The sequence below is a fragment of the Nocardioides sp. Iso805N genome, assembly GCF_000364605.1.
In the GTDB taxonomy this organism is placed as follows: Bacteria; Actinomycetota; Actinomycetes; order Propionibacteriales; family Nocardioidaceae; genus Nocardioides.
On sequence record NZ_KB822589.1, the window covers coordinates 1 to 55,042 of the forward strand.

Below are 55,042 nucleotides of genomic sequence, written 5' to 3' on the forward strand. Positions count from 1 at the left end.
CGGCTACTCCATCGGCGCTGAGAGCGTGAAGCACGAACTGGCCCGGTTGTTCGAGGAACACGGTGCCCCGGGGATGATCCGCTCGGACAACGGCCGGGAGTTCATCGCTACTGGCCTGCTGGAATGGCTGCGCGAGGTCGGCGTGACGCCCGTGCATGTGGCGAAGGCCAGCCCGCAGCAGAACGGGTACATCGAGCGGTTCAACGGCTCGATGCGCGAGGAGTTGTTGAACCGCGAGTCGTTCCATTCCCTGACCGAAGCCAAGGTCGTGATCGGCGCCTGGGTGAAGCATTACAACGAGTTCCGGCCCCACTCGGGGATCGGCATGCGCACCCCGGCAGCGTTCGCGGCATACTGTGCGACGCAGCCGCCTACGACAGATCAGGCGGCAAGTGAGAGGGGCAGGTGTCGTTGACTACCAACACTCTTGCTGGACCAGAAGACGACGTCTTCTGGGACCTCTCGATTGACCGGGAGCTCCACTTCGAGTGGACCAAAACCTGGGGGCTAGACAGAAGCCTAAGAGTGGATTAAGCAAATGGGAAGCGAGGGCTCTCGAGGCGACCCTCATTGGCAATTACCTTAAAACGTATCACGAATGCCCGCCTGGGCATAACTCGTATATCTGCACATAGCGATCAGGCAAGGATCGGATGTCCGGTGAAAACATTTTGGATTGTGGCCTCCCTTGTCGGATCGCCCCGCCGTAAAGACGTTGAAGGCGCAATAAACTTTATCGCCTCTTTCGGCGATGAAGGCGTGGAGGTATTCCGAACAGAGTTGCGCTCCTTCCATCGAACGGCCGAAGAGAGCGGCCTCACAACACGGATGGAACAACTCTTCCGCGACTATTACCACGAGCCGACCGAGAGAGATGTTCGCGCAGCCGTGGAGTCGGTCGTCCTCGCTCCGGCTGGCCCACGCTTCTTTGACAGGTTGGTGGGCAACCCGCAAGCGGCGAAAACTCCGGTGCCGCTCGAAACGACCTTCGAGGAGGCCTTGTCTGAGGTGCTGCGGACTGCGGCACCTCAGCCCTCGGGCTCACGGTCCCTGAAAGATCTCGCTTCCCTCAGGCGAGACGGAAGCCCGTGGATCTCGATCAACATGTACATCGACGAGGCGGGCGGAACCCATCTCCGCTGGCCATTCTCGAATAGCATGTTTCTCACACACTTGAGTCGTCACGCCGTGTTCTGCTCGCAAAGTCAAGAATGGATCGGCCTGCGCACTCGATACGGCTTTCGAGAGCTCGACGTCTCCGTCGATTTCGGGCCCTCTTCACCTGACCCTGCGGAACGCGAGATTGAGTGGTCCAGCACCACCCGGATACACGCCGTCATCCCGCGTGGCGTCCCCCACGGCGACGATATGTCGGACGCCGCCGAGGCCGGCGATACCGAAGCTGCCCACGTCATGAACGAGGTGCGCCAGCTCCTGGAAAAGATCCCTGACAAGCCCTCATCGGGCCGGTCGAAGGTATCGTGACAAACCTCCTGGCCTATTCGACCCAGGTGTCCAGATCCTCACGCTGTCGGGACAGCTCCGGCGCACCGCGGTAGAAATCGATCAGCTGGTCCAAAGCCGTGAGCGTGGCTCGCTTGCCGGCTGCGTCGATATGGCCAGTCAGGCGAAGCAGTACGAACCCCGCGGCGCGGACAGCGACCGCGTCGTCGAACTCCCCGCTCTCGACAAGCTCCGCCGGATCGTCTTCAAGCACGTCCGCCACTGTCGACGTCGGGCCAAGCTCATCTCGCCGCTCGTCCCACGTGTGCAGCATGTCCCAGCCCTCGTCGCCGCCGAACGGGGCGACGTCGTTCGAGACGTCCTCATAGATCGGATCGGTGAAATGGGCCGCGAACTGTGGAGCGGGGGAAGGTAACTCGGAGTCGTTGGACTGAAGGCTGGGGCTGGTCGCACCCTCGTCTGTCATCGTCATCACTCTCCGGGGGTTACGGGGTCGCTGATGTCGGTCACCAGCACTCTCGCACGCAGTCAGTCATGAGGCAACGGCGGCAGCTTTCCGGAGGCGGCGACGCACGGAGGTCTGCATTATGGGTGGCTGACAACAGGCTCGTCGGGCCGCGCCGGGATCGCTGGCCACGCCCGACGGACGTGCCACGGCGAGCGATGATTGTGGGAGGAAGCCACGTTCCTATAGGCGATGTGTGTCAGCCACCTTGGGCGCGGCTGCGTCCAAGGCGGTCTGCCGCCCGCCGCTCCGGCGCAGGGCTACTTTGACGGCCTCGCCGAGGCGCTGTCATCTCGTCAAAGTAGGACGCGGGAGCCTCGTCAATCTTCGTTGCATCTCGACAGTTGTCGAGATGCAGAGAACATTTCATTCTGGCTATGAAATGAATGTTCGAACGGATCTGAGTGTTCGCGTGGACAGCTCCGCCGGGGCGAGCGCGGCCAGCGGGGTCTGAGCTCGCCCAGATAGCGTCCGACCTTGCGCATCGCGCAAGTCGCCAACCAACTGAAATCTTCCTGACCGGAGCGTATGTTCCTGCCATGACGACACACCGCTCTCGGCTCGCGGTAGCAGCACTTCTCTCCCTCTCTGCCGTGGCTGTCTCGGCGGTCTTCTCGGTGACTCTTGGCGCCGACGCCGTAGCACCTGCCAAGACAGTGCAGGTCTCGAGGGCAGCCGCTGGGGTGGACGCGCCCTCGATGAGCTCCAACGGTCGCTACGTCGTGTTCACCTCCGGTCCCACTGATGCCTCGCAGATCACCTTGTGGGACCGCAAGACCAAGACGACCCGCGTCGTGTCGGCGGCCAACGGTGTCGCGGGCAACGCGGCATCGGGCCAGCCCTCCATCAGCCCAGCCCTCCATCAGCCCGGACGGTCGTTACGTCGTCTACGTGTCGATGGCATCGAACCTCGTCCCCAGCCGGCCAACACCGCGTCGGTTTCCACCGTGATCACGAGCCGGTCCGCGCTGCGGTCGACATCGAGGACGTGGAGGCCGTCCAGGCCCAGCAGCAGATCGGCGCGCGGACACCACTGGTGGCCACGGCCGCACGTCCAGTGCGTCATGTCGAGGTCTTCAGTTCTTCAGGTTGCTTGGTCGCTCCTGATCCTGAAGACCTCGTCTCGTTCCCAACGGCTACGCCACGCCGGAACCCCGCAACTCACCCACGCTTAGATCCGAAGAGCCGCCAAAGTCCTCCCCGTGCGATTCGTTTGGAAGCGAGTTGGGTGTCCATAGCTTGCATCACCTCCGTGATGGGGCAGGTACTCGCATTCGTGAGCCGAACGATCTGGAAGACAGAGGCCGATAGGCGTGTTCGCTGGGCTGGGAGATGATGTGAGCTCGGGCATACAGAGCTACGTGGGGCGCCTTGTCTGGCGGCGGCTCGACGGTGCGGTTCTGGTCAGCAACCTGGTGTCAGGGGTCCTGTGGCTGCTGTTGACGACATTCCTGTGGGGCGGGCTTGGTGTGCTGAGTCTGGGCCCGATCGGGGCGGCGTACGTCGTGGTGTGCAGTGTCTTCTTCGCGGCGGTCTACGCGAGTGAAACGCTCAGCCGGCGGCAGGAGCTTCTCACCTGGCTCGCTCCCTGGATTGCGGCCTGGCTCTTGGTGTTCCTGGGGGTGTTGTCCGATCACGAGCTGGGGGACGTTGGGTGGGCGTCTGCGGTAGCCATCTCAGTGGTGCTGGGCGTGATGGTGGGGATTCCTTACGTGCTGTGGCAGGTCGCGGCGCTGGTGATCAGGCAGCTCATGGCCTGGAGGGCCGGTCAGTCCACCTTGCCGACCGAGGGTGAATGGTCGGCCGGTCGGAACCAGGGAGATCGCGGCTGAGTCACGTACGGGCAAGCACTGACGCTCTGGTTCACCGTGGTCGCCATCCAGACCCAGGGCACCTGGCACCAACCCCCGAATGGTCGAGGTCAGGGGCGCCGAGGGCTACTCAGTCCGCCTGGCTGAGGTGGACCATGGCGTCGTAGAGCTGCTGGTCGGTCATCGGCGGCTCGGGGATCGGGTGGGCCCGCTCGGCGCGGTAGGCATCGAGCATGAGGTAGAGGTGGCGTCGCCAGGCGTTCGGCGCCGTGGTGGTGGTGGCATCGATCATCCGGCCGTTGGACCAGATGAGGTTGACGATGTCGGCCTGGCTGAGGTCGGGACGCACCTTGCCGGCATCCTGGGCGCGGGCCAGGACGTCCTCGATATGGCGACACATCTGGTCGTGGATGCGCTCGGTCTCGGCGTTGTCGGTGAAACGGCGGGAGAGGAAGTCGTTGAAGCCTCGGTCGCCGGCCTGCGTGGCGAAGAGGTTCTCCAGGTAGTAGACGAACCCGTCCCACGGATCCTCGATCGCCAGCGCCCTGGTGGCGCCGTCCATGAACTCCTCCAGCCGCGGACGGAAGGCGGCCATGAGCAGGTCCATGCGCGTCGGGAAGTGGCGATAGAGCGTGCCGATAGAGACGCCGGCCTCGCGTGCGATCTTCTCCAGGGAGGCATCCACGCCGTGCGTGGCGAACTCGCGGCGGGCGGCGCCGATCAGCCGGTCGCGGCGCTCCTGCGCATCGCGGCGCAGCGGCCGCTGCTCGACCTCGCTCGCACTCATGTCTCCGATTCTACCGGCGATGTGGAGGCACACCTCCGGTTCGATCCGCGCGAAAATGAGGTACCCCTCCGGAATAAGGTGAGGGGGGCCTCCGTTGAGACCTTGAAGCCGGAGCGGCAATCGCCGCCCTCTCAACCGACCACCCAGTGGCCAGAACAGGACCTCTCATGAGCACCATCACCATCATCGGCGCCGGCAACATGGCCACCGCGATCGGCGGGCGAGCGGCCCGGAGCGGCCACACCGTCGAGATCATGAGCCGCAACCAGGCCCATGCCCAGGCCGCCGCTGACCAGATCGGCAACGGCGCGGTCGTCGGCACGTACGGCGCGATCCCGGCAGGTGACATCGTCGTCCTGGCCGTGCTCCACCAGGGCGCAGTCGACGTCGTCACCCACTTCAGCGAGGCGCTCGCCGGCAAGATCCTGGTCGACATCACCAACCCGTTCAACGCAGACGGGACGGGCATCGTGACGAGCGAGGGCAGCTCGGTCTCCCAGCAGATCGCCGCCGCCGCGCCCGCTGGCACGCCCGTCGTGAAGGCCTTCAACACGATCTTCCGCGATGTCCTGGCCGAGGCCACGCCGCTGGATGTGCTCTTCGCCGGCGGCAGCCCCGAGGCACGGGCGCGTTTCGCTGAGTTCGTCACGAGCCTCGGCATGCGGCCGCTCGACACCGGCGGACCCGAGGGCACCTACGTCCTCGAGTGGGCGGCCATCCTCCTGATGGGCCTGGCCCGCAACGGCGCCGGCTGGAACGTCGCCTTGGGCGCGAACATCCACTGACCTGAGCGATGCCCGCTCGGGGCAGGCAGGCAGGAGCCTGCCTGCCCGCGTCGGCACTCCTCAGGCCCCCTGCCAGGCGACCGCCGACGCGCCGGGCCGCGGGGCTTGTTCACCGCCGACCTGCACTCTCGAGGAACTCGTGGACGAGACGCACGGCCATGGCGCCCTCACCGACCGCGGAGGCGACGCGCTTGACCGAGCCGCTACGGACGTCACCGACGGCGAACACTCCGGGCGTGTCCGTCTCGAACAACGTGCCGCACCGACTGGTCACCCCCGTCAGCACGTATCCGCGCTCATCCAGCTCGATCCGATCCTCCAGCCAGGCGGTGCGCGGCTTCGAGCCGACCAGCACGAACAGCGCCGAGCTCTTGACGACGTGCGTCCGGTCGCCCTCGACCTCCTTGAGGACGACGGAGTCCAGGGCCAGGTCCCCCTCGAGCCGGTGCACCTCGCAGTCTCGCCAGACGCGGATCCGCGGAGTCCTCTCGATCCGGTCCGCCAGGTAGCGCGACATGTCGCGATGCAGCTCGTGGTGGCGAATCACCAGGTTGACCGCCGACGACCGGCGGGAGAGGAACAGGGCAGCCTGGCCGGCAGAGTTGCCACCGCCGACGACGGTGACGGGGTCGCCGCCGCACATCTGCGCCTCGGACTCGGTCGCGGCGTAGTAGATGCTGCTGCCCTCGAAGCGATCGAGGCCGGGCACGTCCAGCCGCCGGTACTGGACCCCGGTCGCCAGGATCACAGCGTGCGCCGTCACGTCCTCTCCCTCGGAGAGTCCGATGACGTGGTAGCCCTCGGAGTCGCGGAGGGACACCGCCTCGCCGGGGACGATGAAGCTGGCACCGAACTTCCGCGCCTGCACCACCGCCCGGTCCGCCAGCTCGGCTCCGGAGATGCCCGCGGGGAAGCCCAGGTAGTTCTCGATCTGGGACGACGTCACGGCCTGCCCACCGGTCGCCACCGCGTCGAGGACGAGCGATGAGAGACCCTCGGACGCGCCGTACACCGCCGCCGCGAGGCCGGCCGGACCGGCGCCGACGATGACCAGGTCGTAGGCGTCGCGGGCGGGAGCGGCGCGCAACCCGATGAGGGTCGCGAGGTCGGCGTTGCTCGGATTGCGCAGGACGTGCTCGCCCTTCCAGATCACCACCGGTGTCTCCTCAGGCGTGACACCGAGCCTTCGCAGGACGCCCTCGGCCTCCGGGTCCTCCTCCAGGTCGACCCAGCGGTGCGGGATCCGGTTCCGACTTGCGAAGTCCCGGATCCGCCGGCTGTCGGAGGAGTACCGGGAACCGACGATGCGGAGGCCGGCGCCGGTGCCCGCGTGCAGGCTGCGACGTACGAGGAAGGCTCGCAGGATGAGGTCGCCGAGCACGGGATCCTCGAGGACCGCCTCCTGGAGTCGCTGGACGGAGACGGCGAGCACCTCCGCGTCCTCCTCGGCGATGGCCGTGACGTAGATGGTCTGCCCGGTGAGCAGCGACAGGTCGCCGAGGAATCGTCCGGGACCGTGCACCGCGATGAGCTGCGATTCGCGGTCGGACTGCCGCACCGAGACCAGACCTTCCAGGATCACGAAGAAGTCGCAGTCGCGGTCTCCTTCACAGAAGAGCGCCGACCCCTTGGGCACCCGTCGCCGGGTGCCGAACCGCGACAGCGTCATCACCTGCTCATCGGTGAGCCTCGGGTAGGCACCTGACACGTCCGGCGTCTCGGGTCGTGCCGGCCCCTCCTGCTCAGACGTACTGGTCGTCGACATAGCACCATCTCCAGTCCTCGCCCGGTTCGAGCGAGCGCACGATCGCGTGTCCTGATGAGGCGGCGTGAGCTCGCGCGTGCCGCATCGGTGACGAGTCGCAGCACCCGACCTTGCCGCACGTGAGGCACAGCCGTAGGTGCACCCACGGAGTGCCGAGCCGGAGGCACTCCTCGCAGCCGCTGGTGCGAGGCGACACCGGGCGCACCAGGGCGAGGTGGGGGTCGGGTAGGCCCGGCGACGTGGTCACGTCGGCTCCTGGGGGAGCTTGTCCATCAGCCACGACCGCAACGCGCTCACCGGTGCGGCTCCAGTCTGCCGGTCGATGACCTGGCCGCGGTCGAGCAGGACCAGGGTCGGGATCGCCTGCACCTCGAACCGCCGGCTCACCTCGGGTGCCTCGTCCGCGTTGACCTTGACCAGCTTCAGCCGGCCCGCCAGCTCGCCGGCGAGCTGCTCCAGAGCCGGGCTGACCATCCGACAGGGCCCGCACCAGGGTGCCCAGACGTCGACGAGCACCGGGACGGTCGCCTCGTCGACGACGGCGGTGAAGTCGTCGTCGAGCGCAGCGACGATCCAGGGGAGCGGCGACTGGCACCGGCCGCACCGGGGTACCCCGACGGCGACCGGCGCGACCCGGTTCCTGGTCTGGCAGGTGGGGCACACCACGACCCCGGCGCGTGCGCGTTCGGTGGCTGTGCTCATGCGACTGCCCTCGCCTCGTCGTGGTCCCTGGTCGGCGTCACCGTGAGCTGGTCATCGGCCACGTCGACGGTGACCGAGCCGTCCTCGAGCACGTCACCGCGCAGGAGTGCCCGGCCGAGCCGGGTCTCCAGCTCACGGGCGATGAATCGCCGCAACGGGCGCGCGCCGTACGCCGGATCGAAGCCTTGGGCGGCGATGAACCGCAGGGCCGACTCGGTGACGTGCAGGGTGATCCGCCTGTCCGCGAGACGGGTCCGCAGGTCGTCGAGCAGCAGGTCCGCGATCCGCTCGATCTCGGCGAGGGTGAGGGGCTTGAACAGGACGATGTCATCGATGCGGTTCAGGAACTCCGGCCGGAAGTGGCTGCGCAGCGAGCCCATCACGAGGCTGCGGGCCTCGTCCGTGATCTCGCCGTCCGCGGTCACCCCGTCCAGCAGATACTCGGACCCGATGTTCGAGGTCATGATCACCACGGTGTTGCGGAAGTCGACGGTGCGGCCCTGGGAGTCGGTGAGCCGGCCGTCGTCGAGGACCTGCAGCAAGGTGTTGAACACGTCGACATGGGCCTTCTCGATCTCGTCGAGGAGGACCACGGAGTAGGGCTTGCGCCGGACCGCCTCGGTGAGTTGGCCGCCCTCCTCGTAACCGACGTAGCCGGGCGGGGCACCGACGAGGCGGCTGACCGTGTGACGCTCCTGGTACTCGCTCATGTCGATGCGGACCATGTTGTCCTCGGTGTCGAACAGGGCCGCGGCCAGCGTCTTGGCGAGCTCGGTCTTCCCGACACCCGTGGGGCCGAGGAAGACGAAGGAGCCGATCGGACGGCGGGGGTCCTTGATGCCCGACCTGGCCCGGACGATCGCGTCGGCCACCAGGTCGACCGCCTCGTCCTGGCCCACGACTCGTTCGTGGAGCACGTCGTCGAGGCGGAGCAGCTTGTCCCGCTCGCCTTCCTGGAGCCGGCTGACCGGGATCCCGGTCCACCGCGCGACGACCGCGGCGATCTCCTCCGCGGTGACGACCTCGCGGAGGAGGCGTCGGTTGCCCTGCTTGCCGGTGAGCCTCGCCTCGGCCGCCTCGAGGCGCCGTTCGAGCTCCGGAAGCCGTCCGTGTCGCAGCGACGCGGCCCGGTTCAGGTCGTACTCCCGCTCCGCCTGCTCGCTCTCCTGGCGCACCTGTTCCAGCTCCTGGCGCAGGGTCTGAACCTCGCGGAGCGCCGTACGCTCGGCCTCCCACTGGGCGCGCATCGCGCCCGCCTCGGCCCGAAGGTCAGCGAGCTCACGGCGCAGCTCCTCGAGCCGAGCCTTGCTGGCCGCGTCGTCCTCGGCGGACAGGGCCGCCTCCTCGATCTCCATGCGCGTCACCCTGCGGGTGAGCTCGTCGAGCTCGGCCGGCATCGAGTCGATCTCGGTGCGCAGCATCGCGCACGCCTCATCGACCAGGTCGATGGCCTTGTCGGGCAGGAACCGGTCGGAGATGTAACGGTGGCTCAGGGTCACCGCGGCCACCAGCGCGCCGTCGTGGATCTTGACGCCGTGGAACACCTCGAGCCGTTCGCGCAGCCCGCGCAGGATCGACAGGGCGTCCTCCTCGCTCGGCTCGTCGACGGTCACGGGCTGGAAGCGGCGCTCCAGCGCGGCGTCCTTCTCGATGTGGGTGCGGTACTCGTCGAGGGTGGTCGCGCCGATCATGTGCAGCTCTCCACGGGCGAGCATCGGCTTGAGCATGTTGCCGGCATCCATCGCGCCCTCGGCGGCGCCGGCGCCGACAACGGTGTGGAGCTCGTCGATGAACAGCAGGATGCGGCCGTCGGCGCTCAGCACCTCGTTGAGGACCGCCTTGAGGCGCTCCTCGAACTCGCCGCGGTACTTCGCCCCCGCGACCAGCGCACCCATGTCCAGCGCGAAGACCGTCTTGTCACGCAGTCCTTCGGGTACGTCGCCGTTGTTGATGCGCTGGGCCAGGCCCTCGACGATCGCTGTCTTCCCGACACCGGGCTCACCGATCAGCACGGGGTTGTTCTTGGTCTTGCGCGAGAGGATCTGGACCGTACGCCGGATCTCCGCGTCGCGGCCGATCACCGGCTCCAACCGTCCCGCGGCGGCATCTGCGACGAGGTCACGTCCGTACTTCGCGAGGGCCTCGTAGGTCCCCTCCGGCGTGGCGGACGTGACGCGCTGGTGGCCGCGGACCTCCGTGAGTGCGGTCAGGAACCTGTCGCGGGTCAGGCCCTCCTGCCGCATCAGGCGGCCCGCGGCCGACTCGGAGCCTTCGTCGAGCAGCGCCACGACGAGGTGCTCGACCGAGACGTACTCGTCCTTGAGCCGCCGCGCCTCCTTGTCGGCGTCGTCCAGGAGCCGTGAGAGGCGCTGGGTGACGTACACCTGACCCGGCGAGGCGCCCGGGCCCGTGACGCGTGGACGTCGTTCCAGCTCGGCCTCGAGTGCCTTGCGCAGTCGGTCGGGGTCGCTGCCGGCCCGGCTCAGCAGCGGTCCGGCCAATCCGTCGGTCTGGTCCAGCAGGGCGAGGAGCAGGTGCTCGCCGTCGACCTCGCTGTGACCGAAGCGGAGGGCTTTGGTCTGGGCGTCGTGCAGGGCCTCCTGCGACTTCTGGGTCAGGCGGTTCATGTCCATCGAGGTTCTCCTCCTAGGGGCGGGCGCGGCGATGACCGCTCGAGCTCGGTGATCCGGTCGAGCAGGTCGACGACCAGTCCGAGCGACGCGTAGCTGAGGTTCAGCCCCAGGTGCAGTCGCTGGATCCGGGCCATCGCCCGCACTTGCGTCAGGTCGAACCACAGCCGGCCCTGGGCATCACGGCTGATCTCGAGCAGACCCATCGCCACCAGCCGGCGGACCAGCTCAGGATGCACACCCGTGAGTCGGGCGTAGCTGTCGAGGCTCAAGACGTAGGGCCGTGCGAGGGCGTAGCGGGTGGACACGTTCATCGACTGCTCCTCGGGTCGAAGCTGGAGATGCTCGCGAGCTGCTGGAAGAGCCGGCGCTCCTCGGTGGTCAGCTTCTCGGGCACCGTGATCTGGGCCTCGGCGAAGAGGTCGCCTCGCTTGCCCCGGCGGTTGGGCAGCCCCTGCTCCGCCAGTCGCAGCCGACGGCCGCTCGACGTACCCGCCGGCACCGTGACCGTGAGCTTGCCCGCCGGGGTCTCGACGTCGACCTCGGTGCCCAGGGCGGCTTCCCAGGGCGCGAGCGGCAGCGTGAGGTACAGGTCGCGGCCCACGAGCCGGTAGCGGCGGTCCGGCGCTATCCGGGCGATGATGTAGAGGTCGCCCGAGTCGCCCCCGCCTGTGCCGGAGCCGCCCTGGCCGCGCAGCCGGATCCGCTGGCCGTCCACGACCCCGGCCGGGATGTTGACGTCGATGGTGCGCGGACCGTCCGGGCCGGTGATCGTCAGGCTCCGCTTGGCGCCGTGGAAGGCCTCGTCGACGGTGACCTCCATCTCGGTCTCGTGGTCGGAGCCCGGGATCGGCCCCCACCCGCCCCGGCCGCGGCCCCGGCCGCCGAAGATTCCGCCCAGGAGGTCGTCGAGATCCACGTCGTCGCCGAAGTCGGTGAAGCGCACGCCACCGCCGCCCGGTCGCGCACCCGCGCCGGCGTAGGCACGGGAGCGGCGTTGGGCGTCGGGGTCCGCATCGGGCGAGACCCGGCGGAAGTCCTCGCCGAACGCGTCGTACCGCTTGCGCTGATCGGGGTCGGACAGCACGTCGTAGGCCTCGGAGACCTCCTTGAACCGTTCCTCGGCGCCCGGGTCCTTGTTGACGTCGGGGTGGAGGTGGCGAGCCAGCCGACGGAACGCCCGCTGGATCTCGGCCTGGTCGGCGGTGCGGGGGACGCCGAGGGCCTCGTAGAAGTCCCGCGCCATCACGTGCTCCTGGTGGCAACCACGACCGCCGACGGTCGCAGGACCTCGTCGTCGGTCCCGTAGCCGGGCCGGACGACCTCGGCCACCGTCCCGGGCACCAGCTGATCATCGGCCACGGTGCCCACGGCCTCGTGGACGGCAGGGTCGAAGGCCTTCCCGACGTCGTCGCGGCGGGGGAATCCGAGGCCGCCGATGGTCGCGTGGGCCTGCTGGAGAACTGCTCGGACGCCCTCGATCACCTGGCTCGGCTCGGCGGACGCGTGCTCGAGGGCGCGTTCGAGGTTGTCGAGTATCGGCAGCCACGCCGCCGCGACCTGGGCACGCTCCTGCTTCCTGACCCGCGCGAGCTCCTGCGCGGTCCGCTTGCGCTGGTTGTCCAGCTCGGCGGCCGTACGCCGCCAGCTGTCCTCGAGCTCGGCCACCCTCTGCGTCGCCGTCTCGAGCGGGTCGGGGCCATTGTCGGGGCCATTGTCGGGGCCGTCGTCGCGGCCGCCGCCGGGACCGTCGACGGCGCTGTCCTCGACCTGGGGAGTCTGCGACTCGGACATGGCGGCGATCAGTGCGTCGTGAACTCGGCGTCGATGACGTCGTCGTCCCCGGCGTCTGCGCTCGAGGTCGGCGAGGATTCGTCAGCGCCCGCCGGCTGGGCACCCGAGGCGCTCGAGACGGCCAGGGCCTGAGCCATCTGGTGAAGCTCGCCCGTCAGGGCACGGAGCCGGTCGATGTCGGCCTCCTGCTGCTCCACCGCCGTGCGTGCGTCGCTGACGAGCATCTCCGCCCGGGCGCGGTCGTGCTCGGCCACCGCGTCTCCCGCCTCGTCCAGGCTGCGCTGCACCTGGTAGGCGACCGAGTCGAGCTCGTTGCGTGCATCGACCAGCTCCCGGAGCGCCGTGTCGTCGCTGCGATGGGCCTCGGCATCGGCAACCATCTTCTCGACGTCGGTCTGGCTGAGGTTGGACGTCTCGCTGATCGTGACCTTCTGCTCGGCCCCGGTGTCCTTGTCCCGCGCTGAGACGTTGAGGATCCCGTTGGCGTCGATGTCGAAGGTGACCTCGATCTGCGGCACGCCGCGGGGCGCGGGGCGAATGTTCTCCAGCCGGAACCGGGCCAGGACCCGGTTGTCGCTCGCGCGCTCGCGCTCGCCCTGGAGGACCACCACGTCCACGGCGGACTGGTTGTCCTCGGCGGTGCTGAAGACCTCGGTACGTCGGGCCGGGATCGTGGTGTTGCGCTCGATGACCTTGGTCATCACGCCGCCGAGGGTCTCCAGGCCGAGCGAGAGCGGCGTGACGTCGAGCAGGAGGACGTCCTTGATGTCTCCCTTGAGGATCGCGGACTGCACGGCGGCGCCGACGGCCACGACCTCGTCGGGATTGACGGTCATGTTCGGGTCCGTGCCGCCGGTCAGCCGGCGTACGAGGTCCTGGACGGCCGGGATCCGGGTCGAGCCGCCGACCAGGATCACCTCGTCGATGTCGTCGGTGGTGACCTTCCCGTCCGCCATCGCCTGCTTGACCGGGTCGAGGCACCGCTCGACGAGGTCCCGGGTCAGCTCGTCGAAAGTCGATCGCATGAGGTTGACGTTGAGGTGCTTGGGCCCGGAGGCGTCGGCGGTCACGAAGGGCAGGTTCACCGACGTCTGGGTGACGGCCGAGAGCTCTACCTTGGCCTTCTCCGCGGCCTCGAACAGCCGCTGCAGGGCCTGGGGGTCGTCGCGCAGATCGATGCCGTTCGACTTCTTGAACTCCTCGGCGAGGTGATCCACGATGCGCCGGTCGAAGTCGTCGCCGCCGAGGTGGGTGTCACCCGCGGTGGACAGGACTTCGACGACGCCCTCGCCGACAGTGAGGATGCTGACGTCGAAGGTGCCACCGCCCAGGTCGAAGACCAGCACGGTCTCGTTCTCGAGCTTGTCCATCCCGTACGCCAGCGCCGCGGCGGTGGGCTCGTTGATGATCCGGAGAACCTCGAGTCCCGCGATCCGTCCGGCGTCCTTCGTGGCTTGGCGCTGCGCGTCGTTGAAGTGGGCGGGCACCGTGATGACCGCCTCCGTGACCCGCTCGCCCAGGAACTTGCCAGCGTCGTCCACGAGCTTGCGCAGCACCTGCGCGGAGATCTCCTCCGGTGCGTAGAGCTTGCCGTTTATCTCGAAGCGCGCGGCGCCGTCGGGACCGGCGACGACGTCGAAGGAGACCGCGTTGGTCTCGCTCGCGACCTCGTCGTACGCGCGTCCGATGAAGCGCTTGGCGGAGTAGATCGTCCCCTTGGGGTTCAAGATCGCCTGGCGTCGGGCCATCTGACCGACGAGCCGTTCACCCGTCTCGAGGAACGCGACGACAGATGGGGTCGTCCGATTCCCCTCCGCATTGGGGATGACCTGCGGCTGCCCACCGTCCATCGCCGCGATCACCGAGTTCGTCGTACCGAGGTCGATACCGACAGCTCTGCCCATGACCCGCTCCTCTCGCTGGATGTTTCCCACTCCCGACGATGCTTCATGAGGGACCGGACGGCATCCCGTGAACGGGTTAGTCGCGAGGCGGATCTCGGAGCCACGGGCAGGGCCGTCAGCGGGTTCGGTCGAGCAGAGGCGGCGTAGCATCGAAGAGAGGGACGGCACGGGCGCACCTTGTGTGCGCTGCGTCTGAGGATCGGACCTCCGAGGGAGAGCGACATGTCCGTGGGGACCCACCTGTGCGCCCTCTACTCAGGGCCGGCTGAGTGCGACACGGGTCGGCTCGCCTTCCAGCGAGAGGGGCTGCAGCACGGGGACAGGTGCCTGTTCCTGGTGGACCACCTCGAAGCGGCGCCGGTGCTCGAGCTCTCGATGAGGCGGTCGAGCGCCGGGAACGTCCTCGACGCAGGCGAGAGCCGCTATTGCGATGTCCGTTGCGCCACGGACGTCTGCCTTCAGGCAGGGCGATTCTCCGAGGACCGAACGACATCGTTCCTGGCCGACAGCGCAGCCTGTGCGGCCGAGGCGGGGTTCCCGGTCCTGCGCGTCATGGTGGAGATGGGCTGGCTCCTGCGGCAGCCGCGGGCGATGCACGACCTCGTGTGCTACGAGGCGGCCGTCGACCAGCTGGTGGAGCAGGCGTCCGCGGTGGTCATGTGCGCGTACGACCTGCACCGCTTCGGTGCGGAGATGCTGGGCGAGGTGCTCACCACGCACGAGACGGTGCTCGTGGACGGCACTGTGCTGGTCAATCCCAACTACCAGGTCGGCGCGGGTCACGTCGGTGCCACGGAGCCTGGGGAGCCTCAGCCTCACCAGGCGGGCGCGGAGGGCCGACGACGGCGAGTGATCGCACGTGACTGCTGGGATGCCCTGACCGTGTCGGAGCAACGCATCGCTGGTCACGTGGTGACCGGCCTGACGAACCAGGAGATCGCCACGCTGCTGGTGCTCTCACGTCACACCGTCGACGCCCACCTCAAGCACATCTACCTCAAGCTGGGCATCCACACCCGCGTCGAGCTCACGGTGGTCGCTCTCCACCACCCTGTCCCGAGGTGACCTCCTGGCGGCGGTCGTGCCGGTGCGTGTAAGCGGCCGCCCGGACGGCTTCGTCGCTCTCGAGACCAGCGCCGAGCGCGCCCCCCACCGTCGCGAGGGAGCTGGCGAGCCACACCAGCTTCAGGTAGTCCCCGAAACCGACACCGTGCCCGACACCGTTCTCGAGCAGTCGTGACGGCACCAGCACCGGTGAGGTCAGTAGTGCGAGCAGCAGGAGTGCGGCGTAGAGGAAGAGCACCCCCAGGACGACCGTCGCCGTCGTCGCCACGTTGAAGAGGGTGACCTGCTTGCGATCGACCGGATCCGACGTGCGTTCCCAGAGACCAGCCCCGCCGATCAGCGCGACGGTGATCGCAGCGACAGACCCCGCCGCGATCGCCGAGAGCCTGATCCAGCCCAGCGCTCCGCTGAGCTGCCAGATGTCGGAGGTCACGAGGGCGAACACCCCCGCTGCCAGGGCGGCGGTGAGTGCTCGCGAGAGTCCGATGGCCAGTCTCCACGGCTGGTTGGCCCGGATCATTCCGATCAGAAGTCGCACGTTCCCGCTGATCACCCGGGCGGTGAACCTCATGCTGCCGTCGCCCTCCGGCTGCTGGCTCCTGCCGAGCTCCCGGGCGCGGCGTCCAAGCCCAGGAACACCTCCCGAGAGTGCCTGTTCCTCGGTGTCCCCGAGCAAGGTGCGTACGAGCCCGACGACCGTGTCACGAGTGCGTCGACGCAGTCCGACGGCGCCGAGCGCTGGTAGGCATACGACAGCCACGCCGTGCAGAGGGCTCGCGTGAGCCACCACCGGTCGCCGCTGAGCCTTCAGCGGCAGGTCGGTGAGGCAGACGACCAGGTCCCAGTCCTCCTCCAGGAGCCGGCCCCTCGCCGCGGCAACGAGAGTGGCGTCGTCGGCGGGCGGGTGCACGAGCGCGTCGACAACCGTCGGCACGCGCCATCGGACGTGGGGCAGGTGCACAGCCAACTCGGCCTGCAGATCGACGGCGAGGGTCGGTGCCAGCTCCGTCGCCGCACCCGGTGCCGAGATGAGTCCGATCGCGACCTCGCCGCCGTCGCTCATGGGGAGGCGGCCAGGCCGCGCAGACGGTTCCGACCCTGCGGTGTCATAGTGCGAGTGTCGGATCCCACGCGCCGGGAGGCAAGGGGCGCGAAGACATGTCCTCGGCCTCAGATCGGGCGGTTGAGCGTCTCCGAAGGAGACTCACCGAACGCCTCCCGGTAGGAGGCGGCGAAGCGGCCCATGTGCAGGATCCCGAGGCCGACGGCGACGGCGCCGACAGTGGTCGCATCGCGGTCGGCCGCCTGGAGCACCTCTCGCGCACGACGTAGCCGTACCTGGCGCAGGTATCTCATCGGCGGCACGGCGAGGTCTCGACGGAACCCCTCCTGCAGCGCACGTACGCTCAGGTGCACCTCGGTGGCAAGACGGACCGTCGTCCACGGCTCGGACGGTCGCTCCTCGATCAGCTCCACCGCGTGCCTGATCGCTCCGCTCAGCCTGACGGGACGGTCACCGGTCGCGGCGTCGCTGTGGCTGTGCGGCTGACCGAGCAGCAGGCCGTCGCACACGAGACTCTCGAGGTGTCTACCGAGGAGGGTGTTCCGGCACATGTCCGTGGGGTGGTCGAGCTCGTCCACGAGGAGGTTCAGCACCGTCCGCCAGCGGCGTCCCAGAGGGCTCTGCAGGTCGGTGGGGGTGAAGTCGAAGGTGAGGCGACCTCTGAGGGGGCGCCCGAGCAGCTGCTCGAGCTCCGCCTCCAGGCTGGCTTGCGGAATCATCAGGCACAACTGCTCGCAGTCCGCCGACCACGACATCTCGGCGGGCGCGCCCGGTGAGAACACGAGGCCCTCCCCAGGACCCGTCGTCACGGGCTCGCTGCTCCCGCGCCTCGACCCCACCCGGCCGCGCAGCGGGATGTTCACATGGACCTCCTCGGCGTCGGCCGTGCGCAGATGGACCCGGCGGCCGTAGGTCAGCCGGCCGACAGTGAGCGCACCCAGACGCAGGCCGGCCACCTCCATACCGAGACGTGCGGAACCCCCGGAGAGGTCGAGCCGGTTCGGGAGGTAGAGCTCGGTGACGACCCTCTCGGCCTCATCGCGGTCGTCGGTCGTGCTGCGAATGACGGTCGCCAGCGATGGGTCGGTCTCGTCCCAGGTGGGCCCGCAGCTCCCGGCAGCAGCGGTGCTCATGGTGCTTCTCCCTACGGTCCTGGGCTCGGCGCCGAAGGCGATAGCGCCCTGTCCCAGGTCGACGGCGGCGCTCCTCGGCCTCTTCGACGCTCGGGTGGACGCCCTGTCTCGGAGGTCATGCTAGGCGACTCGGCCAGGCGCGGGGGCGCTTGGTGATCCGCCCAGCGCTGTCTGGTGGCCGGAATGCGCAGAACCGCGCCGAGGTGGTCGGCACGGCGCTTCATCGGCGTCATCCTCGTGCCGAGGATTCCGAAAACTCGGTCAGGCGCAGGCAGCCCAGGTGAGATGCGGGAGGGCAACGTGTCGGAGAGCGACGGGCGGCCGGGTCGGCCACCTACGGATGGTGGAGTAGCAGCGCGTCTCGGCACGTCCGCCGACACCCTTGCTGCCAAAAGTGCCCGCATTTGCGCGGCTTACTCCCAAGCACGTCCCTTTCGCGCGACAGCCGCGATCATGGCCGCTCTCGGCGGCGCGTGGGCCGGGTGCCTCGCCATCGGCGGATCGCACAGCGCGGGGACGCACCTGTTCTATGTCGCGATCGTCCTGGCCGCGGTCCGGTTCACCTGGCGCGCGACGGCCGTGGTGGCTGTGGCCGCGGGCGTGCTGGGCGGACCACTGCTGCCCGCCGACGTCTCCCTGGGCATCGCCCAACAGCCCGACGCATGGATCCCACGACTCGGGATCTTCTTGATGATCGGGGTCCTGATCGCGCTGCTCGTCGAGAACCCCGAAGCGACGCTTCGGAGCCGACTGCTGGATGCCATGGCGTCGGCACGGCTGCTTCGGGCACTCAAGCGCGGCGAGATCGAAGTCTTCTACCAACCGATCTGTCGGGTGCAAGACGACCGGATCACTGGCTTGGAGGCGCTCGCCCGCTGGCGCGGGTCCGCCGGAGGGTATGTGAGCCCCGGCATCTTCATCCCACCCGCTGAACGAACCGGTGCCATCGCACACCTGGACGAATACGTCCTTCGCCGGGCCATCGCCGCAGCCCGTGGTTGGCAGAGCGGCGCACAGCCCCTTTACGTCTCGGTGAACCTGTCGGCGACCACGCTGGCGCAGCCGCGGCTGGTCGCCATGATCGACCGGATCCTCGGCGATGCGGGACTGCCCCCGCATCTCCTGCAGCTCGAGGTCACGGAATCGGCTGCCATCGACGATCTCCCTGGCGCCGTCCGTCAGCTGGAGGCGTTGCGCGCACGGGGGGTGAAGGTGGCCATCGACGACTTCGGGGCGGGCCAGGCCTCCGTCAGCTACCTTCAGAACCTTCCCGTGGATGTCGTCAAGATCGACCGTTGCATCGTGTCAGCCGCAACCTCCGATGACCGAAGTCGCCGCCTGCTCGAGGGCGTGGCACACATGTGCGACCTTCTGGGCCTGCAGGTCATCGCCGAAGGTGTCGAGCTCGCCGAGCAGCTCACGTGCCTGCGCGAGATCGGGGTGCCGATGGCGCAGGGCTTCCTGCTCGGCCGTCCGGCTCCCGCAGGCGAGATCCACGCCCTCCTCGACGTATCGGCGTTGCGGTGAACACCCTGGGCGGTGGGGCTCCCCGGCAGCCGCGCTTCTTCAAGAGCAAGTCGCCTGCGGCGTTCGTGGACAGGCGGCTCTGGCGTGGGTGGGACCGAGATTCCCCCAGCGCACAGCAGGAGCGCCCTGAGCAGGATGACCTGACCGTGCAGGCGCCGGTGGGGCCTACCTATCGCGTTGCCGCCTATACCGTCCGCCCGTCCGGCTTTCACGACCTCGACAGTGCGGCCAAGGAGCGTTGGTGCCTTTCGGTGGTCGACGCTGGGAACGGGTGGGCGATCCGGCGCGGGGACAGGTGCCTCAACATCGCGCTTCAGTGGGAGGACGAACGCGAGGCCGCCCTCTGCGACGCTCAGTTCGTTCTTCGGTGTCGTTACAACGAGCACGCGGCGCTTCTGCGTGCCAGGCGCGTGGTGGACAGGCTGGAAGTGGCCGGCCTGACCTTCGACGAGTTCGCCATGAAGGTGTGGGCCTCCAACGACGGTGGCGTGGTCGGCCTGCCGGACCACAGTCGCCCAGCGACTGAGCTCTAGCTGGCCGCGATGGCGTCCAGCACTTCCATCCTGGTCGAGCGCCGAGCCGGGAGCAGGGCTGCCAGGACACCCAGGAGTACGCCGAGCACCAGGATCACGATGAGCTCCACCCACGGGATGCTCGGTGTGATCGTGGCCTGGCTCAGCCGGTTGAAGGACAGCACGAGCAGGAGTGAGACCACCAAGCCGGTGAGCATGCCGCCGAGGGTGCCGAGCAGCGAGATCAGCACCGATTCCAAGGTGACCATCCGTCGTACGCGCTTGTCGGTCATCCCGATGATCCGGAGCAGCCCGAGCTCACGACGGCGTTCGAGGATCGAGAGCGACATCGTGTTGATGATGCCGATCAGAGCGATGACCACGCTCATCAGCAGCAGTCCGGTGACGGCCTTGATCAGGAAGTCGAACACGCTCCGGATGAGCTTGCCGACCGCGTTGCCCTCCTGCGCGGTGATGTCGGGACGGAGGTCGGCGAGGTTCTGGATGGCGTCCTTCGTGCTCCCCTGCGCACCGGAGGCGATGTCGACGAACGCGACGGTGGGTGCGACGTCGCCCACCAGCGAGTCGAAGGTGTGCTCGTCGATGATGCTGCCCGTCTGACCGGTGTCCTGGGTCGGAGCCAGCACCGCGACCACCCGCAGCTGGACGTCCTTGCCGCGGCTGTCCTTCACCGTGACCGTGCTCCCGACGGCGGGGACCTTGCCCTCGCCGGTGTCGAGGACGGCGATGGTGCCGGTGGTCAGGTCGGCCAGGCTCCCATTCTCCGCCTTGATGCTGGCGATCTTCGCCATCTGCGCGACGTCGCCGGCGGATGCGATCGAGGCCTTGCTGTCGATGGTGACGGGTTCACGTCGGAACGCGACGACCTCGTTGACGTCCTTCACGTCGCGCAGCTTCGCGACGAAGGCCGGGTCGATGGTGCCGCCGGTGCTGACCACGACGTAGTCGGCCGACTGCAGGTCGTTGACCTGCTGGATAGCGAAGTCGCGGATGCTGGCCCCCGCTACGGCGACCAGCGTCACCAGGAAGACGCCGATGAGGAGGGCGTTCGCGGTGGTGGCGGTCCGCTTCGGGCTCCGGACCGAGTTGTCGACAGCGAGTCGGCCCTCGATGCCGAACCGCTCGAGCAGCGGTCGGGCGGCGCGGGCACCACCCCGCGCGAGGTACGGCGCCCCGACGAAGACCGATGCCACGAAGGCGACGACACCCAGGCCGATGACGGCCAGGCTGGACCCGGCGAGCATGGCGACCAGCCCCAGCACACCGAGGACGACACACACGATGCCGCGCGTGCGTCCCAGCGACGCGGACTCGGTGGCCGCTTCCCGCATCGCCTCGATCGGCTCTGTCCGGCCGGCCCGGCGGGCCGGGATCATCACCGACAACACCGTGATGATCGTGCCGAGGAGCAGCCCGCTGACGATGGTGGACGTGCTCACGGACAGACCACCCGGCAAGGTGTTGCCGGTCGCCTTCAGGACGCCCTCCAGCGCCAGCGTCAGGAGGTATCCGGTGATCACGCCGAGCACGGACCCGACGATCCCCAGCACGACCCCCTCGAGCCGCAGCGAGCGCTTGAGCTGTCGAGGGGTGGCACCGATCGCGGCGAGCACGGCGAGCTCGCGCAGCCGCTGGGCCACGATGACGCTGAAGGTGTTGTAGATGACGAACCCGCCGACCAGGAGGGCCAGCACCGCGAAGGCCTGCAACGCCTTCTTCAGCCCCTGGGCGAAGGAGCCGTTCGCATCCCGCTGGTCCTGGCGGAACTCGTTGCCCGTCTGGACGTTGAATCCGTCCGGGATCACCTGTCCCGCCTCAGCCACCAGCGTGCTGGGGTCGTTGCCGCGCAGGTAGAACGAGGCGTACTCCTGCTGGCCGTTGTTGAGCCAGGTGAAGGCGTCGGGCTCGCTGATGGACACCGTGCCACCGGTGTCGAGGGCGTCGGAGTCGCCGAAATCAGTGATCCCGACCAGCGTGACCTTCTGCTTGCCGGCCAATGTCAGCAAGGTGAGGGACTCGCCGACTTTCAGGTGCTGGTCGTCCGCCGTCCCCTGGTCGACCGCGATCTGACCGCTGCTGGTCGGTGCCTTGCCCTCGGTGACGGTGAGGGGATTGAGCTCCTTGTCGGTGATCCACAGCCGGCCGGTCGCCGAGGTCGCGAACGGCTTGCCGTCCTCGGCCTGGAACGCCACCGGGGCGGTCAGGATGCCGGCGCCGCCGTCGACACCTGGCAGAGCGAGCAGGTGGTCAACCGAAGACTGTGGCAGCTTCAGCGGCTCAGGCTCGGCGCCGGTGCTCGCCACCGTGGTGGTGTCATCGGGGACGACAGCGACATCGACGGTGCCGTACTGGGCGTCGACGTTGCCATCGAGCGAGGAGATGATGCCGTCGGAGATCACGCTGACGGCGACGAAGAAGCCGACGCCGGCGCTGATCGCGACGAGGGTGGCCAGGTAGCGCGCGAGGTTGTGCCGCACGCTGCTCAGGACGAGCTTGATCATGTGGGCTCAGCCCTCGAACTGCTTCATCCGGTCCAGCACCCGATCGGCGGTCGGGTCATCCATCGAGTCGACGATCTGGCCGTCGGCGAGGAAGAGCACCCGGTTCGCGTACGACGCGGCGTGCGGGTCGTGGGTGACCATCACGATCGTCTGCCCGGTGTCGTCGACGGCACGGCGCATGAACGTCAGGATCTCGATGCCGGTGCGCGAGTCGAGGGCTCCGGTGGGCTCGTCGGCGAAGATGATGTCGGGCTTCGGCACCAGGGCACGCGCGACGGCGACGCGCTGCTGCTGGCCTCCGGACAGCTGGCTCGGCAGGTTGCCGAGCCGGTCCTGGAGACCGACCGTCCGCATGATCTCGTCGAACCACGCGTCGTTCGCCTTGGTCCCGGCCAAGGTGAGCGGGAGCAGGATGTTCTCCTTCGCCGTCAGCGAGGGGATCAGGTTGTACTGCTGGAAGATGAACCCCAGCCGATCCCGCCGCAGCAGGGTCAGCTGGGTCTTGTTCAGCTTCGAGATGTCGGTGTCCCCGATGTAGGCCGAACCCGACGTCAACCGGTCGAGTCCGGCGACGCACTGCATCAGCGTGCTCTTGCCGGAGCCCGACGGGCCCATGATCGCGGTGAACTCGTGCTCGGGGAAGTCGACCGTCACCCCGGCGAGGGCGTGGACCGCGGCCTCACCGGTCCCGTAGGTCTTGCGAGCGTCGACAGCACGCGCGGCCGCCGATCGGGTGGGCGCCTCGGTGGAGGTGGTCATCGGCTCTCATCTCGTCGTGATCACATCGGTCGCTCGAGCATCGATCGAACCCGATCCTGGCATCCTCACCCTCCCTCGTACCGGGCGAATCGCCCCTTTGCCAGGCGACAGAGGTCACAGGGTCTGACCGTGCACCGGGCGATCCGGTGGTTTGCGGCGGCGATCAGGTTCGTGGCATGACCCCCCGCCTTCACTGGCACGGTGAGCAACCCCCACCCCGGGCGTGCCGGTTCGCGGCGCGTCCTGCGACTGCGCGCGGCGACGGCCGCTGCGGCAGGCGCCGTACTCCTTGCTGCCTGCGCTGTAGCCCGACCGGTCGATGTCGACCTCGCCGGTCCGACGGGCGGGGCGTCAGGACCCTCGAGCGTGCGCGTGGCCGAGGAGCAGATGCCTCGGGCGCCCCGTGACGAGGTCTCCTGGCTGCGTGCCGTCGACACCGCGTACGCCGACGTCGACGGCGGCCGTGGAGCCGAGGCATGGTTGCGCCGCCGGATGGATCACCGAGGCCCGGACGAACGCCTGGCGGTGATCATGGGCATCGACGACGTCATGGTCCAGACCCACTTCGCAGGGGTCGGGACCCTCGTCCCCCGCTCGGTCCGGTTCGTGCGGACGGCGCACGCCCTGGGCTACGGCGTCTTCTACGTCACCGGGCGCTCCTACGCCCACGGTCTGCAGCGCATCGAGAGCTTCCTGGCGCGGAGCAACGTTCCCGCAGACGGCGTCTGCGGCCGTCCGCCCGGGGCGGACGACGAGCAGTCGGCCAAGGCCCAGTGTCGCGAAGCGATCCGGGCACAGGGCTACACCCTCGCGGCGTCCGTCGCCGCCGACGGCGCCAGCTTCATCGGGTCGCCGCGGGCCGAGCAGGAGATCCGTCTCCCCGACTTCGCGCAGCGCGCCTGACCACCACCCACCTCGGAGAGGACCATCCCCTGTGCCTTCGGCAACAGCCCCACCCGCCCGGACCGTCATGACGATCGACGACGGCTGGTACCGCGCGGTCAACTCGTTCGCGCAGCACTCAGGTTGGCTGCACCGGCCGATGGAGGTCTACACGCTGGTCGGCATCGCAGCGCTGGCGGCGCTGGCGGTGCTCGCCTGGTGGTCGGCCCGTGCGCATGCCGATCGGCGGGCGATGGCCGCCGTGGCATGGCTCGGCCTCGGGACGGTGCTCTCGATCGTGGCCGGCCTGGGTCTCAAGCAGGTCTTCCAGGAGGCCCGGCCCTGCCGGACGATCGCCCTGACGACGGTGCAGGCCTGCCCGGGCACCACGGACTACTCGTTCCCCTCGGACCACGTGACGGTGGCCGTGGCGCTCGCGCTGGGTCTGTGGCTGGTCAACCACAAGCTCGGCCTCGTCGCCTTCGCGCTCGCCGCCGTCGAGGGCTTCTCCCGGGTCTACCTGGGTCAGCACTATCCCCACGACGTCATCGGTGCGGTGGTGCTGAGCTCCGCCATCATGCTCGGCGGGTGGCTGCCCGCGCGCGGGCCACTGATCCGACTGATCGCGACGCTGGAACGGACGCCGCTGCGGGCGATCTTCACCGTTTCGCGACCTGAGCGACAGGCGACGACCTAGGCGTGGGTCACGACCGAGCCGCCCGACAGCTTCCGCGCGATCGAGTAGATCGAGACGGCGGCCCACACGCCCTCGAGCAGGATGAAGCCCCACTCGCGGCCGATCACGGCCGTCGCGGTCAGGGCCGCTGAGCCGATCGCGTTGACCGCGAGGTAGGCGTAACCGGACTGCTGCAGCCGGCCGCCGAGGGCCGCGATGAACGCGGCGAGGATCAGGACCGAGCCGAGGATCTGAATGACGTCGTACATGACGAGGATCTCCATCGGCGTCGTCTTGTCGCTGACCGGGTACGACGCCCTCGTCCGGGACGCCGGCACGGCGTCACACCATCGATGATGACCCGCGCCGGTCGTGGGGTCCAGTCGGCGCCGAGCTCCCCGCCACCGGCCGGATGTTGGTCCAGCCGGTCCAGCCGCGCTCCTCGAGCAGCGCCAGCAACCGCCGGGCGGCCGGGACGGAGTCGAGGAAGACCGCGTCCAGCAGCGCCGCGAGGTCGGCGGGCAGGGCCTCCTCGTCCCAGGCCGACGCTGGGATCGCTTCGAACTGCGCGGCGAGCCGGTCGGCGACGCCCGCCAGGCGCGGATCGTCGGCGCCCCAGCCGATCACCTCCGCGAGGTCGCGGTAGAGCTCCCGGACGCCCGGGTCGGCGAGCTGCTGCTCCTTCAGCTCCATGTAGAACGGCATCCGCCCGGGCAGCTGGGCAGCGACCAGGATCCAGGCGTCGCGCTCCGCGTCCACCATCGCCTCGGGTACGCCGATCCCTCGCAGCCGGCCGAGATAGGCCACGGCCTCCGGCGGCAGGGCGAGGCTGTCGCCGGCCGCGAGCTTGGCGATCCGCTCGCGGGAGCGCTGCCGGTCCCGGATCTCGGCCCGCAGCCGGCGGTCGATCTCCTCCACAGCCCTGGCGAAGTCCTCCTCGTCGGCCGCCAGCAGCTGTCGCACCCGCGCCAGCGGTACGCCGGCATCGGCCAGCGTCCTGATCCGGATCAGGTCGACCGCCGCGGCGGCGTCGTACCGCCTGTAGCCGGAGCGGTCGCGCTCGGGCTCGGGGAGCAGTCCCTTGGCGTGGTAGTGCCGGACCGCTCTCACAGTGACGCCGGCGTACGACGCGAGCTCGCTGATCGTCAGCATGGCCTCATTCTCCAAGTCCGCCCGAGGTCAGGCGATCTTGCGGCGGTAGGTCGCCATCGCCAGGACGTAGGCGAGGACCAGCAGCCCGACGCACCATCCCAGTGCGAGCCACCCGTCGTGACCGACCGGTTGGTCGGCGAGCAGGCTGCGCAGCGTGTTCACGATCGGGGTGACGGGCTGGTGCTCGGCGAACCAGCGCACCGGGCCCGGCATCCCGTCGGTCGGCACGAACGCCGAGCTGATGAACGGCAGGAAGATCAATGGGTAGGAGAAGCCGCTGACGCCGTCGACGGAGCGGGCGGTGAGTCCCGGGATCACCGCGAGCCAGGTCAGCGCCAGCGTGAACAGCACCAGGATCGCGAGCACGGCGAGCCACCCGACCACGCCGGCGCCGGAGCGGAAGCCCATCGCCAGCGCCACCACCAGGACCAGGGCCAGCGAGATGAGGTTCGCCGCCACGGAGGTCAGGACGTGGCCCCAGAGCACCGCCGAGCGCGCGATCGGCATCGACTGGAACCGCTCGAAGATGCCCGACGAGACGTCGGTGAAGAGGCGGTAGGCCGTGTAGGAGATACCCGAGGCGATGGTGATGATGAGGATCCCGGGCAGCAGGTAGTCGACGTAGCTGCCGCCGCCGGTCTGGATCGCGCCGCCGAGGACATAGACGAACAGCAGCAGCAGCGCGACCGGCGTGACGGCGGTGGTGATGATCGTGTCGGGACTGCGCAGGACGTGGCGCAGCGAGCGCTTGAGCAGGACGAGGGTGTCGGCGACGGCGTGGCTGGTCATCGTGCCTCCTGGGCGGCGGCGCCGTCGTGGCCGACGATCGCGAGGAAGATCTCTTCGAGGCTCGGCTGCTTCTCGACGTACTCGACCTTGGTCGGCGGGAGCAGGCGCTTGAGCTCCTCGAGGGTGCCGTCGGCGATGATCCGGCCCTGGTGCAGGATCGCGATCCGGTCGGCGAGGTGCTCGGCCTCGTCGAGGTACTGGGTGGTGAGCAGCACCGTGGTGCCGCCGTCGGCGAGGCCGCGGATTGTCCGCCAGACCTCGAGCCGTGCCTGCGGATCCAGGCCGGTGGTCGGCTCGTCCAGGAAGAGCACCGGCGGGTCGCCGATCAGGCTCATCGCGATGTCCAGTCGCCGCCGCATCCCTCCCGAGTACGTCGCCACGCGGCGTCCCCCGGCCTCGGTCAGCGCGAAGCGCGCCAGCAGGCCGTCGGCGACCGCGCCCGGGTCGGCGAGGTGACGCAGCTGCGCGACGAGCACGAGGTTCTCCCGCCCGGTGAGCACCTCGTCGACGGCGGCGAACTGGCCGGTCAGGCTGATCGACGCGCGCACCTTCGCCGGTTCGGCGGCGACGTCGTACCCGTTGACGACGGCGCGGCCGCCGTCGGCCTTCAGCAGGGTGGAGAGGATCCGCACGGCGGTGGTTTTGCCGGCGCCGTTGGCGCCGAGCAGGGCGAGCACGGTGCCCGGAGGGACGCTCAGGTCGACCCCTCCGAGCACCGCGTGCTCGCCGTAGGACTTGGTCAGTCCGGCGATCTCGATGGCTGGTGTCATGGTCATGAGACCAGCCTCCAACCTTGACGCTGCGTCAAGGTCAAGCCCCGCCATCGCGATGGTTCAGCGGTGCTTGGCCGCCTTCCACGGCAGCCGGTAGGCGCGGTAGCTGATGAAGCCGGCCGGATAGCTCGCGTCGAAGACGTCCTTGCCGCGGGCGTTGAACTCCGAGAAGTGCGGCAGCGCGCCCCAGCCGGTGAAGACGTGGTCGTTGGCCAGGACCTGGGTGTTGCCCTGCGAGGACGCCAGCGTGCGGGTGGGCTCGTCGTACTCCTTGACGAGAGTGGCCGTCCGGCGCTTCAGGTCGAGCCTGATCTCGGTCGAGCGGCTGTAGCCGAGAGAGGAGACCGCGCCCTGGCCGGTGTTCGCGGCGCCTGCGGACTCGTTGTCGAAGACGCTGATCAGGCCGTGGCCGTGGTCCTCGGCGTCGTGCTGCCAGGCGAAGATCCGGCCGGCGTCGTTGAGCGTGGTGCCGTGGGCCGCCTTGAGCATGAACGAGCTGTTCTTGCCGCCCAGCCTCCAGTTGATCGCGCCCGAGCGGCGGTTCACGTCGTACGCAGTCCACGTGTTGCGGGCATCGATGAGCAGGTTGCGGTGGCTGTCGACCTTCACAGCGTTGACGTGGAACCAGTCCCAGGGCGTGCTGGCGCTGGCCGGCAGCGGCTGCTGGCTCTCGGAGTAGGGCACGTGATCGGCGCTGTTCCAGGAGAAGAGCACCTTGCCCGTCCTGATGTCGATCTCCTGGACGACGCCGTCGATGACCGTCTGGTCGGCCGGACCGCCGATCGAGGTGAGGTCGGCAGTGGCGGTGGTGTAGCTCAGGATCAGTGCCGTGTTGCGCTGGGTGATCAGGAACTCGTGTCCGTCCGCGCTGAGCCCGTTGCCGGCGTGCACCTCGGCGATCTTCTGGTACTTGTCGTTGTAGATGTAGTCGGTGCCGGTCGCCACGCCACCCAGGCCGGTGCCCTGCCAGAAGGTCAGCACCTTCTTGCCGCGATAGGTCTGGGTGCGGAAGTCGGCGATGGACTGGCCGGCGGCGGCCGGGTGGTACCAGACCACCTTCTTGCCGTTCGGGCTGAGGATCTCGGCCCCGCTCGCATAGCTGCTCGAGGTGCCGTAGGGCGCCACGAAGATGTCGCCCTTCGCCTTGCGGCCGAGCTTGTTGGTCGTCACGGTGACCGGCGGCGGGGCCGTGGTGTCGGTCGAGGTCTGCGCCGAGCTCTGGTGGGCGTGGCGGCTGTGGTGGGTGTCGTGACCGCGCTGGCCGTACGTCGCCGCGTCGGCGGCAGGGGCGGTGGCAGCCACGGTGGCTGTCAGGGCGAGGGCTGTGGCGGCGGTCGTTGCCAGCAGCCCGATCCGCTGGGTCTGGTGCATGGGGGTCCTCCTGTCAGCGCTAGACGTTAATGTCTAGTCGGTTACATGACTATGGACCCGTGGGCGAGGCGAGCGACCGGGGGTCCGGCACGCGAGACGCGGCCGGACCTGTTTTGACGGCACAACACGTTGTGCCGGCACCGCGGAGCCTTCTCCAGAAAAGGCGCGACGTTCCACGTCATGAGGTGAAGCCCAGCGCGTCACTGTTCTGGCCGAGATGACCGGGCCGCTACCCGGATCGGGCCGGGTGCGCGCCGGGTGCGCGCCGGGTGCGCGCCGGGTCATACGGTGCCGCGGGCCGCCTCCGGGTCGCGGGTGGACTCGAGGGGACTCATGCTGGTAGCGGGAAAGCGCGCGGCCGTTGCCGCCCTGGTTGTGGCTGCGTTGGGATCGATGACCCTCTTCGTGCCGTCTACGCCCGCAGACGCGGCTGCGGGTGATGCGCTCGCGGCGACGTTGACGCAGACGACAGGAACGGCGCCGTTCGACAGCGATGACGCTCCTGGCGACGACGCGTCAGGCGGCAACAACACTGTGCGGACCAACGACACGGTCACCTACGACGTAGGTGTTCGGTACGAGGGTGAGGCGCAGACCAAGCCGACCATCACGTTCACTCTGCCCAAGGGCGAGGAGTTGGTGAGCCTCCCGGCCTTCTGCCTCTCTCCCGGCTCCTCGGTCTCACCAGCCACGCTCCCGGCACCGGCGATCCCTGTCACGGCAACCTCGTGGGAGTCGCTACCGACGCAGACCGTGACCTGTGTCGTCGCCGATCAGGACAGCTCGACCTCCCTCAACTACCGGTTCGTCGCGAAGGTGCGGCCGGAGGTGCCGAACGGCACCCAGCTCGACCCGGTGACAGCCAGCGTCGTCAGCGACCAGGTCACCACTCCGGCAGTGTCTCGGTCGGTCGACCAGGTCGTCTCGGCCGCGCCGACGGTGGACGTGTCGAAGAACATGAACGCGTCATCGCAGACGTCGGGCCCGCTCGGCATGTCGTACGCGGTGTGCGCCTGGGACAAGTCCCAGACCTGCGTCCAGCTCACCTACCCGATCACGATGTCGATACCGGCGGGCGGCAAGGGGATGGCGCCGCTGGCCGGCCCGATCTCCGTCACCGATGACCTCTCGCCCGACTCGTTCTACCCGGCCGGGACCACCTCCTCGGCCGCGTGGCAGTCGGCAGGCGCCGGCGCGCTGACGACGTACGGCGCCCGCGTGATCGGGTGTGGGCGGCCTGAGGTCCTCGAGGCTCACGCACAGCCGGGGTCGAGCCTGAGTGCGTCCGCTCTCGGAGTCAATGCGACGACCGACAACTCGGTCCGCAACAGTGGCACCGTCACCTGCACCCAGGCCGGTGGCCCGGGATCGGCGGCCACCGTGACGACCACGGGCGCCGACACCACCGGCTACACCGTTCCCACCACGACGTTCGACGGATCCACAGCGTTGCCGACCTCCCAGAGCTTGATCTTCTCCTATGACCTGGTGGTGCAGGTCCCCGTGGCGGCGCTGAAGGACCTCGGTCTCGACCAGAACGGCACCTGGGCACTCCAGACGCAGAACAAGCTCACCGGCTTCACCGCGACGGACGCGACCGGCCAGAGCGTCGCCGACAGCAACCCGAACGACAACGAGCGCGATGCGACGCTCCGTCTGGACCGTAGCGGGCCGGGCACGCTCAGCAAGGCGTTCGTGGGCATCACCGGTGCCAGTGGAAACACCCCCGCGAGCACGTTCTCGACCAACCCACCGTTCGAGGGACCGCCTGGGTCGAACCAGATCCGGGACGGCAACACGGTCGCGGTCAAGGGGCAGACGGTCGTCAGCGAGATGCTCTATACCCGGCACGGGATTCCGCCGGCCGCCGACGACACCTTCTTGAACAGCAGCATCATGTGCGACACCTGGGACGACACCACCCTGCAGATGCCCGGGACGTTCGCCTACGCCGGCTCCACCACCACCGATCTGCGTGAGCCGTCGAACGGCAGCCCGGCCTGGGTCGCCTACGCGGGTGACGGGTCTCCGCTGCCAGCCTCCTCGGTGAGGAACGTCGACATCCAGTACGGCTATACAGCGACGCCTGGGTCCGGCACCAACTCCAGCTGCACGACCGGTACCTGGGTCGACAGCCCGGCTGAGGTGCCCGGCGCTCAGCTGGTCAACGGGACCTGGTCGGGCGTCAACCGCGTACGCATCTCGTTCACCGACATCGCCCCACGCTCGACCGACTACTTCCAGCTCGACGGCGCCATCGCACTGACCGTCGTCTCGGATGCAGCCACCGGCACGGTTCTGCCCAACTGGGCCAGTCAGACCTCCGCCCCGGCCGTCGAGGGCATGGACGCGATCCTCGCGGACCCGAATAGGACCCAGTCGAACTCCACCTACGACCCGACGACGACGACCGGTCAGCTTGGCGACCGGCTGCTGTTGGGCAAGGCGACCGCTCGGCTGAAGAAGGGTGTCTGGGACTCGAGTGCGGGCAACTACACCACTACCGCGGTGCCGCAATACACCGCAGGCTCGACGGTGAAGTATCAGCTGACGCCGACCCTGACCGCCGATGTCGACGCGGGGACATACGCCAATGTGACCGTCACGGACTGCCTGCCCAACTACCTGGCGTATGCCTCCTCCAAGCGAGACAGCGGTGCCGCGATCACGCCTACCGTCGTACAGGCGGGAGCCCCACCGGGTTCCGAGCTGGCCTGTGGCCCGGATGAGACCTATATCCAGTGGGACCTCGGCCCACAGGAGATCGGGAAGCCGATCGACCCGATCGACTACACCGTCGACGTACTCGAGACCGCTCCCAACGGCACCTACACGAACACCGCCCTGGTTTCCTCCCCGGCCGACGGCTCCCCGGCCGCCGCGCGGACGGCCTCGGCGCAGATCCAACTGGTGGTTCCGACCGGAATCAAGATCTCCAAGGCGGTGGACAAGCCGCAGATCGAGGTCAACCCTGCTGGTGCCCCCAACCCCCGGGAACTCACCTGGACGATCACCTTCGCGAACATCGACTCCCCTGAGAACGTCTCCAACGTCGACTTCGTCGACGTCTTGCCGGCCGACGGTCTCCTGGGCTCCAGCTTCACCGGGACCCTGAACCTCGACTCGGTCACCATCGCCAGCGGGACGAACGTCCAGATCCTCTACACCAGCGCTCCGTCGGCCAGCCTGGCCGTCGACCCGGATAATCCGAGCAACGCCACCAACGGCGCCACCACCTGGTGTGATGCCGCCGACGGGACCGGGACGGTCGTCTCCGGCAGCGGCAACGCCTCGTCGTGTCCGACGTCGTTGGCCGACGTCACCGGCCTGCGGTTCCAGCGAGCTGGAGACTTCACCCCCGCCGACACGATCCAGGCGAAGGTCACCATGACCCCGTCGGGCAACAGCGGCGGCGACATCTACCGCAACCAGGCCGCCGGTCGCGCGGTCGGCGTCTCTCAGCCCGTCGGCCCCACGGTTCGTTCGGTCAACGTCATCTCCTCCTCCATCGGCGACCGGGTGTGGCTCGACCAGAACGCCAACGGGACCCAGGACTCGGGCGAGCCCGGCGTGGCGGGTGTCAAGGTCCATCTCCAGGGAGCCGATGAGGACGGCAACACGGTGAATCTAGACACCACCACCGACTCCGCTGGCAAGTATCTGTTCTCGAACCTGCCGAGCGGGACCTACACCGTCACGTTCGATCCGTCGACCCTGCCGGCCGGCACGTCGTTCACTGCGCAGCATGTCGGGACCGACGACACGGTCGATTCGGACGGGAACGTCACGACAGGTGTCACTGACCCGATCGCGCTGGCACCGTCCAGGCAGAACCTGAACGTCGACCAAGGCATCGTCGAGGAGCCCGGCTCCCTGACCTGGACCAAGGTCGACGCCGACGGCAAGCCGCTGGCCGGCTCGGTCTGGACCCTGACCGGCCCGAACGGATATGACCAGACCATCGCCGACAACAGCGCCCAGGACAGCGACCCGGCAGACGGGGGGTTCAAGGTCACCGGTCTCGGCTGGGGCGACTACACCCTCACCGAGAAGACCGCACCCACGGGCTATCAGCTCGACGCCACACCGCGCACCGCCACCATCGACGGCAACGACCTCGCCGTTGACCTCGGCAAGGTCGTCGACCAGCCCAAGGCAGCGACTCTGACCTGGACCAAGGTCGACGCCGACGGCAAGCCGCTGGCCGGCTCGGTCTGGACCCTGACCGGCCCGAACGGATATGACCAGACCATCGCCGACAACAGCGCCCAGGACAGCGACCCGGCAGACGGGGGGTTCAAGGTCACCGGTCTCGGCTGGGGCGACTACACCCTCACCGAGAAGACCGCACCCACGGGCTACACCGCCACCACGACGCCGTACCCGTTCACGCTGGGCGCGAACGACCTGTCGGTCGGTCTGGGGGCGATCGCCAACGTGCAGGTCCCGGGCACCGTGACGTGGAGCAAGGTCAACGCGCACGGGAAGGCACTGGCGGGCTCCGTCTGGACCCTGACCGGCCCGAACGGATACGACCGCAGGATCACCGACAACGGCGATGTCGACGTCGACACAAAGACCGGTGCGTTCAAGGTCACCGGCCTCGCCTGGGGCACCTATCACCTCCGTGAGACCAAGGCCCCTGCCGGATACGTACGCGATCCCAAGGACCACCCGGTGAGCATCACCGCGACCGCCACGAGCGTCTCGTTCGGCGCGATCGAGAACCATCCGGTCCCGCCCTCCCCGCAGAAGGCGGACCTGCCCGAGAATCGCGGACCGCACCCCGTGGTCGACACCGGGATCACGGTGATCCCGGTGCCCTCCGCCAGCACGGCGAACGGCGGCGGTGACCGCCTCCTGGATGAGATGTTGCTGGCCGGCGCCGCGTGCCTGATGGCCGCGGCTGCCGTGGTCCGGTTCAGACGGCGGCGCCGCCGTGGGTGAGCAAGGACGCCAACACCGTCGGGCGGGCACGGGGTGGCTATGGCCGCTCCTGGCCCTCGCCGGGATGCTGCTGGCTTCGACCGGTGTGGTGCTCTTACACCAGCACCACACCGCCCCGGTGGCCGCGGGAAGTTCCGTCAGCACGGTCCGCGACATGGCCGGCACCCGCGTGCGCCTGGAGCCCGGCGTACTGCCCGCGACCAACGTGCTTACCCGGATGCGGGTCCAGAACGACACCGGTCAGCGCTTCGTGGCGCCTTCGGTCGGACTCAACGTCCCGCTCGGGGCGCTGACCATGGTCGACGACAACATCACTCCCCCTGGGATCACCAGCGCCTACCTGGTCCGCAACCTCGGGGTACAGCCGGGGCGGGCGAAGGATGGGACCGTGTTCGTCGTCATGCACTCGGTCCACGGTGGCGGGATCGGCGCCGGCGACTACCTGGTCGACCTCGCCCACGGCGGCAGCGCGCTCAAGACGGGCGCGATCATCGACGTCGGAGGCGTCCGGTATCGCGTGACCGGCTCGATGAGCCTGCCCAAGACCCAGGTGCCGGACCGCTCCGACATCTGGGCCGACACGCCTGGCCGCGTCGTGGTGATCACGTGTCTGCAGAATCCCGACGGCACCCCCGCTACACGCAACCTCATCGTCGAGGGACACGAGATAGCTCCTTGACCCCGGCCCTGCTCCCGCGACGGCGCAGACCGGATCGCTCCGCACCTCGCTTCGTTCACGGCGGAGGAACGGCCGGCGCCGGCTGCCGGCTGGATCAGGCCTCGGCGAGCAGCCGGTAGATGGTCTGGCGCGCCTGACGCAGTACGCCGGCGACCTCGGCGATCTGGTCCTCCCCACCCACGGCGCGGACCTGGCGGACCGCGAGATGCAGCTGCTCCAGCTCCTCGCGCAGGCCGCTGCCCGGGTTGGCGTCCGTCTCGCGGGCCAGCTCGTCGAGCGCCGCCGGGTCGGCCTGGGCCCGTCCCTCGTCAGTCAGCTCGAAAGCCCTGCGGCCCTCGCCCTGCACGCTGCGGACCAGGCCCTCGTCCTCCAGCTGCTGCAGCATCGGGTAGACCGAGCCGGGGCTGGGACGCCAGCGACCGTCCGACCGCTCCTCGAGCCGACGCATCAGCTCGTAGCCGTGGGCCGGGCCGTCGATCAGGCCGGCAAGCAGCAGCCGTCGGATGTCGCCGCGACGACGACCGCCGCGGCGGCCGCCACGGCCACCCTCGGGACGGCCGCCCTCAGGACCGCCACCCCCGGGACGGCCGCCACCCGGGCGACCGCCATGACGACGGCCGGGTCGACCCTCGCCGAAACCGGGCCCGAAACCGGGCCCGAAGCCTTCACCGAATCCATCGCGCTCGCGGGGTCCGCGGCGCTCGTCAGATGAGTCGTTCATCATGTTGAAGCTCCTATCGATCAGTTGATGAACCAACTGTAACGCGATATATCGTGATCGTTCAAGCGACAGTCGTTATGACGTGCGTCATGACTTGCTCCGCGAGTTTGCTCGGGCGGCGCCAGCGCTCTGACTACTCAACGTGTCTGAGGAGTTGTGCACGATTGCGCTCGTGTAGATGCGCGTTCTCCTTCTTCGTTGCCACGACGGGGCCTAGTCCGACCGGCTCCCCGTCGTGGAGTCGAGGCATGCCGGTCCTCCGACCAGCACCCCGAGGAAGCCCGCATGTCCCGCATCGACACCCCGTACGGCCCGATTCCCGCCGGCACCCCGTCCTGGAACCGCCAGCGACACTCCCAGATGCGCTCACACCGCTACCGCGACGTCTACGACCGCGTCGAGGTGCACCTCACCGAGCGGGACTGGCCCGCACGCCGCCTCGCCCAGGCGCCGCTGTGGGTCCCCGTCGACCTGCGCGACGGGAACCAGGCGCTGCCGAGCCGATGGACCCGGGTCGCAAGCGCCGGCTCTTCGAGTTGATGGTCGCGATGGGCTGGCCGAGGGCAGGGCGGAGCGCGACATCGAGTGGCGGGTGCCGGTGGAGAACGACGCCGCGGAGGTCGTCGGCGAGCACCGGACCCGCGTCGAGCGCGATGGTGCGGTCGCCCAGCTGGTCCTGCTGGAGTGCCGCAGCGCCGCCGGAGCCCGATGGGTGGCGCGGGTCGGGTGTCCGCCTGACGCCTCGACCGGCTCGGCGGGCGCTCAGTCGCGGGAACGCTGCTCGGTGCGTCGGCTCCCCGACCGCCGCCTGGCACCGACACCGGAGCCGAGGCTGCGCCAGAGGGAGCGCACCATCAGCACAAGCAGCCAGCAAGCGCCGGCGGCATAGACAGCGAAGATCGGCCGGGCGAGCCAGAGTGCCACCGGGTGCCGTACGACCACGGCGTCCCCGCCGCTGCTCCACAACGCCTGGAGCCGCGCCTGCGTCCCTCCCACGTCGCTGCAGCTGTAGCGAGGCGACGAGCCGGTCCAGGCACTGCCGCACTCCCGCTGGGTGACGCCGAGGTACTCCACACCGATCGTCAGGAGGACCCAGGCCAGCAGCAGGCCCCCGACCACCAACAGGAAGGCGACGACCACCTTGGTCTGGGCCTTGTCCTGCGCTCGCTGGTGCGAGCTGCGCCAGACCTTGCGCTGCGGGCTAGGCAAGGCACCGTCCTTGGTGGAGATGCCGCTGAGCCGATGGACCGAGTGTCATGGCCGCAGTCTCCCACCCGGGGTGCGGTGTGATGGCTCAGCCGGCCAGGTGAGCGGCGAGGTGGCGTAGCGATGAGTCCATCCCCGCGAGGTGATCGGCCTCGCTGATCCCGCTCGGTACGTCGTCGGCGCGGACCTCGACCACGCAGCCGCCGCGGCGGGCCGTGATCGACCAGGTCATCGTCATGGTGCCGGCGTAGGCCTCGTCGTCGGCGACGAAGTCGACCGCCTCCACCACCCGCTCCCCGGGGACTAGCTCGACGAAGCGGACCTCCACGACGTCGTTGCCCTCCCCGGTCTTGCCCGGCGCGGCCACGGGATCGTCGTGGTGCAGCACCATCCGGTAGCCGCCGCCGGGGCGGGCGTCGAAGTGCACCACCTCGGCGCTCATCCCGTCGGGCGGCAGCCAGTCGGCCAGCGCGATCGGGTCGGTCAGCGCGGCGTAGACGGTCGCGGGTGAGCCTGCGACCTCCTGGCGGGCGATGTCACTGCGGCTCATCACCTCAGTGTGCGCCCGAAGTCAGCTCATGACGCCGATCGAGGCCTGCTGATGTCCCGGGAAGACGCTGGCCAGGCTGCGGTCGGGGAAGCGCTTGGCCAGCACCTCGCCGATCACGTCGCGATAGTCGGTGGTGACGGCGAGGTCGTCGTCGACGTACGGGCTCGCGGGATCGGTCAGACCGGGCCAGGTGCCGTGGTAGCGGCCGCCGTTCACGCCGGCGCCGAGGAGCAGCATCATGTTGCCCCAGCCGTGGTCGAGCCCGTGCGCGCCGTTCTCACCCAGGCGGCGGCCGAACTCGCTGATCGTCAGCACGGTGACCCGGTCCAGGTCGGAGCCGAGGTCGGTGAGGAACGCGGCGATGCTGTCGCCCAGCGCACCCACCATGCCGGCCATGTTGCCGCTGTCCACGGTGCCGTAGTCGGCGTGGTAGTCCCAGGAGCCGAAGTCGATCGAGACCACCTCGGTGCCGACGTCGGCCCGGATCAGCTGGGCGGTGTCCTTCAACGCCGCGGCCAGGTCGGTGGCCGGCCAGTCGGTCGGGTACGTCGCCCCGTTCTGCGGCTGGTACGCCGTCGCCGCCGCCTGGGCGAGTACCTCGGTGATCGTCAGCGCTTGCCGGCCGGCGTCGCCGAGCGTGCCGCCGGCGCCGTTCCACACCGTCTGCAGGCCCTGCCGACGCCGCGCCCGCCAGGAGGCGTCGGTGTCGAAGAGCGGGTTGGCGCCGACCAGGGCGATGTCGGAGAGCCGGTCGGCGGCCAGCGTCGGTGCCGGGCCCGAGACCAGCGTCGGCGGCATCGCGGAGGTGAGGTGCACGGCCTCGGTCGGCGAGGAGGTGGCGTCCATGCCGATCATCCGGTTGACCCACCCGCGGCGTACGGCCTCGGTGGGGTCGGCCTCCTCGATCTCCTCCATCGCGGAGAAGTGCGAGCGGTTCGGCATGGGCAGCCCGACCGCCTGCACCGCCGCGAACTGCCCGGACCGCCACCACGGCAGCAGCGGCGCGAGGCCGGGGTGCAGTCCGAACATCGAGTCCGCGGCCAGCAGCCGGGACGTCGGTACGGCGATGGTGGGCCGAGCCCCGGCATAGGCACTGTCACCGTGCGGGACGACGACGCCCAGGCCGTCGATCGCACCGCGCAGCGAGAGCACCACCAGCACGTTGCCGGCAGTGCTCTCGGGGGTGGTGTCGGCGGTGGTGTCGGCGTAGGCGACCTGACGGACCGCGTCGCCGAAGACGCTGACGGCGACCCCGCCGAGAGCGGCCGCGCCGAGCCCGGCGAGGAAGCCACGCCGGGAGAGCCCGGCGCGGTACTCAGCGCAGCAGGGGTCCGCGGCGGTGGCGGGATCGGTGCGCATCGGTCGGCTCATCGGGCTCGTCGGGTTCGTCGGGTTCATGGGACTCATCGGGTCATGTGGCGGGGGTGGTCGAGGATGACGCCGAGGGCGCGGACGCCGAGCCACTCCCGCAGGCCCTCGCCCTGCCAGCTGGTCGGGTCGATGGTGTCGCCCGGGCTCATCCCGATCGCCTGGGCGAGTGCCTGGGTGGTGGTCGCGGTGGTGCTGGTGGCGTGGAAGAGCTGGCTGAGGTGCTCGGCGTACTGCGCGACGGTGGGGGTGCCGGCGGGCAGGAACGCGCCCGGCGTGCGGTAGCTGACACCGTCGGTGGGCCAGTAGCCGCCGGCCAGGTTCCAGTGCATCGCGAAGCTGTTGAGCATCCGGCTCGCCGAGGCGTACTCGGCGGCGCTGTCGGGCGGGCCGTCGGGCCGCGGCCAGGAGTAGGGCTGCAGGCCGCCGTGCACGTAGACCATGGTGTGGGCCGCGTCGTCGCGCGAGGTCGGTGCCCCGACGTCGACACCGAGCAGCCGGATGGTCGCGATCATGTCCGCGACCGGGGTGCGCACCTTCTTCTTGGCCGAGGCGGCGAACTCGGGGTGCCGGACCAGTGCCTGCAACACCGGGCGGACGTCGGTGTCGCTGGCGAGGTAGACCTGGGCGAGCTTGGTGACGAGCGCGTCGGAGGGGCTGTCGCTGACGAACCGGGTGGCGATCTTGGTGGCGATCCGGTGTGCGGTCGACGGGTGGTGCGCCAGGTAGTCGAGGTAGTCCTTGGCGGTCTGCCCGGAGCGCCCGTCACCGTTGCTGGTGAAGCCGAGCACGGTCGCCGGGCCGGTGGCGTGCCGGTCGGGGTCGTAGTAGGCGCTCCAGGTCGCGACCGCCGGGTGGTCGTCGTCCCAGGGCCACTTGACCGTCCAGCCCGACAGGATCCGGGCCGACGCCTTGACCTGGTCCTCGTCGTAGAGGCCGCGGCCGACGGTGTGCAGCTCGAGCAGCTCGCGACCCTGGTTCTCGTCGGGGTGGTCGGCGGTGGACTCGGCGTTGTTGAGGAAGACCAGCATCGCCGGGTGCAGCGCGGCGGCGACCAACAGCGTGGAGAACTTCCCGAGCGCGTGCGCGCGGATCAGCGCGTCGTAGTCCTGGCGCCAGTACCAGGCGTCCGAGCCGACCGCGATGTGCAGGTGGTCGGACCACAGCTCGACCATCGCCTCCAGCACGGCACGGTTGCTGTGCACCCGCCGCAGGATCGTCCAGGACGCGAGGTCGATGCCGTAGTCCCAGCTGCCGAACCCGCCCGACCGCTCCGAGGCATAGCGCTGCGCAGGCGTGTGCGCGAGCAGCGGGAACCACGACCACAGCTGCAGGCCGCGGGTGCTCTCCGCGACCTGGTCGGGCGCGAGCTGCTTGTCGAACCACGCCAGCGTGCCGCCCGCAGCGGTGATCGCCTGTCCCAGCGCGGTGGTGTAGCCGCCGGTGAAGCGGTCGGCGAGGTGCACCACGCCGGGGTTGGCGGGCTTGTCGGCGGTGACGACGGGCTTCGGCGCCGGTGTCGCCGGGTGCTTCTTCTTGTGCTTCTTGTGCTTCTTCTTGTGGTGCTTGGCGTGGTGCTTCTTCTTGTGGTGCCGCTTCTTCCCCCGCGCGAGGGTGGAGAGCGATGAGGTCGGCACAACCTTGGATTCGGCCGCCGCAGCGGCCAGCTGAGCGCTCACGGTAGCGTCAACGTGCGAGTGACCCACGCGGCCGGGACCGCGCGGGGCGCCTCGGTCACGCGACGACGGCCACGCCCGTCCGGCCGCCGTCCACGTCGAGCACGGTGCCGTGCACGAACGCCGCGTCGTCGGAGGCGAGGTACGCCGCCGCTGCCGCGATCGCGTCCGGGTGGCCGACCTCGCCGGCCGGCGTGCCGACCATCATCTGCTCGCCGAACGACACGCCCGGCTCCAGGTCCGGCGGCCGGATGACCCCCGGCGAGACCGCGTTGACCCGGATCCCGCGGTCGGCGAACTCCGCGGCCCACATCCGGGTCAGCGTCTCCAGCGCGCCCTTGGTCGAGGCGTAGAGCGCCCCGCCCGTGACACCGAGGCGGGCCACCCAGCTGCCCAGATTGATGATGGTGCCGCCGCCCTGCTCGGTCATGAGCGGCACCACGGCCTGGGTGAGGAAGTAGGCCGCCTTCACGTTGACGCCGTACACGCGATCGAAGAGCTCCTCGTCGGCGGTGAGGGTGGTGCTCGGCGGATAGATGCCGGCGTTGTTGACCAGGATGTCGAGCCGGCCGCCCAGCGCCTCGTGAGCGGCGGCAGCGAGGCCGTGGCTGGCCGCCCTGCTGCCGTCGAGGTCGGCGACGACGAGGTCCGCACGGCCACCGGCGGCGCGGATCTGCTCGACGACGCTCGCGCCGCGTGCCTCGTCGCGGCCGGAGACGATGACGTGGGCGCCCTCGGCGGCGAGGCGGCGGGCGATGGCGTGCCCGATGTTGCTGGTGGAGCCTGTGACCAGGGCGGTGCGTCCGGTGAGTCGTGAGTTCATGACCCGACTGTGACTCCAAAAAATTGGACCGGCAAGTCCAGAAAAATGGACGCTCCGGTCCAGGATCGCGCTAGCCTCGACGTCGTGGGACTCACCGCCAAGGGCATCGCGACGCGTCAGCGGATCATCGAGGGCGCTGCCGCGCACCTGCGCAGCGGCGACCCCGGCGTGGCCACCCTCGACGACATCCGTGACGTCACCCGGACCAGCAAGAGCCAGCTGTTCCACTACTTCCCGGGCGGCAAGGAGGAGCTCTTCTTGGAGGTCGCGCGGTTCGAGGCGGCACGCGTGATCGAGGACCAGCAGCCCCATCTCGGCGCGCTCGACTCCTGGGCTGCGTGGGATCGCTGGCGCAAGGCGGTCATCGCCCGCTACCGGGCCCAGGGACAGCACTGCCCGTTGGCCTCGCTGATGAGCCAGGTCGGCAGCGTGCCCGGCGCCGCAGAGGTCTCCAGCACCCTGCTGGAGAGTTGGACGCGCGACGTCGAGCGCGGCATCCGCACCATGCAGGCCAAGGGCCAGGTCGGGGAGCAGATCGACGCCCGGCGTACGGCGTCGGCCTTCATCGCCGGCATCCAGGGCGGTGTGACTGTGCTGCGCTCGACCGGCAGCACCGACCACCTCGAGGCGATCCTGGCGATCCTGATCGCCTACCTCCGCGATTCAGCCGACTGAGCGCACGCTCACTGCGCCGGGACGGTCGACTCCTCGACGTACCCGCCGTCGATCGGCGGCCGTGCGGTCCCACTGCCCCGACGTGCGTCCGCGTCAGCCCACAGGTCGAGCACCTCGGCCGGCCAGACCACATCGGTCGTCCGGGTCAGCTCGGCCCGGGTCCACCAGTGGTGCCCGGTCATCAGGGCCCGCTCCTCGGGCGTGTGGCCGGCGTCGGAGATCTCGAACGCCGGCACCCAGCACGCGAAGAAGACATCCTCCTGGTCGACCACCACATCGGAGTAGCCATGCACCACCCGGCGCTCCATCACCGGCCCGACCAGCTCGTCCTCGCCGACGACGACGCCCGTCTCCTCGAAGAGCTCGCGCACCGCGGCTGCCGTGTCGCTCTCTCCCGGGTCGAGCCCTCCGCCGGGCGTGATCCACCAGTGCACGTCGGACAGGCCGGGGTCAGTGTCGTGGAAGAGCAGCAGCCGGTCGCGGTCATCGATCAACAGCACCCGAGCCGTACGCCGCCGACGCCGTGGGCGCTGCTCCGGCGGCACGGGCACCAGCGTGCGGACAGAATCGGTGGCCGGCTCGTCCTGGCTCATCGGAGCACCGAGACCGGGAACAGCTCGGTCCGCGCGATGACCCGGTCGCGCACGTCGGCCATGGCGAGCCGTCGCGGGTCGTCCAGGTAGCCGCCGACCGCCTCTTGGTCGGGGAAGCGGAGCAGCTGCACCTCGCGCGGTCCGGCTGCCTCGCCGGTCGAGCGCACCCGCTGGACGAGCGAACCGCCGTGCTCGGGCAGGAGTGCGAGCACCTGGTCCTCGTAGGACTCCAGGCCCGCCTCCTCGCCGGGCACCGCCCAGAGGAAGCAGCACAGCACCAGGTCGTCAGGAGCAGGGTCGGCCATGCCTCGAACGTAGCAAGGTCGGTCAGGACCGCGTCAGCCTGAGCACCGGGATGACCCGGATGCCCGCGGTCTTCTCGGCGTACCCACCGAAACCGGGCATCCGCGCGACCTGCCCCGCGAAGAGGCGGTCGCGCTCCGCGCCGGTGACTTCCTCGACGCTGACCTGGTAGGTCTCGGCGCCGACCTCGATCGTGGTGGTGCCCGTCTCGATCAGGTTGCGGTACCAGTCCGGGTTGGTCGGGGCGCCACCCTTCGAGGCGAAGATGTAGAGGACGGAGGCGTCGTCGCCGGGCAGGTACACCAGCGGGGTGACCCGCTCGGCGCCGCTGCGGCGGCCGGTGTGGTGCACGAGCACCATCGGCGCTCCCTCGAACGGACCGCCGACGCGGCCCTGGTTGGCACGGAACTCTTCGATGACCTGGGTGTTCCCATCGCTCACCTCTCGATCCTGGCACCCGGGAGGCGTGCAGGCCAGGATGAGCCGGGGCACCCGTGCGCCTGGGACGGCGGGCCTAGGGTGGCCAGCGTGAAGTTCTCCTTCTGGCCCGCCACCTCCCACCCACCCGCCGAGGTGCTCGCCGAGGCCCGCCAGGCCGAGGCGGAGGGCTGGTACGGCGTCTGGCTCGCCGACCACTACATGCCCAACACGCCCGACGGCGCACCGGCCGACGGACCGGTGCACGAGGCCTGGTCGCTGCTGTCGGCCCTCGCGACCGCGACCGAGCGGGTCCGGATCGGCACCCTCGTCAGCCCGACGTCGGTGCACCATCCGGCCCTGCTGGCCAACCGCGCGGTCACCATCGACCACCTCGCCGGCGGCCGGATGGTGCTCGGCCTCGGTGCCGGCTGGCAGGTCAACGAGCATGCCGCCTACGGCTTCGAGCTGGAGGAGCCCGGACCCCGGGTCACCCGCTTCGAGGAGTCGATCCAGATCGTCCGCAGCCTGCTGGTCGAGGAGCGGACCACCTTCCGCGGCAAGGTCTATGACGTCGTCGATGCGCCGTGCGACCCCAAGCCGGTGCAGCAGCGGCTGCCGATCGTGGTCGGGTCGGGCAGCCCGCGGATGCTGCGGATCACCGCCCGCTACGCGGACGAGTGGAACACGTGGGGCACGCCCGAGACGGCCGCCGCTTCGCGGGAGAAGCTGCTCGCCGCCTGCGAGCAGGTCGGCCGCGACCCCGGCACGGTGCACTGCAGCATCAACAGCATCGTCCGGCTCGACGAGGAGGCGGTGCCCGGGCGGCCGAGCATCGGCGGATCGGCCGCGCAGCTCGCCGACCAGATCGGCCGGTACGCCGAGGCAGGCTACGACGAGTTCATCGTCAACGGCGCCAGCCTGACCGGTGCCGCCGCCGAGCGCAGCGACATGCTCGCGCGACTGGGCACCGAGGTGCTCGGCCAGCTCAGCGAGTGAGCGGCAGCTCCAGGTTCTCCCGCAGCGTGTCGCCGCGGTAGTCGTCACCGACGACGCCGCGTCGGCGCAGCTCGGGCAGCAGTCCGTTGGCGACGAAGTCGTGGCTGGTGTCGTCGGCGAGGTCGCCGACGCTGACCACGTCGAGGACACCGAGGCGATAGCGCTCCTCGATCGCGTCCGCGACCTGCTCCGGCGTACCCGTGACCGCCCAGTGGCCGGTGTCCTGTGCGTCCACGATCAGCTCGCGCAGCGTCCGGCCGGATCGTGCCCAGGCGGCGAAGATCTCCACCCGGCCGCGGCGCCGCCCGATCGAGTCCAGCGAGGGCAGCAGCGAGGCGGGGATGGTCTCGTCGAGCTTGACCTCGGAGAGGTCGATGTCGCCGAGCATCTGCTCCAGGCGCGCCCGCCCGGTCTCGAGGTCGATCGACTCGATCCGCTCGCGCTTGAGCCGCAGCGCCTCCTCCTCGGTGGCGCCGTACGTCGCGTGCAACGAGCTGAAGATCAGCGGCCGGTCCGGGCGGCCGAAGGAGGCCGCCAGGGACCGGATGCGGTCGGTGAACTCCTGGGCGATCTCGATGGTCGGCAGCGAGGTGAAGACCACCTCGGCGAAGCGCGCGCCGAGGCGTACGCCGCCCTCGGACTGCCCGGCCTGGAAGATGACCGGCCGGCCCTGCGGCAGCGGCGGGATGTTGAGCGGCCCGGCGACGTCGAAGAACCGGCCGTGGTGGTCGATCGGGCGTACCAGGGAGGCATCCAGGATCGCGCCGCCGTCGCCGGCGCGGAGCGCTCCCGGCTGCCAGCTGTCCCACAGCGCGGTGGTGACCTCGAGGACCTCCTCGGCGCGGGCGTAGCGGTCCTCGGGCGAGGGGATCTCGGCATAGCCGTAGTTCTCCTCGCCGAATGCCGAGGTTACCACGTTCCACGCCGCGCGACCGTTGCTGACGTGGTCGAGCGTGCCGAACTGCCGGGCCAGCGAGAACGGGTCGTTGAACGTCGAGGAGACCGTCGCGATCAGGCCGGTGTGGCTGGTCAGCTGGCTCAGCGCCGCCAGGAAGATCAGCGGCTCCTGGGCGCCGATCGCGCCCTGGTTGCCGAACTGCAGCAGGTCGGCGAGGAAGAGCGCATCGATCCTGGCGGCCTCGGCCCGCGGCGCGATCACGGCGGCATCGGCCATCGTCGAGCGGTTCGGGTCGAGGGCCAGGTCGTAGATGCCCCAGTGCTGGCCGCCGGAGCCGGCCACGGTCTTGAGAGTGCGCATAAACAACAGTAAACCACTCAAGCTAATACCTTTTGAGGCGTCGTGATCCGTCTCCCCGACTCGTCTATGGTCGAACCATGAGCCCCCGACTCACCACCGCCGTACGCGCCTCGCTGCTCGGGCTCGCGCTCGGGTCGACGCTGCTCGTCCCCTCCGCCTCACTCGCCCAGGTGCCCGCGCAGGTGACCGCTCCGGTGGCGGCTCCGGTTGCATCGAGCGCGGCCGCCGGAAGCGGGTGCGGGGTTCACGCCCGGCGTGCTGGCCTCCCGCCCAGGTCGGTCTGGCTGGCCAAGGTGCGCAAGAAGTTGGCCGGCGCCAACGCCTACCTCGACGCGCACGCGGCCGATGCCGCCCGGCCCGCCCTGGTGCTCGACATCGACAACACCTCGTTGCAGACGCACTACCGCTGGCCGAAGCCGGTCCGGCCGACCTTGAGGGTGGCCAAGCATGCCGTCCAGCTCGGCTACACCGTCTTCTTCGTCACCGGCCGGACCCAGAGCAGCGCCGACAGCGTCCGTCCGCAGCTGAGCGCCGCCGGTTATCGGTACGCCGATGTCTACGGCCGGCCGAAGGGCCAGGGTCTCGCGGTGAGCAAGCAGGCCAACCGAGCCAAGATCGTGGCGCGCGGCTACACCGTCGTGATGGACATCGGGAACCGCAAGACCGATCTCTGGGGCGACAACGTCGGGCACGGGATCAAGCTGCCGAGCTTCCACGGTCTGCTCTCCTGAGGCGATGGCCTGGGTCTTCGAGGGCGAGGTCGTCGAGTGGCGCGGTCCGGCGCCGTACCTCTTCGTCGTGATGCCCGTGGCTGACAGCGAGGATCTCAAGGAGGCTTCCCGTGCGCTGGCGTACTGGGGCCAGGTGCCGGTGACGGCGCGGATCGGCGCGACGGAGTTCGCCACGGCGCTGTTCCCCAAGGGCGGTCGCTACCTGGTGCCGCTCAAGGCCGCCGTTCGGCTCACCGAGCGGCTCGCCGAGGGCGACGTGGTGGTGGTCAGGCTCGAGGTGCGAGCAGGGCGCTGAGCGCCTGGCTCGCCGGCTCGGTCAGCGCGAGCGGGTCGCGGCCCTCCTCCAGCGCGGTGGCGATCAGCTCACGCAGGCCGCCGAAGACGATGATGCCGAGCTCGCGCGTCGGCGGCTCGACCCCGGCTCGCTTCAGGTCGGGGGTGTCCGCCAAGGTGCGCAGCAGCTCGACGAAGGTGGCCATCCCCTCGCGGACCAGGGTGCGGCCCTCGTCGCCGAGGGTGGGCACCGCGCGGAACCAGTTGAGGAACAGGTGCGGCTCGGCGTGCACCAGCTCGAGGAGCGCGCCGACACCCTGCCGGACCTGGGTCTCCCACGGCGCGGTCGGGTCGACGGCGGCGGCGATGCAGCGCCGGAGCTCCAGGTTGGACAGCGTCAGCAGCGCCACGAAGCAGTCGTGCTTGTCCGCGAAGTGCTCGTAGAAGGTGCGCTTCGACGTACGCGCCTGGCGGACGATGTCGGCGACCGTGACCTCGGCGTAGGACCGCTCGCGCAGCGCGTCCGAGAGCCCGGCGAGCAGGCGGGAGCGATTGTCGAGGGCGGTGAACGTCACGGGCACACCCTAGGCGAGCGGGACCCCCACGCCGAGCGACCCTGGTCAGATCCTCCATCGAGCGGTACGTTTGAGTACCAACGACTGGTACGACGGCGTACCAAACGGCGTGAGGAGTGCCCCGTGACGCTGCTGGACCCCGTGATCAGGCCGCTCGTGGACCAGGTCAAGACGCCCGTGCGCTGGGGGGTGAGCCATGCGCTGCCGCGCGCGTTCTTCCGCGCCGCTGCCCGCCGTGGTGACATCCAGGGCAGGCTGATCGCGGCCGCGCCGGGCAGGCACACCTTCGACCTGCTCGACCTCTTCGAGGAGGCGCGCGCCAAGGGGTCGGTGGTCAGCACCCGACTGACCCACATGGCGGTCGACCATGCGGCCGTGCGCGAGGTGCTGAGCAGCAACGACTTCCGCACCGGTGTGCCGTCACGTGCCGGCAGCCGGATGCAGCAGTTGGCCGCGTGGTCGGCGACGGACGTGATCAGCCCGGTGGAGCCGCCCTCGCTGCTGGTCACCGAGCCGCCCGACCACACCCGCTACCGCAAGCTGGTCACCCGCGTCTTCTCGGTGCGCGCCGTGCAGCGGTTGCAGGAGCGCACCGCCGAGGTCGCCGCCGGGCTTCTCGACGACCTGGACAAGCGGGTCAGCGAGTCGGGCGGAGCGCCGGTCGACCTGATCGAGGCGTACTGCAGCCTGCTGCCGGTGACGGTGATCGCCGAGATCCTCGGCGTACCGATGGCGGACCGTGCCAAGGTGCTCGAGTTCGGCACCGCCGCCGCGCCGAGCCTGGACATGGGTCTGGGTTGGCGCAGGTTCCGTGAGGTGGAGAGCGGGCTGCGCGAGTTCGACACCTGGCTGACCCAGCACCTCGAGTCACTGCGCCGCGAGCCGGGGGACAACCTGCTCAGCGAGCTGGTCGCCGCCCAGGACGACGGTGTCGGGCTGACGCCGCACGAGCTCAAGGCGACCGCCGGACTCGTGCTCGCGGCCGGCTTTGAGACCACTGTCAACCTGCTCGGCAACGGGATCGCGCTGCTGCACGACCACCCCGACCAGCTGGCACTGCTGCGGGAGGACGCGTCGCTGTGGGGCAACGCCGTCGACGAGGTGCTGCGCTTCGACCCGCCGGTGCTGCTCACCGGCCGGATCGCAGAGCGCGACACCGAGGTGGCGGGGAAGCGGTTCAACCAGGACAGTGTCGTCGTCACCGTCCTGGCCGCCGCCAACCGCGACCCCGAGGTCTTCACCGACCCGAACACCTTCGACGTCACGCGGGAGAACGCGAAGGACCACGTCTCCTTCTCGGCCGGCCGGCACTACTGCCTGGGTGCAGCGCTGGCCCGGATGGAGGGCGACGTCGGCCTGCGGATGTTCTTCGAGCGCTATCCCGACGTCCGGCTGCTGCCGGGCGCGAACCGACGCCCCACCCGCATTCTGCGCGGGTACGAGCGCCTGCCTGCGAGCCTGCGCGGCTGAGGCCGCCGGGGCTGCGGCCTTACTGAGCGCCGCTGATGTTCACCATCCACGGGATGCCGAACCGGTCGACGAACATCCCGAACTCGTCGCCCCACGCCTGCACCTGCAGCGGCATCCGCACCTGACCGTCCACGGAGAGGTGGCGGAAGTAGCCACGCAGCTCGTCCACGTCCTCGCCCGAGATCGAGACGGTGATCTGGCTGCCGGAGTCGAAGTCCATCCCGGGCGGGGTGTCGGCAGCGAAGATCGTGTAGCCGGCCGTGGTCACCAGCGAGGCGTGCATGACCAGGTCGGCGCCGCCCTCGGCCTGGCCGAAGTCACCGAAGGTGACGACGTTGAGCTCGCCGCCCAGCACGGACTGGTAGAACTCCATCGCCTGGCGGGCTTCGGAGCGGAAGGACAGGTACGGAGTGAGCTTGGATCCCATGGCTTCGAACCTAGTCCGCTTTACGCGCCAGACGTAGGCAGGACGTGGTCGGCGTACTGCTCCCGGAGGGTCTTCTTGGAGAACTTGCCGACACTGGTCTTGGGCACCTCGTCGATGAAGATCACGTCGTCGGGCACCTGCCACTTGCCGACCTTGTCGCCCAGCCACGCCAGCAGCTCGTCGCGGTCGAGCGTCTCGCCGTCGCGGATGACCACGCACGCCAGCGGCCGCTCGCCCCACTTCGGGTGCGGCATCGCGATCACCGCGGCCTCGGCGACCTTCGGGTGGCCCATGATCTGGTTCTCCAGGTCGACCGAGCTGATCCACTCGCCGCCGGACTTCACCAGGTCCTTGGTGCGGTCCACGATCTTGAGGTAGCCCAGCGGGGTGATCGCGGCGACGTCGCCGGTGCGCAGCCAGCCGTCGGGGCTGAAGGAGTCGCCAGGCTCGTCGGTCTTGTAGTACTGGCGAGCGATCCACGGCCCACTGACCTCGAGGTCACCGCTGGTCTCGCCGTCCCACGGCAGCTCCTCGCGGCTGACCGCGTCGACGATCCGGGCCGACACGCCCGGCGCGATCAGGCCGGCGGTGGCCAGCGTCTCGATCTCCTCCTCGCGGCTGGTGATCTCGCTGCGCAGCCTGGCGACGCTGCCCAGCGGCGACATCTCGGTCATGCCCCACGCCTGCGTGATCGGCACGCCGATCGCCTCGCGCCACGCCTCCGACAACGCGACAGGTACGGCGGAGCCGCCGCAGATGACGGCTCGGAGCGCGGACAGGTCCCGCCCCTTCAACAGCGGAGCGACACCCATCCAGATGGTCGGCACGCCGGCGGCGACACTGACCTTCTCCGACTCCATCAGGTCGACCAGACCGGCCGGAGAGAGGTCCGGGCCGGGCATGATCAAGGTGGCGCCGCCCATCACCGTGGAGTGGGCGTAGCCCCAGCCGTTGGCGTGGAAGAGCGGCACGACCGGCAGCACCCGGTCGCCGTCGTGCATCCCGAAGACGCTGCTGGACAGTGAGCCCAGCGCGTGCAGCCAGTTGGACCGGTGGGTGTAGACGACGCCCTTGGGGTTGCCGGTGGTGCCGGAGGTGTAGCAGATCCCGGCGGCGGTGTGCTCGTCGGTGATCCGGCCGGTCAGGTCCGCCAGGTCGGCGCCGTCGACCAGCTCGCTGTAGGACACCACGCGCGGGTCGTCGGGCAGCGGCGTCGGCGCACCGTCGTCCATCACCACGACATGCTTGAGGGTGGTCATCTTCGGCAGCAGCGGCGCGAGCAGGCCGAGCAGTGAGCGGTCCACGAAGACGGCCTCGTCCTCGGCGTGCTCGAAGGTGTAGATCAGCTGCTCCGGGAAGTAGCGGATGTTGCCGGTGTGCAGCACCCGCCCCGTGCAGGGCACGGAGTAGTAGAGCGCCAGGTGCCGGAACGTGTTCCAGGCGAAGCTCGCCACCCGGCCGTCGGGCGAGATCCCCAGGGCGTCGAGCGCGCCGGCCTGGCGCCGTACCTCCGCTCCCAGGTCGGCGAAGGTCGCCCGCTCCTTGCCGACGGCGGTCTTGGTGACGATCTCCCGGTCGGCGTAGACACGCTCGCCGCGCTCGAGGATCGAGGTGATGGTCAGCGGCCCGTCCTGCATCAGTCCCAGCATGGGCACATGGTGGCGCGCTGTGGTCCGGGTCACAAGGACAACACGAATGTTCACGGCGACTCGTTAGGGGCCCGGCCGCGGTCGGCGCGATCCTGGGATCGGCGATCATGCTGGCCCGGGCGCTCAGCCAGCCGTGGCAGTACGCGGTGCTCGCCGGGGCCTTCGTGCTGCTCTTCGTGCTGCGGCGAGGTGTGCTGACGACGCTGCTGGTCGCTGCCGTGGTCGGCGTCTTCTGCTACAGGTAGAGGCCGCTGCTGCCGCCCTGCTCCTCCTGCTGCCCGGGCTGCTGTTGCGGCGGGCCCTGCTGCGGCATCTGCGGCATCGCGGCGCCCATGCCGGCAGGCAGGCCGCGCCTGATCTGCTCGAACTGTGCCCGTGCTGCCATCTGCTGGGCGTAGATCGCGGTCTGGATGCCGTGGAAGAGACCCTCCAGCCAGCCGACCAGCTGGGCCTGCGCGATCCGCAGCTCGGCCTCGGAGGGCGTGCGGTCGTCGGAGAAGGGCAGGCTGAGCCGCTCCAGCTCCTCGATCAGCTCCGGCGCCAGACCCGACTCGAGCTCCTTGATGGAGGACTGGTGGATCTCGCGGAGCCTGTTGCGCGAAGCCTCGTCGAGCGGTGCGGACTTCACCTCCTCGAGGAGCTGGCGGATCATCGAGCCGATCCGCATGACCTTCGCCGGCTGCTCGACCAGCTCGGTCAGATCACGATCGCTGCTGTCCTGCTCGGGTGCCGCCACCACCACCGGCTGCCCGTCGGGGCCGATCACCATGGCGTGCTGCTGCTCTTCGGTCATGTCGTTCAGCCTAGCCAGGCGTGCACGGCGCTCTCAGAGCCTCAGCAGGATCTTTCCGCTGTGCTCGCCACCCTCCATCCGCCGGTGGGCGTCGGCGACCTGGTCGAAGGGGAGTACGACGTCGATGATCGGCTTCACGTCCCCAGCGGCCAGGAGGGGCCACACGTTGGCGACCACGGAGGCGCAGATGGCGGACTTGCCCTCGACAGAGCGCGAGCGCAGCGTGGTGCCGATGACCGCGGCGCGCTTGCGCATCAAGGCGTTCAGGTCGATCTCGGCGGTGGTGCCGCCCTGCAGGCCGATGACGACCAGTCGGCCCTCCTCGGCGAGGGCCGTGATGTTGCGGGTGAGGTACTTCGCGCCCATGTTGTCCAAGATGACGTCGACGCCGCGGCCCTCGGTGTGATCGTCGATGATGTCCTCGAACGTCTCCTCGCGGTAGTCGATGACGACGTCGGCGCCGAGGGCGGAGCACAGCGCGCGCTTCTCCGGCGTACCTGCGGTGGTGAACACCCGCGCTCCGAGCTGGTGGGCGAGCTGGATCGCCATCGTGCCGATCCCACCGGCACCGCCGTGCACCAGGAACGACTCGTGCTGGCGCAGCCCGCCGATCATGAAGACGTTGGACCAGACCGTGCAGGCGACCTCCGGAAGGGCCGCGGCCTCGATCAGGGAGACACCGGCGGGGATCGGCATCACCTGACCGGCGGGTGCGACGACCTGGGAGGCGTATCCGCCTCCGGCCAGCAACGCGCACACCTCGTCCCCGACCTGCCAGGTCTCGACGCCGTCGCCGAGCGCGGCGACGGTCCCGCTGACCTCCATGCCGATGATCGCGGAGGCTCCGCGCGGCGGCGGGTAGAAGCCCTGCCGCTGCAGCAGATCGGCCCGGTTGAGGCCGGCGGCCGCCACGTCGATCAGGACCTCGCCGGGCCCAGGGGTCAGGTCGGGCAGCTCGGTGATGGTGAGGGCCTCCGGCCCTCCGGGTTCGCTGGCGACGACGGCACGCATGCCCCCACCCTAGGGTGCCGGGCGGTTTTGACCCCCAGGGGTCAAAACCGCACGTTGGGGGTCAGCGCTTTGCCCAACAACGTGCGGGACTGACCCTCAGGGGTCAAAACCAGCCGGCCCACCCCTCAGTCCGGCGCAGTGTCGTCCTCGCCGAAGTCCAGGTCGAGGTCGGGCGGCGCCGGTTCGACGGCGGGAGCCTCATCCTCATCGGAGGCGGTCACACCCGTAGGCCTGTCCCAGCGCTCGGCGAGCTCCTGGGTCACGGCCGCCAGCCGCTCGGTCTCGGTCGTGCCGGCATCGGCACGGCCGACCGCGACGCCGAGCAGGTAGGCGGACACGGGCGCCGCCGGTCTCTCGACGTTCGTCGCCACCGTCTTCGCCAGGTCGAGGATGAGCCCTTCATCGACATCCGCGTCGATGTCGAGGACGTCGCACAGCTCGTCGATCCAGTCGTGCAGGTTCACGACATCAAGCGTCGCGCAGGTCGGCCCAGGTGTCGATGTCCTGATGCTCGCGATCCATCGCGATCACGGGAGTCAGCGTCAACGGCGCGAGCAGCTTCTTCATCGGATGGTCGTGCTGCTGCTCGTAGTCGGGCCGGACCTGCTCCAGCCGCACGGTATCCAGCACCAGCGCCAGCTGCCAGCGGCCGTCGGGTCCGATCAGGATCGCCCCGTCGGAGCCGCCGGTCCGAGCGCCGGCGAGCAGCCGCCGCCACGTCCCGTGGTGGACGTGCGGCATGTCGACGCCGACCACCCCGACGTACCGGGGCACCGACATGAGCGCGTCGAGGCCTGTCAGCAGCCCCGCGACGGGTCCGCCGTACCGGGGACTCTCGCGGGTGAACGTGACCGGGCGCTCGGTCGGCACCGGGTCGCCGACCACCACCACCTCGCGGGCGTCGATGACACCGTCGAGCGCCCACTCCAGCAGGGTGCGACCGCCGAGCTCGATGCCGGCCTTGTCGACGCCGTCGAGCCGGCTGCCCCGGCCGCCGGCGAGGATGATCGCTGCCCACGGGTCCCACACGCCTCCCATCCTGCGTCATCCTCGAGCGCCGCGCGATGATGGAGGGCATGACCTGGACCACGCTCGACATCGCCCTCGTGCAGGAGCCCGCCGGACTCGACCCGGCCGCCAACCGGGCCCGGATCGACGCGCTGACGCCGGCCGGCGCGGATCTCGTCGTCTTCCCGGAGGTCTTCGCCAGGGACTTCGGCAAGCCGGGCACCCCGCTGGGCGAGTACGCCGAGGGTTTCGACGGGCCGTTCGCCACCGAGGTCGACCGGGTCGCACGCGACCGCGGGACCACGATCGTGGCCGGGATGCTGGAGCACGTCGCCGACGAGGCGGCCACGCCGTTCAACACACTGGTGGTGCGCGGGCGCACGCAGGCGGCCTACCGCAAGATCCACCTCTACGACTCCTTCGGCTACCGCGAGTCCGACGTGCTGGCGGCGGGGCCGGTCGCGCCGCAGGTCGTCACGGTGCCCGACGCGACGGGCGAGGGCGCGCGCATCGGGCTGCTGACCTGCTACGACCTGCGCTTCCCCGAGCTGGCGCGGTCGCTGGTCGATGAGGGCGCCGAGATCCTCGTCGTACCCGCCGCGTGGGTCGCCGGCGACCGCAAGGTCGACCACTGGCGCACGCTGCTGCGCGCCCGCGCGATCGAGAACACCGTCTTCGTGGCCGCCTGCGGTCAACCGGCGCCGCGTTACTGCGGCCACTCGATGGTCGTGGATCCGCTCGGCGACGTCCTCGCCGAGGCGGACTCCGACCCGGCCGTGATCACCGCCACGCTCACCCGCGAGGTGCTGGAGGAGGCCCGTCGCGTGAATCCGTCGCTGGCCAATCGTCGCCTGTAACCTTCGACCCCATGACCCGCACCAGCCCGAGCCCTACCCGTGTGCGTGAGGGTGGGCGATCGGGTTTCCGGCTGAGGCTGCGTCAGCAGGTGCTGCTGTGGTCGACGGTGTGCGGTGTGGGCATCGTCTGCGTGCTGCTCGCCGCCTTCGGGCTGCACGACGAGCTCCTCGGCGGGATCGGCGCGGTCGCGCTGACCACGGCCTACGTCTACGGCCTGGCCGCCCGCACGGGTGGCCGGCCGTTCATCTGCGCGGCGCTCGGTCTGGTGCTCGGCATCGCGGTCTTCGTGGTCGGCAGCAACGAGCTGCGCACCGGTGCGGCGGTGATGATGGCCGCGGTCTCCGCCGTCTTCGCCGTGATGGGCACGACGCCCGCCGTCACCTTCGCCAGGGCGGCCCGCGAGTGCGGGGTGGCGGCGATCATCGCGGGGCTGGGCTCGCTCGCGGCGATCGGGTACGCCCCGGTGGTGACGGTCAACCGCTTCCAGTACACCGTGCTCGTGCTCGCGTTGATCGGCGTCTTCCTGCTGGTCTACCGCCTCGGTGCGGGCCTGCACGGGCTGGGCCGACGGGGCCTCGCCACCGTGAGTGCCGGCGCCATCCTCCTGCTCGCCACGTTGCTGTACGCCGAGGCGATCCGCCGCTACGGCACCCCCGGACTGGTCGGCACCCTGCGCGACGGCGTGGTGTGGATGCGCGAACACCTGGGCGGCTATCCGCGACCCATCGAGGCACTGCTCGGCGTCCCGGCGCTGGCCTGGGGCACGCACATGCGGGCCCGACGTCGGCAAGGCTGGTGGGTGTGCGCGTTCGGCGTGGCCGCCACCGCGCCGATGGCCAGCACGTTCGTGAACCCCGAGGTCTCGGTCGTCGAGGGCGTCCTCTCGATCTGCTACAGCCTCGTCGTCGGCCTCGCTCTCGGGTACGTCGTCATCGGCGCCGACCTGTTCCTCACCGGCGGCCCTGGTCGCAGCGCCGGCAGCATCCGCAGCGTCCGGAAGGGGCGCTCCCGGCGAGCTGCCGAGGTGGCGCCTGCAGCCGGCCGGCGCGCCGTGCGGGAGGCCGAGGAGGCCGCCGCGGTGCGGCCCGAGCCTCGGCGTACCCAGGCTCTGCTCTGAGCCTGTCCGGTTCGCCCTACCGGGGGGTAACGCATACCGTCGGGCTCATGCCCCGCGAGACCGTCACCCCTGTCGTCGCCGAGATGGTTGCCAACGTGATGAGCATCGACGTGGCCGTCGGCGACTCGGTCGCGGTCGGCGACGCCGTGGTGCTGCTGGAGTCGATGAAGATGGAGATCCCGGTGCTCGCCGAGGTCGCGGGCAAGGTCCTCACCGTGAAGGTCACCGCTGGCGACGTCGTCCAGGAGGGCGACATCCTGCTCGAGCTCGGTGGCTGACGCTCGCTCGTGACCCTGCCCGACCTGCCCGCGCGCCATCGGAGCCGAGCCGTCTGGGCTACCCTCTGACCTGCGCTGGTCCCAGCGCACGGGATGGTTGGCAGAGCGGCCGATTGCACTCGCCTTGAAAGCGAGCGTGGGGTGACCCACCGGGGGTTCAAATCCCTCACCATCCGCCATGGGCTGCAGGGAACTCCTGGAGCTCGGCAGTTCGCGGACACGAGTCGACCGCCTCGTGAGTGATGAACCTCTTCGCGCCTCCGAAG

Annotated in this window: 57 protein-coding genes, 1 tRNA gene and 1 riboswitch; of the genes, 22 read left to right on the top strand and 36 right to left on the bottom strand. The window is 69.7% G+C overall.

The features are described 5' to 3' along the window. On the top strand, nt 1–415 hold a 415-nt coding region (locus H036_RS26215), incomplete at its 5' end, for an integrase core domain-containing protein (protein WP_017936616.1). 263 nt (nt 416–678) lie between these two features. Beyond that, nucleotides 679–1,485 carry a hypothetical protein gene (locus H036_RS0120140; RefSeq protein ID WP_157417700.1) on the top strand — a complete coding sequence of 269 codons (807 nt, stop codon included), beginning with the start codon at nt 679–681 and terminating at the stop codon, nt 1,483–1,485. A 13-nt stretch (nt 1,486–1,498) separates the two neighbouring features. On the opposite strand, the gene H036_RS0120145 is transcribed toward H036_RS0120140, so the two are convergent. Then, a complete protein-coding gene (locus H036_RS0120145; protein WP_157417702.1) occupies nt 1,499–1,930 on the bottom strand; it encodes a hypothetical protein in 432 nt (143 codons plus the stop codon). A 1,352-nt stretch (nt 1,931–3,282) separates the two neighbouring features. On the opposite strand from H036_RS0120145, the gene H036_RS0120155 reads away from it, so the two are divergent. After that, nucleotides 3,283–3,801 carry a hypothetical protein gene (locus H036_RS0120155; protein WP_017936620.1) on the top strand — a complete coding sequence of 173 codons (519 nt, stop codon included), beginning with the start codon at nt 3,283–3,285 and terminating at the stop codon, nt 3,799–3,801. A gap of 109 nt (nt 3,802–3,910) precedes the next feature. On the opposite strand, the gene H036_RS0120160 is transcribed toward H036_RS0120155, so the two are convergent. After that, on the bottom strand, nt 3,911–4,567 hold the full coding sequence (locus H036_RS0120160) for a TetR/AcrR family transcriptional regulator (protein WP_017936621.1): 657 nt from the start codon (nt 4,565–4,567) through the stop codon (nt 3,911–3,913). A 167-nt stretch (nt 4,568–4,734) separates the two neighbouring features. Between H036_RS0120160 and H036_RS0120165 the strand changes: the two genes are divergently transcribed. After that, a complete protein-coding gene (locus H036_RS0120165; protein WP_017936622.1) occupies nt 4,735–5,352 on the top strand; it encodes an NADPH-dependent F420 reductase in 618 nt (205 codons plus the stop codon). A 109-nt stretch (nt 5,353–5,461) separates the two neighbouring features. On the opposite strand, the gene H036_RS0120170 is transcribed toward H036_RS0120165, so the two are convergent. Genes H036_RS0120170 through dnaK form a run of 8 tightly spaced genes read right to left on the bottom strand, consistent with a single transcriptional unit; the run spans nt 5,462 to nt 14,147 of the window. After that, nucleotides 5,462–7,117, bottom strand: a complete 1,656-nt coding sequence (locus H036_RS0120170; RefSeq protein WP_026146204.1) for an FAD-dependent oxidoreductase — start codon at nt 7,115–7,117, stop codon at nt 5,462–5,464. Next, nucleotides 7,095–7,397 carry a UBP-type zinc finger domain-containing protein gene (locus tag H036_RS26140; protein WP_332308806.1) on the bottom strand — a complete coding sequence of 101 codons (303 nt, stop codon included), beginning with the start codon at nt 7,395–7,397 and terminating at the stop codon, nt 7,095–7,097. Before H036_RS26140 ends, H036_RS0120170 begins: the two co-directional genes overlap by 23 nt. Beyond that, entirely contained in the window at nt 7,361–7,819 is a 459-nt protein-coding gene (trxA, locus tag H036_RS0120175) for a thioredoxin (protein WP_017936624.1), read from the bottom strand. Before trxA ends, H036_RS26140 begins: the two co-directional genes overlap by 37 nt. Further along, complete coding sequence (clpB, locus tag H036_RS0120180; protein WP_017936625.1) at nt 7,816–10,452, bottom strand: ATP-dependent chaperone ClpB; 2,637 nt, start codon at nt 10,450–10,452, stop codon at nt 7,816–7,818. The genes trxA and clpB overlap by 4 nt, the downstream gene beginning before the upstream one ends. After that, nucleotides 10,443–10,763: a chaperone modulator CbpM gene (locus H036_RS23920; protein ID WP_017936626.1), complete on the bottom strand. Its 321-nt coding sequence runs from the start codon at nt 10,761–10,763 to the stop codon at nt 10,443–10,445. Before H036_RS23920 ends, clpB begins: the two co-directional genes overlap by 10 nt. Beyond that, nucleotides 10,760–11,695 (bottom strand): DnaJ C-terminal domain-containing protein, encoded by a 936-nt coding sequence (locus H036_RS0120190; RefSeq protein WP_017936627.1) that lies wholly within the window; start codon nt 11,693–11,695, stop codon nt 10,760–10,762. The genes H036_RS23920 and H036_RS0120190 overlap by 4 nt, the downstream gene beginning before the upstream one ends. Next, nucleotides 11,695–12,243 (bottom strand): nucleotide exchange factor GrpE, encoded by a 549-nt coding sequence (locus H036_RS0120195; protein ID WP_017936628.1) that lies wholly within the window; start codon nt 12,241–12,243, stop codon nt 11,695–11,697. Before H036_RS0120195 ends, H036_RS0120190 begins: the two co-directional genes overlap by 1 nt. Before the next feature lie 8 nt (nt 12,244–12,251). After that, nucleotides 12,252–14,147, bottom strand: a complete 1,896-nt coding sequence (dnaK, locus tag H036_RS0120200) for a molecular chaperone DnaK (protein ID WP_017936629.1) — start codon at nt 14,145–14,147, stop codon at nt 12,252–12,254. A gap of 222 nt (nt 14,148–14,369) precedes the next feature. Between dnaK and H036_RS0120205 the strand changes: the two genes are divergently transcribed. After that, nucleotides 14,370–15,212 (top strand): MEDS domain-containing protein, encoded by an 843-nt coding sequence (locus tag H036_RS0120205; protein ID WP_017936630.1) that lies wholly within the window; start codon nt 14,370–14,372, stop codon nt 15,210–15,212. On the opposite strand, the gene H036_RS0120210 is transcribed toward H036_RS0120205, so the two are convergent. Together H036_RS0120210 and H036_RS23925 are read right to left on the bottom strand one after the other, a co-directional pair. Next, entirely contained in the window at nt 15,175–16,275 is a 1,101-nt protein-coding gene (locus tag H036_RS0120210; RefSeq protein ID WP_017936631.1) for a hypothetical protein, read from the bottom strand. The genes H036_RS0120205 and H036_RS0120210 overlap by 38 nt on opposite strands. Before the next feature lie 107 nt (nt 16,276–16,382). Further along, nucleotides 16,383–17,408: an AraC family transcriptional regulator gene (locus H036_RS23925; protein ID WP_017936632.1), complete on the bottom strand. Its 1,026-nt coding sequence runs from the start codon at nt 17,406–17,408 to the stop codon at nt 16,383–16,385. Between the two features lie 453 nt (nt 17,409–17,861). On the opposite strand from H036_RS23925, the gene H036_RS0120220 reads away from it, so the two are divergent. Beyond that, on the top strand, nt 17,862–18,935 hold the full coding sequence (locus H036_RS0120220) for an EAL domain-containing protein (protein ID WP_017936633.1): 1,074 nt from the start codon (nt 17,862–17,864) through the stop codon (nt 18,933–18,935). After that, on the top strand, nt 18,932–19,468 hold the full coding sequence (locus H036_RS0120225; RefSeq protein ID WP_017936634.1) for a hypothetical protein: 537 nt from the start codon (nt 18,932–18,934) through the stop codon (nt 19,466–19,468). The genes H036_RS0120220 and H036_RS0120225 overlap by 4 nt, the downstream gene beginning before the upstream one ends. Here the strand turns inward: H036_RS0120225 and H036_RS0120230 are convergent. After that, a complete protein-coding gene (locus H036_RS0120230) occupies nt 19,465–21,969 on the bottom strand; it encodes an ABC transporter permease (protein WP_017936635.1) in 2,505 nt (834 codons plus the stop codon). The genes H036_RS0120225 and H036_RS0120230 overlap by 4 nt on opposite strands. Nucleotides 21,970–21,975: 6 nt before the next feature. Further along, nucleotides 21,976–22,728, bottom strand: coding sequence for an ABC transporter ATP-binding protein (locus H036_RS0120235; protein ID WP_017936636.1), 753 nt, complete (start codon nt 22,726–22,728; stop codon nt 21,976–21,978). 201 nt (nt 22,729–22,929) lie between these two features. Here H036_RS0120235 and H036_RS0120240 point away from each other — a divergent pair, with 201 nt between their 5' ends. Beyond that, nucleotides 22,930–23,631, top strand: coding sequence for a hypothetical protein (locus H036_RS0120240; protein ID WP_157417708.1), 702 nt, complete (start codon nt 22,930–22,932; stop codon nt 23,629–23,631). A 67-nt stretch (nt 23,632–23,698) separates the two neighbouring features. After that, nucleotides 23,699–24,307: a phosphatase PAP2 family protein gene (locus H036_RS23930; protein WP_017936638.1), complete on the top strand. Its 609-nt coding sequence runs from the start codon at nt 23,699–23,701 to the stop codon at nt 24,305–24,307. Here the strand turns inward: H036_RS23930 and H036_RS23935 are convergent. The 5 genes from H036_RS23935 to H036_RS0120270 form a co-directional block, all read right to left on the bottom strand. Beyond that, nucleotides 24,304–24,570 (bottom strand): CBU_0592 family membrane protein, encoded by a 267-nt coding sequence (locus tag H036_RS23935; RefSeq protein WP_157417710.1) that lies wholly within the window; start codon nt 24,568–24,570, stop codon nt 24,304–24,306. The two genes, H036_RS23930 and H036_RS23935, sit on opposite strands and share 4 nt — an antisense overlap. Continuing rightward, a riboswitch (guanidine-III (ykkC-III) riboswitch) is annotated at nt 24,570–24,633 on the bottom strand. (Overlaps the previous gene by 1 nt.) Further along, nucleotides 24,629–25,438 carry a MerR family transcriptional regulator gene (locus tag H036_RS0120255; protein WP_017936640.1) on the bottom strand — a complete coding sequence of 270 codons (810 nt, stop codon included), beginning with the start codon at nt 25,436–25,438 and terminating at the stop codon, nt 24,629–24,631. (Overlaps the previous riboswitch by 5 nt.) 27 nt (nt 25,439–25,465) lie before the next feature. Beyond that, nucleotides 25,466–26,227: an ABC transporter permease gene (locus H036_RS0120260; protein WP_017936641.1), complete on the bottom strand. Its 762-nt coding sequence runs from the start codon at nt 26,225–26,227 to the stop codon at nt 25,466–25,468. Further along, on the bottom strand, nt 26,224–27,003 hold the full coding sequence (locus tag H036_RS0120265; RefSeq protein WP_017936642.1) for an ABC transporter ATP-binding protein: 780 nt from the start codon (nt 27,001–27,003) through the stop codon (nt 26,224–26,226). The genes H036_RS0120260 and H036_RS0120265 overlap by 4 nt, the downstream gene beginning before the upstream one ends. A 57-nt stretch (nt 27,004–27,060) precedes the next feature. Further along, the gene (locus H036_RS0120270; RefSeq protein WP_017936643.1) at nt 27,061–28,371 is read right to left on the bottom strand and encodes an arylsulfotransferase family protein; all 1,311 of its coding nucleotides are present in this window, start codon (nt 28,369–28,371) and stop codon (nt 27,061–27,063) included. A gap of 393 nt (nt 28,372–28,764) precedes the next feature. On the opposite strand from H036_RS0120270, the gene H036_RS0120275 reads away from it, so the two are divergent. Continuing rightward, nucleotides 28,765–33,318 (top strand): SpaA isopeptide-forming pilin-related protein, encoded by a 4,554-nt coding sequence (locus H036_RS0120275; RefSeq protein ID WP_017936644.1) that lies wholly within the window; start codon nt 28,765–28,767, stop codon nt 33,316–33,318. Nucleotides 33,319–33,472: 154 nt separating this feature from the next. After that, complete coding sequence (locus H036_RS23940; protein WP_157417712.1) at nt 33,473–33,997, top strand: class F sortase; 525 nt, start codon at nt 33,473–33,475, stop codon at nt 33,995–33,997. 94 nt (nt 33,998–34,091) lie between these two features. On the opposite strand, the gene H036_RS25065 is transcribed toward H036_RS23940, so the two are convergent. Beyond that, the gene (locus tag H036_RS25065) at nt 34,092–34,721 is read right to left on the bottom strand and encodes a PadR family transcriptional regulator (protein WP_081615646.1); all 630 of its coding nucleotides are present in this window, start codon (nt 34,719–34,721) and stop codon (nt 34,092–34,094) included. Nucleotides 34,722–35,003: 282 nt separating this feature from the next. On the opposite strand from H036_RS25065, the gene H036_RS0120290 reads away from it, so the two are divergent. Then, the gene (locus H036_RS0120290) at nt 35,004–35,258 is read left to right on the top strand and encodes a hypothetical protein (RefSeq protein WP_026146206.1); all 255 of its coding nucleotides are present in this window, start codon (nt 35,004–35,006) and stop codon (nt 35,256–35,258) included. Between the two features lie 222 nt (nt 35,259–35,480). On the opposite strand, the gene H036_RS25810 is transcribed toward H036_RS0120290, so the two are convergent. The 5 genes from H036_RS25810 to H036_RS0120315 all read right to left on the bottom strand — a co-directional run bounded on the left by H036_RS25810 (nt 35,481) and on the right by H036_RS0120315 (nt 40,341). Continuing rightward, nucleotides 35,481–35,927: a hypothetical protein gene (locus H036_RS25810; RefSeq protein ID WP_017936648.1), complete on the bottom strand. Its 447-nt coding sequence runs from the start codon at nt 35,925–35,927 to the stop codon at nt 35,481–35,483. Nucleotides 35,928–36,012: 85 nt separating this feature from the next. After that, complete coding sequence (locus H036_RS0120300; protein WP_026146207.1) at nt 36,013–36,474, bottom strand: SRPBCC domain-containing protein; 462 nt, start codon at nt 36,472–36,474, stop codon at nt 36,013–36,015. Nucleotides 36,475–36,495: 21 nt separating this feature from the next. Further along, nucleotides 36,496–37,833 carry a DUF1501 domain-containing protein gene (locus H036_RS23945; RefSeq protein ID WP_051068743.1) on the bottom strand — a complete coding sequence of 446 codons (1,338 nt, stop codon included), beginning with the start codon at nt 37,831–37,833 and terminating at the stop codon, nt 36,496–36,498. 44 nt (nt 37,834–37,877) lie between these two features. Beyond that, a complete protein-coding gene (locus tag H036_RS23950; RefSeq protein WP_017936651.1) occupies nt 37,878–39,521 on the bottom strand; it encodes a DUF1800 domain-containing protein in 1,644 nt (547 codons plus the stop codon). A 55-nt stretch (nt 39,522–39,576) separates the two neighbouring features. Then, a complete protein-coding gene (locus H036_RS0120315; RefSeq protein WP_017936652.1) occupies nt 39,577–40,341 on the bottom strand; it encodes an SDR family NAD(P)-dependent oxidoreductase in 765 nt (254 codons plus the stop codon). An 84-nt stretch (nt 40,342–40,425) separates the two neighbouring features. Here H036_RS0120315 and H036_RS0120320 point away from each other — a divergent pair, with 84 nt between their 5' ends. Beyond that, nucleotides 40,426–41,016: a TetR/AcrR family transcriptional regulator gene (locus H036_RS0120320; protein ID WP_026146208.1), complete on the top strand. Its 591-nt coding sequence runs from the start codon at nt 40,426–40,428 to the stop codon at nt 41,014–41,016. Nucleotides 41,017–41,024: 8 nt separating this feature from the next. Here the strand turns inward: H036_RS0120320 and H036_RS0120325 are convergent, their stop codons facing one another. From H036_RS0120325 to H036_RS0120335, 3 genes are read right to left on the bottom strand one after another with little or no spacing between them, the layout of a single operon-like run. Beyond that, a complete protein-coding gene (locus H036_RS0120325) occupies nt 41,025–41,609 on the bottom strand; it encodes an NUDIX hydrolase (protein WP_017936654.1) in 585 nt (194 codons plus the stop codon). Next, complete coding sequence (locus H036_RS0120330) at nt 41,606–41,914, bottom strand: hypothetical protein (RefSeq protein ID WP_017936655.1); 309 nt, start codon at nt 41,912–41,914, stop codon at nt 41,606–41,608. Before H036_RS0120330 ends, H036_RS0120325 begins: the two co-directional genes overlap by 4 nt. Nucleotides 41,915–41,936: 22 nt before the next feature. Next, entirely contained in the window at nt 41,937–42,353 is a 417-nt protein-coding gene (locus tag H036_RS0120335; RefSeq protein ID WP_017936656.1) for a nitroreductase family deazaflavin-dependent oxidoreductase, read from the bottom strand. Between the two features lie 87 nt (nt 42,354–42,440). Here H036_RS0120335 and H036_RS0120340 point away from each other — a divergent pair, with 87 nt between their 5' ends. Then, on the top strand, nt 42,441–43,328 hold the full coding sequence (locus H036_RS0120340) for an LLM class flavin-dependent oxidoreductase (RefSeq protein ID WP_017936657.1): 888 nt from the start codon (nt 42,441–42,443) through the stop codon (nt 43,326–43,328). Here the strand turns inward: H036_RS0120340 and H036_RS0120345 are convergent. Next, a complete protein-coding gene (locus H036_RS0120345) occupies nt 43,318–44,586 on the bottom strand; it encodes an NtaA/DmoA family FMN-dependent monooxygenase (RefSeq protein WP_017936658.1) in 1,269 nt (422 codons plus the stop codon). The two genes, H036_RS0120340 and H036_RS0120345, sit on opposite strands and share 11 nt — an antisense overlap. 77 nt (nt 44,587–44,663) lie before the next feature. Here H036_RS0120345 and H036_RS0120350 point away from each other — a divergent pair, with 77 nt between their 5' ends. Both H036_RS0120350 and H036_RS0120355 read left to right on the top strand, forming a co-directional pair. Beyond that, complete coding sequence (locus tag H036_RS0120350; protein WP_017936659.1) at nt 44,664–45,317, top strand: HAD family acid phosphatase; 654 nt, start codon at nt 44,664–44,666, stop codon at nt 45,315–45,317. 4 nt (nt 45,318–45,321) lie between these two features. Then, entirely contained in the window at nt 45,322–45,612 is a 291-nt protein-coding gene (locus H036_RS0120355; RefSeq protein WP_017936660.1) for a DUF1905 domain-containing protein, read from the top strand. Here H036_RS0120355 and H036_RS0120360 read toward each other — a convergent pair. Further along, complete coding sequence (locus H036_RS0120360; RefSeq protein WP_017936661.1) at nt 45,584–46,165, bottom strand: TetR/AcrR family transcriptional regulator; 582 nt, start codon at nt 46,163–46,165, stop codon at nt 45,584–45,586. The genes H036_RS0120355 and H036_RS0120360 overlap by 29 nt on opposite strands. A gap of 123 nt (nt 46,166–46,288) precedes the next feature. Between H036_RS0120360 and H036_RS0120365 the strand changes: the two genes are divergently transcribed. Further along, the gene (locus tag H036_RS0120365) at nt 46,289–47,635 is read left to right on the top strand and encodes a cytochrome P450 (protein ID WP_017936662.1); all 1,347 of its coding nucleotides are present in this window, start codon (nt 46,289–46,291) and stop codon (nt 47,633–47,635) included. Between the two features lie 19 nt (nt 47,636–47,654). Here H036_RS0120365 and H036_RS0120370 read toward each other — a convergent pair whose 3' ends face one another. Then, the gene (locus H036_RS0120370) at nt 47,655–48,062 is read right to left on the bottom strand and encodes a VOC family protein (protein ID WP_017936663.1); all 408 of its coding nucleotides are present in this window, start codon (nt 48,060–48,062) and stop codon (nt 47,655–47,657) included. 20 nt (nt 48,063–48,082) lie between these two features. After that, nucleotides 48,083–49,711, bottom strand: coding sequence for a long-chain fatty acid--CoA ligase (locus H036_RS0120375; protein WP_026146211.1), 1,629 nt, complete (start codon nt 49,709–49,711; stop codon nt 48,083–48,085). Nucleotides 49,712–49,818: 107 nt separating this feature from the next. Between H036_RS0120375 and H036_RS25570 the strand changes: the two genes are divergently transcribed. Next, nucleotides 49,819–49,956, top strand: coding sequence for a hypothetical protein (locus H036_RS25570; protein WP_017936665.1), 138 nt, complete (start codon nt 49,819–49,821; stop codon nt 49,954–49,956). Here the strand turns inward: H036_RS25570 and H036_RS0120385 are convergent. From H036_RS0120385 to mobA, 4 genes are all read right to left on the bottom strand, one after another. Further along, nucleotides 49,947–50,504, bottom strand: coding sequence for a bacterial proteasome activator family protein (locus H036_RS0120385; protein WP_017936666.1), 558 nt, complete (start codon nt 50,502–50,504; stop codon nt 49,947–49,949). The genes H036_RS25570 and H036_RS0120385 overlap by 10 nt on opposite strands. Before the next feature lie 33 nt (nt 50,505–50,537). Continuing rightward, on the bottom strand, nt 50,538–51,515 hold the full coding sequence (locus H036_RS0120390) for an NAD(P)H-quinone oxidoreductase (RefSeq protein WP_017936667.1): 978 nt from the start codon (nt 51,513–51,515) through the stop codon (nt 50,538–50,540). A gap of 125 nt (nt 51,516–51,640) precedes the next feature. After that, nucleotides 51,641–51,979 (bottom strand): DUF6457 domain-containing protein, encoded by a 339-nt coding sequence (locus H036_RS23955; RefSeq protein ID WP_017936668.1) that lies wholly within the window; start codon nt 51,977–51,979, stop codon nt 51,641–51,643. 4 nt (nt 51,980–51,983) lie between these two features. Then, nucleotides 51,984–52,553 carry a molybdenum cofactor guanylyltransferase gene (gene mobA / locus H036_RS0120400; protein ID WP_017936669.1) on the bottom strand — a complete coding sequence of 190 codons (570 nt, stop codon included), beginning with the start codon at nt 52,551–52,553 and terminating at the stop codon, nt 51,984–51,986. A 38-nt stretch (nt 52,554–52,591) separates the two neighbouring features. On the opposite strand from mobA, the gene H036_RS0120405 reads away from it, so the two are divergent. The 4 genes from H036_RS0120405 (at nt 52,592) to H036_RS0120420 (ending at nt 54,955) form a co-directional block, all read left to right on the top strand. Next, the gene (locus tag H036_RS0120405) at nt 52,592–53,380 is read left to right on the top strand and encodes a carbon-nitrogen hydrolase family protein (RefSeq protein WP_017936670.1); all 789 of its coding nucleotides are present in this window, start codon (nt 52,592–52,594) and stop codon (nt 53,378–53,380) included. Between the two features lie 11 nt (nt 53,381–53,391). Next, the gene (locus H036_RS0120410) at nt 53,392–54,498 is read left to right on the top strand and encodes a hypothetical protein (RefSeq protein WP_157417714.1); all 1,107 of its coding nucleotides are present in this window, start codon (nt 53,392–53,394) and stop codon (nt 54,496–54,498) included. A 47-nt stretch (nt 54,499–54,545) separates the two neighbouring features. Continuing rightward, nucleotides 54,546–54,776, top strand: a complete 231-nt coding sequence (locus tag H036_RS0120415) for a biotin/lipoyl-binding carrier protein (RefSeq protein ID WP_017936672.1) — start codon at nt 54,546–54,548, stop codon at nt 54,774–54,776. 91 nt (nt 54,777–54,867) lie between these two features. Further along, a tRNA-Ser gene (locus H036_RS0120420) sits at nt 54,868–54,955 on the top strand. Nucleotides 54,956–55,042 lie beyond the last annotated feature (87 nt).

Excerpts from the sequence above, each read along its gene's own strand:
- H036_RS0120145 (WP_157417702.1), bottom strand. The coding sequence starts at position 1,930 with ATGACAGACGAGGGTGCGACCAGCCCCAGCCTTCAGTCCAACGACTCC.
- H036_RS0120160 (WP_017936621.1), bottom strand. The coding sequence starts at position 4,567 with ATGAGTGCGAGCGAGGTCGAGCAGCGGCCGCTGCGCCGCGATGCGCAG.
- H036_RS0120165 (WP_017936622.1), top strand. The coding sequence starts at position 4,735 with ATGAGCACCATCACCATCATCGGCGCCGGCAACATGGCCACCGCGATC.
- H036_RS0120170 (WP_026146204.1), bottom strand. The coding sequence starts at position 7,117 with ATGTCGACGACCAGTACGTCTGAGCAGGAGGGGCCGGCACGACCCGAG.
- trxA (WP_017936624.1), bottom strand. The coding sequence starts at position 7,819 with ATGAGCACAGCCACCGAACGCGCACGCGCCGGGGTCGTGGTGTGCCCC.
- clpB (WP_017936625.1), bottom strand. The coding sequence starts at position 10,452 with ATGGACATGAACCGCCTGACCCAGAAGTCGCAGGAGGCCCTGCACGAC.
- H036_RS23920 (WP_017936626.1), bottom strand. The coding sequence starts at position 10,763 with ATGAACGTGTCCACCCGCTACGCCCTCGCACGGCCCTACGTCTTGAGC.
- H036_RS0120190 (WP_017936627.1), bottom strand. The coding sequence starts at position 11,695 with ATGGCGCGGGACTTCTACGAGGCCCTCGGCGTCCCCCGCACCGCCGAC.
- H036_RS0120195 (WP_017936628.1), bottom strand. The coding sequence starts at position 12,243 with ATGTCCGAGTCGCAGACTCCCCAGGTCGAGGACAGCGCCGTCGACGGT.
- dnaK (WP_017936629.1), bottom strand. The coding sequence starts at position 14,147 with ATGGGCAGAGCTGTCGGTATCGACCTCGGTACGACGAACTCGGTGATC.
- H036_RS0120205 (WP_017936630.1), top strand. The coding sequence starts at position 14,370 with ATGTCCGTGGGGACCCACCTGTGCGCCCTCTACTCAGGGCCGGCTGAG.
- H036_RS0120210 (WP_017936631.1), bottom strand. The coding sequence starts at position 16,275 with ATGAGCGACGGCGGCGAGGTCGCGATCGGACTCATCTCGGCACCGGGT.
- H036_RS23925 (WP_017936632.1), bottom strand. The coding sequence starts at position 17,408 with ATGAGCACCGCTGCTGCCGGGAGCTGCGGGCCCACCTGGGACGAGACC.
- H036_RS0120220 (WP_017936633.1), top strand. The coding sequence starts at position 17,862 with ATGGCCGCTCTCGGCGGCGCGTGGGCCGGGTGCCTCGCCATCGGCGGA.
- H036_RS0120230 (WP_017936635.1), bottom strand. The coding sequence starts at position 21,969 with ATGATCAAGCTCGTCCTGAGCAGCGTGCGGCACAACCTCGCGCGCTAC.
- H036_RS0120235 (WP_017936636.1), bottom strand. The coding sequence starts at position 22,728 with ATGACCACCTCCACCGAGGCGCCCACCCGATCGGCGGCCGCGCGTGCT.
- H036_RS23930 (WP_017936638.1), top strand. The coding sequence starts at position 23,699 with ATGACGATCGACGACGGCTGGTACCGCGCGGTCAACTCGTTCGCGCAG.
- H036_RS23935 (WP_157417710.1), bottom strand. The coding sequence starts at position 24,570 with ATGGAGATCCTCGTCATGTACGACGTCATTCAGATCCTCGGCTCGGTC.
- H036_RS0120255 (WP_017936640.1), bottom strand. The coding sequence starts at position 25,438 with ATGCTGACGATCAGCGAGCTCGCGTCGTACGCCGGCGTCACTGTGAGA.
- H036_RS0120260 (WP_017936641.1), bottom strand. The coding sequence starts at position 26,227 with ATGACCAGCCACGCCGTCGCCGACACCCTCGTCCTGCTCAAGCGCTCG.
- H036_RS0120265 (WP_017936642.1), bottom strand. The coding sequence starts at position 27,003 with ATGACCATGACACCAGCCATCGAGATCGCCGGACTGACCAAGTCCTAC.
- H036_RS0120270 (WP_017936643.1), bottom strand. The coding sequence starts at position 28,371 with ATGCACCAGACCCAGCGGATCGGGCTGCTGGCAACGACCGCCGCCACA.
- H036_RS0120275 (WP_017936644.1), top strand. The coding sequence starts at position 28,765 with ATGACCCTCTTCGTGCCGTCTACGCCCGCAGACGCGGCTGCGGGTGAT.
- H036_RS23940 (WP_157417712.1), top strand. The coding sequence starts at position 33,473 with ATGGCCGGCACCCGCGTGCGCCTGGAGCCCGGCGTACTGCCCGCGACC.
- H036_RS25065 (WP_081615646.1), bottom strand. The coding sequence starts at position 34,721 with ATGATGAACGACTCATCTGACGAGCGCCGCGGACCCCGCGAGCGCGAT.
- H036_RS0120290 (WP_026146206.1), top strand. The coding sequence starts at position 35,004 with ATGTCCCGCATCGACACCCCGTACGGCCCGATTCCCGCCGGCACCCCG.
- H036_RS0120300 (WP_026146207.1), bottom strand. The coding sequence starts at position 36,474 with ATGAGCCGCAGTGACATCGCCCGCCAGGAGGTCGCAGGCTCACCCGCG.
- H036_RS23945 (WP_051068743.1), bottom strand. The coding sequence starts at position 37,833 with ATGCGCACCGATCCCGCCACCGCCGCGGACCCCTGCTGCGCTGAGTAC.
- H036_RS0120315 (WP_017936652.1), bottom strand. The coding sequence starts at position 40,341 with ATGAACTCACGACTCACCGGACGCACCGCCCTGGTCACAGGCTCCACC.
- H036_RS0120325 (WP_017936654.1), bottom strand. The coding sequence starts at position 41,609 with ATGAGCCAGGACGAGCCGGCCACCGATTCTGTCCGCACGCTGGTGCCC.
- H036_RS0120330 (WP_017936655.1), bottom strand. The coding sequence starts at position 41,914 with ATGGCCGACCCTGCTCCTGACGACCTGGTGCTGTGCTGCTTCCTCTGG.
- H036_RS0120345 (WP_017936658.1), bottom strand. The coding sequence starts at position 44,586 with ATGCGCACTCTCAAGACCGTGGCCGGCTCCGGCGGCCAGCACTGGGGC.
- H036_RS0120350 (WP_017936659.1), top strand. The coding sequence starts at position 44,664 with ATGAGCCCCCGACTCACCACCGCCGTACGCGCCTCGCTGCTCGGGCTC.
- H036_RS0120355 (WP_017936660.1), top strand. The coding sequence starts at position 45,322 with ATGGCCTGGGTCTTCGAGGGCGAGGTCGTCGAGTGGCGCGGTCCGGCG.
- H036_RS0120370 (WP_017936663.1), bottom strand. The coding sequence starts at position 48,062 with ATGGGATCCAAGCTCACTCCGTACCTGTCCTTCCGCTCCGAAGCCCGC.
- H036_RS0120375 (WP_026146211.1), bottom strand. The coding sequence starts at position 49,711 with ATGCTGGGACTGATGCAGGACGGGCCGCTGACCATCACCTCGATCCTC.
- H036_RS25570 (WP_017936665.1), top strand. The coding sequence starts at position 49,819 with ATGCTGGCCCGGGCGCTCAGCCAGCCGTGGCAGTACGCGGTGCTCGCC.
- H036_RS0120385 (WP_017936666.1), bottom strand. The coding sequence starts at position 50,504 with ATGACCGAAGAGCAGCAGCACGCCATGGTGATCGGCCCCGACGGGCAG.
- H036_RS0120390 (WP_017936667.1), bottom strand. The coding sequence starts at position 51,515 with ATGCGTGCCGTCGTCGCCAGCGAACCCGGAGGGCCGGAGGCCCTCACC.
- mobA (WP_017936669.1), bottom strand. The coding sequence starts at position 52,553 with ATGGGAGGCGTGTGGGACCCGTGGGCAGCGATCATCCTCGCCGGCGGC.
- H036_RS0120405 (WP_017936670.1), top strand. The coding sequence starts at position 52,592 with ATGACCTGGACCACGCTCGACATCGCCCTCGTGCAGGAGCCCGCCGGA.
- H036_RS0120410 (WP_157417714.1), top strand. The coding sequence starts at position 53,392 with ATGACCCGCACCAGCCCGAGCCCTACCCGTGTGCGTGAGGGTGGGCGA.
- H036_RS0120415 (WP_017936672.1), top strand. The coding sequence starts at position 54,546 with ATGCCCCGCGAGACCGTCACCCCTGTCGTCGCCGAGATGGTTGCCAAC.